Genomic DNA, 57,671 nt, shown 5'->3' with positions numbered 1-57,671 from the left:
ATTTCTTTGAAAATGAAGAAAAATCAAGAAAAATTGCTTTTTATCTTCAAATTTTAAGTAAAGAAAAAAAGAAGAATAAAAAACTTTTATTCCTTCTTTTTCTTCATCTTTGTTTATATATTTGTTAAAAATTCTGTGTTTAAAAAAATAATTAATTAATTGTTTTTTAGAATCTTCATTAGTAAGTACTTTGTATTTAAACTTTATTATCATTTTAATTTTTAATCAATTTTTGATGTATTAATTCTTGTTGTAGTTGTCAAAATTGGTGAAATTGAGAATCAGAAATTAGAATCTATTTTAGAAATTTCTCTTAATATTGCTATAATTTCTATATAAAAAACTATTGTGTCTATTTTGTAAACTTCTTTTCTTGTGTATCCAGACATACCTTTTCATAAATGAAATGAATGTCAGTAATTTGTCTCTTTTAGATATGTAAAAATCTCTTCTGCCTTTGTTGTATAAATAGTAAGTAACATTTTTTTGTATTTTGGATAAATTTTATTTAAGAAAGTAGTTGTTGTTATTAAATAAATAAATGTACCTATGATTTGAATAAAAGTAAAAGGTGAACCATACTTTTCTGGATAATTATATTTCATTAAAGAAATTATTATTATAGACACAACAGCAAAAGCAATTGATAATATAAAACTCATTTTTCCTATAGATTTTTTATACTTACCTGAAATGTAATTTGTTATAAAGTCAGTTCCTCCAGTTGAACCTCCAAATTTTCAACCAATTCCTATTCCAAAACCTGCAATTACACCTCCTATTAATGTATAAAACATAATTTCTCAAGTGTTGTTAGATTTATAAGGAACTGAAATGTCAATAGAATTATTAATTCAAGTTTTTATTTCAGGAATTTCAAAAATGAAAGTTCATAAGTTTTGAAATAACATACCAGCAACTGTAAGGAAAATGAAGGATTTTCGTACATATTTAAAAGTTAAAATTATTAATGGAACATTAAACGCTAAGTATAAAACAGAAAAATAAGGACTAGTATCTGGTCAAATTAAATTTATTAATACTGGTAAAGCAGCAATACCTGTAGGAACAACTTCTGCTTTTCCAATAAAAATATGAACACCAACAGTAAACAAAAACGAAGCTACTAACATCATAAAGATACTTCAACGCTTTTGAACAAAAAAGTTTTTAAAGGTTATTGGAACACTGTTGAGTGAAAATATTTCATTATTTATATCTGTATTTATTTTAGTTTTTAATTTTCTTACTTTTTCAGTAAATGAAACTTTTTGTGTGTTGTTTGGTTTGTTCATTTTTTCTTTCTTAAAACTTCGTTTTTAAAAATTTTTCTTTTATATATGTATTAAAAAGTCGTTTTTTAATTATATAAGTTTTTGAAAAATTAAAAATAAAAAAACCACCAAACACAACACTTCTCGATATGGCTGCTCTATTTCTATCCTGACCAGGTTACAAGGTTATTGTTTTAGTGGCTATATAATTTTACACTAAAACTTAATTTTAACAAGTAATTAATAAAAAAATTAATAAAGTGTTATAATTTTTGCGCAAAAAATACATAAAAAGGAAAACAGAACTATGAAAACTACTTTGAAAACTGTAGCAACTGCTGTTCAATTCGCAAGTGCAGTAGCTACTCCGAATTCACATGATAATGCACAACATTTGCAACAACTTCAAAATGTTCAAAAAGTTTCATTTAAACAAGATTTTGAACAATTAAATCAAGAAAAAATGAAGCAAAATCTTCAAAAATATATTGAAGCAAGTAATATGAATTTTCTTAATACTGCTTGAAGATTTAAAGAAATTTTTACTGATATTTTAAATAATAAGTCTGCAAGAGAAATTATTAAAAATAGATATAGATCAATTGCTGATTTTTTAAGTACTTCTGGTGCTATTAATTCACAAGACTTTGGTTTAATTAGTTATATTATGTCTTCAGGTTATGTAGGTTCTGAATATAAAGATTCAGTACTTTCTGATTTAATTCACATGTACAAAGTACAAGGTAGTGAATATGAAAAAAAATACTTTGGAGAACTTGAAGAATTAAGAAAAAAAAGAGAATCTATTCATAACTGAAGTGAATACTATAAAAAACTTAAAGCTGCAGTTGAAAAATTACCACAAGGTTTTAATACTTTTAAAGAAATATTATTAATTTCAGAACAAACAAATGAACCATTATTTGGTTTAGCGCAATATCTTTTAAATCACTTGGATGAACATATCAGAAAGTTCGCTAACAACAAATTATCTGAAGCTTTAGTAAGATTAGTGGTTGCTTTATTTAGAAATGATTGAAATACTAAACCATTTTTAGATGCATTAGGTACAACTTACAAACACACTTTTATTACTGTTGCTAAAGCTATTGTTGGATTTAATAATTCTTCAAAAGCTCCTAGTTTAATTTATGACATTTTTAATAGTTTATACAACGACTCAGCAACTATTAATCCAAATTCAGTAATAAAAGTTATTGATAAAACTTTACTTCCTTTTGTAAACGCTTTAGTGTTTAGAACTGTCTTTGTAAAAGAAGGATTTTCAGACTCACCTTTCTTTGATTTACTTTACAACGAAAGAAGAAAAGCTACTTCATTTGTCTATGTAAATCGTTTAATTTTCAAATCAGATTTTAAATGGGACTGAACTCCAATTAAAGAAATTATTCCTACAAATGTTGTTCTACAATACAACAGCCCTTATCCTGTTTATAACTCTGTGGTAAAAAATAATATTTTATGAGATTATGTAAACTTTAGAGCTAATGACCAATTTAAGTTCTCTTATGTAGCAAGTGGTGATTCACCTGACAGAGTAAGATTAACAACAAGAAGAAACGGAAAATTTGCAAACTTCGGGTATACCACAACAGTGGAGTTCAGAGTTGCATATGAAACACCAGGGGCATTTGCTTCAATTGCTTCACAATATAGAAAAGTAGCTGGTAATTGAAACTCAGCAAGTGATTTATTGTATTACCAATATGCACAAGAACAAAGTGAATTAAAAGAAGTAATTATTGAAGACGAAAACAACTCAATACCTTTATGAATTTACAACCAAAACAACAAAAATGAAGACAAAGCGTTTAAAGATGTTAAGTTTCACTGAAATGGAATTGATGGAAGACTTCTAAAAGAACTAAGAGATTCTTTTAGAAGAACTACATACTGAAATCTTTCTTTATGACCAAAAGAAGGAAGATCATTTGGTACTGTAGACGTTAAAGGTTCAAGATTGGATTTTGAATTTAGAAAACTACCTTTAGCTCAAAGATTCTTTACTCTTACAGGAACTACCGATCAAACACAACCAAAAATCTTCTTCAAACCTTTATCAAACATGTCATTAAGATTACTTTCATCTGAAATTCTTCATTTCTTTAGTTTTGAATTAACTGTTTTATTCCCTAAACCTATTTATGATCAATCATCAGGTACTTGAAGAAGACAATTTACAAAAGTATTTACTTTAGATTATAATTCTCCTATTTTAGGAACAAATCAATCATTTGATGTAGCTGATCAATTTCAATTTATAGATAGAAAGTTTCATTAAAAAATTAATTTAATTTATTGAAAAACACTTGAATAAAACAAGTGTTTTTCTTTATTTTGCTTCATTTATGAAGGATTTTTAACTACCTTCTAGTTCAAAAATTACTTGTTGTAATTGTAAAGCTTTTTCATAATCTTCTTCTTTTGCAGCTTCTTTCATTTGTTTTCTTAAAGAATCAATTAATTTTTGTTTTTCTTTTAAATCTTTTTTGGTCTTACTATGAATTAAAGAAATAATAGCGTTTTTATCTTTTTCTTTTATGCTTTCAACAATAGGTTTTAAAATAGTTTTTGGTGTAATATTGTTTTCTTTATTGTATTTTTGTTGAATGTCTCTTTTGTTGTGATTATCATCAAGAGCAGCTTGCATACTTTTGGTTATTTTGTCAGCAAAGAAAATTACTTTACCATGATCATTTCTAGCAGCTCTACCTATTATTTGAATCAAGGAAGTTTTTGATCTAAAAAATGACTCTTTATCAGCATCTAAAACAATAATCAAAGAAACTTCTGGCAAATCAATCCCTTCTCTAAGAAGGTTAATTCCTATCACCGCATCATAAATCCCTTTTCTTAACTTAATTAGAATTGCTTCTCTTTCAAAAGTTGTAAATTCTGAATGAATATAATAAACTTTTTGTTTTTTACTTTGTAAATATTTACTTAATTCTTCTGAACTTCTTTTAGTGGTTGTTAAAATTAGTGTTCTTTCGTTTTTAACTTTTTGTTCTTGAAGTAGATCATAAATAAAATCAACTTGATTTATTGTTGGTTTTACTTCAATAACAGGATCTAGTAAACCTGTAGGTCTAATAATTTGCTGAATTACTTCGCCATCTGCTTTGTCAATTTCATAATCTGCTGGTGTTGCTGAAATATATATTTTTTGGTGTTGAAATTCTTCAAATTCTTCAAATTTTAAAGGTCTGTTATCCAAAGCAGAAGGAAGTCTGAAGCCATAATCTACTAAATTTGATTTTCTTGATCTATCACCTTCGTACATTGCATTAAGTTGAGGAATCATCATATGTGATTCATCAATAAAAATGATTGCATCTTTTGGTAAATAATCTAACAAAGTATATGGTTTTTCACCAGCTTGTCTTTGATCTATATGTCTAGAATAATTTTCTATTCCGTTACAAAAACCAAATTCTCTTAGTGAATCGATGTCATTTAAAACTCTTTCTTTGAGTCTTTGTTTTTCTACTAATTTTTCTTCTTTTTCAAAGTAATTTAGTTGAAAATCTAATTCGGTTTCAATAGTTTTTATAGCTTCTTCAATAGTATCTGAAGTTAGAGAATAAGCTGAAGCAGGAAAAATGGTATAACCTATATAAGTTTTTAAAACTTTTTTATCTACAGGATTAATTTTAGTTATTTTTTCAATGACATCGCCAAAAAAATCTATTTTTATTAAGTAACTATCAGTTCAAGCTGGTGTGATTATAAACACGTCTCCTTTGACCATAAATGAACCTGATACTGTGTCAACTTGATTTCTTTTGTATTGTCTTTTTACTAACTCAATTGCAAAATCTGAAGGTTTAATTTTTTGATTAATTTCTATATTTATAAAGCTTTGTTTATATTCTTTTGGATTATAAGCTCCATAAATTGAAGCTACTGAAGATACTACAATTGTATCTCTACGCATAGTAAGTGCATTTAAAGTAGACATACGCATTGCTTCTAAATCTAAATTAGTTTTACTGGTTTTATCAATATAAACATCTTGAGCTGGTAAATAAGCTTCTGGTCTATAAAAATCAAAATAAGAAACGAAATATTCTACTCTGTTGTGTGGAAAAAATTCTTTAAATTCTGTAAATAATTGAAGTGCTAATGTTTTGTTATGTGATAACACTAAAACAGGTCTATTTAATTGCGCAATTACATTTGCCATAGTAAAAGTTTTTCCTGAACCGGTAACTCCTAAAAGAACTTGATGCTGTTTGTGATTTTTGATGCCTTGCACTAATTTTTCAATTGCTTTAGGTTGATCACCTGTTGGTTTAAATTTCGATATTAATTCAAACATAATTACTTCTTTTCCTTTATTTATTAATCTTAATTGTAAAATAAAACTACAGAATTTTCTGTAGTTTTATTTTACAATATTTAGTAATTATCTATATTTTTCTGGATGTTTTTTCTTCATTTCTTTTAAAAAGTCGTCTTTTGAAAGGTGATTATATTTTTCAAATAGTTTTTTGCACTCTTCTAATTCTTCTAAAGCTCATTCTTCTTTTTCAAAACCGTCTACTGAAGTAATTCCTGGACGTTTCCAATTTTTATAATTAGAGAAAAAATATTCTACTTCTAATACTCAAGTTGAAGGTAAATCTTCTAATTTTTGAATGTGAGCTAATCTATAATCATCCTCATGAACTGCTATTAATTTTGTATCAATTTCTCCATCATCGATCATTTTCATAGCACCAACAATTCTTGCTTTAAGTTGTGAACCTGGAATGAAAGATTCTTTTGAATATACTAAAACATCTAGTTCATCACCATCTCAATCTAATGTGTTTTTAATAGCACCATAATTAGCTGGATATACAAAAGGTTCTCTTAAAATTCTGTCAACTACTAATTTGTTTTTTTCTCTATCAAATTCATATTTTATATTTGAATTTAAAGAAATTTCAATATCTACATTTATTATATTTTTTTTCATAATTTCCTTCTTTTTTCTTTATTTATCTTCTTGAAAATAGTTTTAAAAGTATGATTACTAATCTTAAATATGATACTAATAAGAACATTCCATATGCTAAACCTATACGTAAGAATTTTGCTTTTAAATCTTCATTATACTTATCAGTAGCTAATCAGTATAAACTCTCTTGTCTCATTAATCAGAAGTTGTAACCTATCATTGCAAAAGTGACAAGTGTTGCAATAACTAAATAAATCGCATTAATAATGCTATTAAAAATAAAATATGAAACTATAAATAAAATTAATTCTACAACCAATCCTACTCAAATAAAAATTACAAATCTTGAAAAATCTATTATTTGGAATCAACCTAGTGCACCAATAATAGCAAATATTCCTGCAGGAATTATAAATGATAATAAAATATAAGAAATGGTTTTATAATCTAGACTCTCTATTACAAAAGAAAAATTATCATCTATTGTTCTTATCAAAAATAAAGCAGAAATTAGAGCTGGTAGTCAAAAACTTTCTAAAATTATGAACAAAATATACATCGGCACTAAAACAGCTAATGAACTATTTTGTCTTCTACTTTGATTACTAATAAAAAGCATAATACCAATAGAAGCAAAAGTAAGAACTAAGTTAGTTACTAATAATCCTATTGCTGACCCGGAAACTCCAAGAAGTAGTTTGAAATATGCTTCTCTAATTGGATTAATAGCAAGTATTGCAAAACTCAAAATTGCAATGAGAAAAATTCCTAATGATAATCACATTAGAGAATAGCTTAATAATCTATTTGAAAGTCTTTTTTCATCTGCTTGCACAAATTGAATTTGAGACTTTTTAAAAGCGTTTTGGAAGAAATTCATAATTAAAAATTATAGCAAATTAAGAGTATTTTTGAACAATTTTATTCAACTTTATAAGTCAATGATTTAATGATGATTTGGTTTTTTTTATTCCAAATTTTTCTTCCAAAATTTCAACCATTTGTGTTAGTGATAAGTTTGGTTCTTTTGATTTTAAATCAAAAAAGATAATTTCTTCTTGTCTAAACAAGTGTAAAAGTCTTCCTTTTATTATAAATTGGTAATTTTTATTATGTTTTTCAGAAGCAATACCAGATCTTTTTGCATTACTAATATCTAAATTTGTAAGTCTATTTGCGTTAGATTCATAATCTCTTTGAATTTTTATGTTAAAAAGTTTTTTAAAACTTTGAATAGCTCCAATAAAACCTAGAAAATCAAGAATTTGTTCTGATTTTTTTATATACAAAATAAAATTGTTATTTCTTTGTAGTTGAAAGAAATTTAAAGTGTGATTTTCTAATTTTTTTTGTACTTTGCTTGAAATTTCTTGATTATAAAATTTTATCTCTAAATGATAGGAATGAGCATCTAATTTAGAAATAGTTCCTGTACCCACAAATACACCAGCTAAAAAGGATTTAGAAGATCAATCAGATTCGGAAATGTCAAAATCTTCTTTATTTATGATAATTCAATTTTTATTTTTTGTGTCTTTAAAGTAAGGGATGTGAAATTTACTTAATTTTTGTTTAATTAGTGTTGAAATATGTTCTTTATTTATTCTAATTTCAAAAAAATCCTGATTTGTATTTACTTTATTTTTAAAACTAGAATAAATAATCCCTCTTAAAAAAGAATTTCACTCTTTTAAATTATATTTTATAGATAAAATCTCTTGTTTTACTTCTTGTGTAAATGTCATATTTATTTAATTATTACTGAAAACCTGAAAAAAAATAATAAAAAAAAGCAACTTCCTATCTTCCTATCTCTAGTATTGTCGGCGTTAAAGGGCTTAACTTCTGAGTTCGGAATGGTATCAGGTGATCCCCTTTGCTATCGTTGCTCTTACAATATATTACACTATTTTTTAAAAAAGCAAAATATTTTTTTTATTTTTTTTTAAAAATTTTCGTTTTGCTCTGATTTATCTGCTATTTTATTAGGATTTACTAGCTCAAAAACTTTAATAACATCATCAATTTGACCAATAAATGTTACTAAATCATCTTTGTTAAGTACTAATTCTCCATAAGGCAAAATAGTGTTGGTTTCTCTCTTAATTATAACAACAGAAACCTGTAAATTTGAAAATTTTGAATTTTTTATTGTTTTGCCCGCATATTTTGGTGATGTTATAGTAGTTGAACCTATAACAAAACCTCCTGGAAGTTCTTGTAAAGTTTCAGAATACTTAAAAAAGTTGTTGTTGGTGGAAAATAAAGCTAAACGGATTCCTGCTTCTTCTTCTGGACTAACAATTCAATTAACCCCGATTTGTTTTAAAACCCTTGCATGTCTTTTGTTTACAGCTCTAGCTATTATATTTTTAACTTTTAATTCTAATAAAGCAGCAATAATTTCTGTGTTATCTGCTAATGCCACAATAACTGTATCTATATTTTCGAAACCAATAGCTTCTAGTGCTTTCATATCAGCTGCATCTGCTTCGATTATATTGTTTGCATAATCCTTAATTGAATTTAAATTTTTTACATCTTTATCTATTACAAGAACAGATTTATTTAATTTATGAAGCTGTGTGATAGTAGCTTTTCCTAAACGTCCAGCCCCTATGACACAAATATTTTGTTTTTTCATAGTTGCTAAAATTCTATAAAAAAGTATTAAAAAGTAAAGAAGAATTTAAAATTTAATCAAAATTTCTTTTATATTCATAAAATAATTTAAAATTATTATTCAAAACTATGAAATTTAGTGATATAAATATAAAAAATTTTTTAGATGTATTAAAAAACAAATTTAATAATTTCTTGAAATTTAATAAAGTTAAATGAATTTTTTTAACTTACATATTAATTATTCTTATTGGGGCAGGGTTATTAACTTCAAAAATTTCCTTACAAAAAGAACAAAACATAAGTTTTTTTGAAGCTTTTTTTACTTCTGTTTCTGCTTTTAGTGATACTGGTTTGGTAGTTAAAACTACATCAACTACTTTTAATCAATTTGGACAAGCGATTGTGGCTATTTTAATTTTGATTGGAGGAGCCGGCTTTTTTGCTTGAAAAATCTATATTTTTAACTATATTTTTAGATTCAAATTATCTTTATTCCAAAAATCATTAGTAAAAACTGAACGGGGAGCAAATAAGTTTGGCGAAATAAAAGGCGTTATTATTTCTAGCTTAACAATTTTTATAATTTTAATAATTTTTTCTTCATTTGTCCTATCTTTTTACTTCTATAATGTTCCAGGAGATTTTCAACCTTTACAAACAATAGACAATAATCAAGAACTAATAAATCCTTATAAAAACACTGGATTGTCAATTAGATATGCTATTTTTCATACAATTACTGCTCTTAATAATGCAGGTTTTGATATTGTTGGGAAATATTCATTTGCTCCTTATTATTCTAATTACTTTGTATTAATCTGATTAATTATTCTTTTTGTTATTGGGGGTATTGGTTATCCAGTAATTTATGATATTTACCTTTATATAAGAAGCAAAATTTTTAGAAATCAAAGGTATCCGATGAAGTTTTCTTTGTTTTCTAAAATATCTGTTTCTACTTATTTTATAGTTGCAATTATTGGTATTAGTCTTATTTTAATTTTTGAAACTCAAACCAACAATCCACATTCTTTTTGAAACAAATCTGGTTCTTCTTTAGGTTTTTGAGGGGATTCAAGTTCTTTTAATTATGGAACTAAAACTAATAAAGTTTTTGCTTTAATTTTCTACACATTTTCTACCAGATCTGCTGGTTTTTCAGTCTTTGATACTTATGATTTAAGTCAGCCAAGTTTAATTATTTCATCTCTTTTAATGTTTATTGGTTCTTCACCTTCATCAACAGGTGGGGGTATTCGAACAACAACTTTAGCTATAATCATATTATCTATTTGATCTAAAATATTAGGTAAAAAATCTATTCATAGCTTTAAAAGATCTATTAGTTTTGAAAACTCTGATAGAGCATCTGTAGTATTTTTTATTTCTTTATTTTTAGTTGTTATTGCTTTATTAGTGGGTAGTTCTTCTTTTGATAATTTAAGTACAAAAACGATTGAAAATCCTTTAATTTCAAGCTCAATTCCAGATTTAGAAAAATATAGAACCTTTAATTTATTCCATCTTTTCTTTGAAATAAATTCAGCTTTTGGTACAACGGGATTATCCACAGGCATACTTGATTACTTAAATATACATACTAAAACTTTCTTAATCTTTATTATGTTTATAGGACAACTTGGTATTAGCTCTTCTATTTTGATTTGATCTAGTGAAAAGAATAAATTTAATAAATTTGAATACTTAACAGAAGATGTTATGACAGGTTAAAGTCAAAGAAAAATAAAGAAAAAACAAGCAATTTTGCTTGTTTTTTCTTTATAAATTTATAAGTTAATTACTCTTTGTAATTTAATCCCAAAGCATTTAAAATTACTTGTAAGATGAAGTTAAATGGTTTGTTGTAGTGTGGTAAGAAATAGAAATCTGATAGAGCTATTTCTGGTAATGTCATTCTTTTTTGAATTGCTAATGATAAGAAGTAAATAGCTTCTGTGTGATTAAAACTTTGTCCATATGAACCGATTTGTGCACCTAATAATCTTAAAGTTTCTTTTTCATATGTTATCTTAATTCAAACTTTAGATTTGTGTTGCATAAATTCTGGACGATCTCAGTCTTCTAAATATTCTGATTCGAAATTTTCAATTGTTGGATGATTTTTGCATCCATTTACAGAAAATCCTGTTGATGAATAATTAAATCCGAAAACAGAAATTGCATTTGTTCCAACATAACCTGGAAATGGAAGAGTTTCTTCACCTTTAGCTAAGTGGAATGCAGCAACGATACCTGATTTAACTGCGTTTGTTGCTAAAGCAATGTAAGCGTGAGTATCTGTTGCGTTGTGTCACATTGAAGCTGAATCACCAATTACATAAACATCTTTATCTGTTAATGATCTTTGGAATTCGTCTACTAAAACAGCTCCATTTGGTAATTTTTCAACACCTTCTAAAATTTGTGTGTTTGGTCTAAATCCAATAGCTAAAATTACTAAATCAGCTTGATATGTGTTTTTATCTGTTTGTACACCTGAAACTGTTACACCATCTTCTGTTAAGAATTTTTCTACTTTTTCTCCAAAGTTTAATTCAATTCCATGGTTTCTAATTGCATATTCCATTTTTGAGGTAAATTCTTCATCGAAGTAGTTAGGAATAATTCTAGGTTGCATGTCAATTAAAGTAACTTTTTTTCCATATTTGTGGAAAGCTTCTAATAATTCAATTCCAATATAACCACCACCAATAATAATTACATTTTGTAATGATGGATCTAATGCTTTTGCTTTAATTTCTTTTGCATGTGTAAAGGTTTTTGAAATTAAAATGTTCTCTAAATTAACACCTTCAAATGGTGGAACAATTGGTCAAGTTCCTCCAGCAAAAACTAATTTGTCGTATGTGTCTTTAAAAACTTGTCCAGTTCTTAAATTTTTCACCATTACGTATTTTTCTTCACGATTTATTTCAATAACATCATGCTCTAGGTTTACTGAAATTCCAAGTGATCTTAATTCTTCAACATTAGAATAAAATAAACCATTTGGATCTTCAAATTCTTGTCCTACTCAAAGAGCAATTCCACATCCTAAAAATGAAATGTCTGTATTTCTATCGTAAGTTACTAATTCTGCTGTAGGATTTAATTTTCTAAAAGTTCTTAAAAATGAGGTACCTGCGTGATTTGTACCAACTGATATAATTTTCATGTATTTTCCTTTATTTTAAACAATTATAATTGTGATTTATACTCTAAATTATATGTTGTTTATTCCTTTTTTCTAAATATTTTTTTCTGTTTTTTGTTAAAAAAGGCAAAGGAATTTGAAGAATTTTGTCAATTTCGCCGTTTTTTGAAATTTCTTCTTTAAATTGAAGTGTTTTTTTATTGTTTTCTTTGAATTTTAACCTTCCTGTTTCTTCATCAAAAGTAAATCAATATTTATCAAAAGCTGTGTGTAAATTTGGTGTTAAATTCAAGTAATTTTCAAAATCTTCAATGGCTTTAAGATAATCTAAAAATTGCTTTTCATTGTTATGTTGCTTATCAATTTCGATTAGTTTGTTTTTAATGTCACTAACAGGTCAAATATGAGCTCTTTCTGTGTAACTAAAGTCAAAAATTTTGTTTGAAAATTTCTCAACATTTTGTGCAAAACGTTGTCTGCTTTTTTGAACTAATTTTTCTATATTTTCTGTAGAAATTAATTTTTTTAACTCTTCTATTTTTTGCTTACCCATTTCTTTTCTCTTGTGATTAAACAAGTTTGGATTTGAAAGATATTTAATAATTTCTAGAATTTTTGAAAATTTGGAATTTGGATTTTGAGCTTTTTCTTGTAAAAGTTCAAAGTAATTGTGTTGCATTTTTTTATTTGCAAAAATTTCTTCTTTTTGACTTGTTATTTCTTCATATTCTTCAAAAAAATTAGTAAAAAACAAAGAAAAATTACTTTTAAAAAATGGTACTTTTTCTTCTAATATTATAGGAGCATTATCGGGGGATAACAGTTCTCCTGATGGATTAGAACCTCTTGTCAAAGGAATAAAATTTTTAATTGTAGATTTATAACTATGTTTTAAATAATTATTTAATTTTTCTAATTGTGCTGAATCTAATTCAACAATGTCATGTTCACTTCTAAAAGTTCTGATTTTTTGACTTAAACCTAAAAACGAAAAGACTTCTTCTCTAGTTCTGAAATTTGTTGTTTTACTCTCAAATCAACTTTGAGTTGTTAACACATCAATTTCACACATTTGTAATTCATAGTAAAAATGTCTTATGACTAAAGACCTAGAGTCATAAATAAATTTTATTTTTCCTTTAAATTTGGCAGCTTTTTGTTCTTCTTTTTTAAAGTTATTAGTAATTATGGAAATTTCATCTCAAAAAACATTCTTGATCATAAAATTAAAATTCCTTTTTAATTTCACAGATTAAATTTTTAAATATGTGTTCAAGAACTTCTACAGATATTGAATTACCTGCCATAAAAATTATTTTGTTTTCAGATACTAAATTTGTCTTCATAATTTTATTTGCATCTTGCTTTGTAAAACCCATATATTTAAAAGCTTCTTGATAATTTATGTATCTGAAAATGTCTTTATTTTTAAAGTAAAATTTCAATCTTGAGTTAGCGCCTGAAGCTGTTAAAGTTGGACCAAATCCTTCATTTTTATAGACATAATTTTCTGAATTAAAATTAGATCAATCTTTTATAAATGCTTTTGTTATGTTATTAGAAGTAGTTTTAAATTCAGTTATTCCTTTTCTTTTAATTTTAGAAGTTAGTTCTAAAACTTGATTTGTAATTTCAGAATCAGTGTCTAAAATGTTTTTTAAAGTTTTATTATGTTTTATTTTTACAGGTCAGTTGTAAGCCTTTTTATTAAGTTTAGAAACCATAAATACTCTTTCTCTATTTTGAGCTGATCCAAAATCAGTAGAATTAATTACTTTTCAAGTTGATGTATAACCCAATTCTTTCAAGAATTTAATTCAGTCTTCAAACTCAGAAATAAACTTTTTATTAGTAAGAGATTTTACATTTTCCATTAATAAAGTTTTTGGTAATCTGTCTTTATTTTGCTTCAAAATTCTTTTTACTTGAAGCAATAAACCACTTCTTGTGTCTTCTTGAATACCTAATTGATTTCCTTGTTGAGATAAATCTTGGCAAGGAAATGAATAAGTAAAAATATCAATATCCTTTGGGATAACATTTACTTTGTTTATATCTGTATAATATAGTTTTTCTGAATTAGGATTTTTCAAAGTTTCTATAAAAGGAAGACAATATTGATAATATTTTGTTAGTTTTTCTTCATTTTGCTTTGTAAAATAATTTTTTGAAACTGGAATTTTACTATCTTTACTTAAAGTCAATTGTTGCAATTCACTAATCATTACTTCTTTTGAAACATATGAGTTTTTCTCTTCATGAGAATGTATAGTTTGATAACTTACGATCGCGTCAATATATCACTCTACTAGACCTAAAGATTTGATTTCTACTCCTAGTTCTTCTTCTATATTTTTCAAAGCTCTCAATTGAGAACCAACGCCTGCAAATACTTCAAAAACATTAATAATTTTCTTCATTTAGTGCCCTTTGCAAAAAGTTCCTGTACTGCAAAGTATATATATATATATATATAGCAAGCAAAAAGTGCTGTTTTTTGAAAAAATGCTTCTTTTTTATAGAAAAAATAAAATTAATTTATAATTTAATTTCACTAATAGAAAGGAATAAAATGGCAAAAATAGTTATAGGTATGTCAGGTGGTGTTGACTCTTCAGTAGCAGCTTATTTATTAAAACAACAAGGACATGAAGTTATTGGGGTTTTTATGCGTAACTGAGATTCAACTTTGAACAACGACATTAAAGGAAATGATTCTTATAATGATTTTATTTGTCCTCAAGAAAGAGATTGACAAGATGCTCAAGAAGTTTGCAAAAAGCTTGATATTCCTATCTATAGAGTTGATTTTATAAAGGAATATTGGGAAGAAGTTTTTGAAGACTTTATTGAAAAATATAAAGCAGGGAAAACTCCAAATCCTGATATTTTGTGTAATAAAAATATTAAATTTAAACACTTTTTAGATTATGCATTAAAAAATTTTCAGGCTGATTACATTGCAATGGGGCACTATGCTAAAACAGAAAATGGAAAACTTTTTAAAGCAAAAGACTTATCTAAAGATCAAAGTTATTTTCTTGCCCAGTTAAATAATTATCAACTTAGTAAAACAATTTTTCCTCTGGCTGATATTACAAAAGTGGAAGTTAGAAAAATAGCTACTGAACTTGACTTAATTACTCAAAATAAAAAGGATTCTACAGGTATTTGCTTCATTGGAGAAAGAAAATTTACAGACTTTTTACAAAACTATATCCCTGCTCAACCTGGCGATATTGTAGACATTACAAAAAATAAAATTATAGGAAAACATGTAGGAATTATGTACTTTACTTTAGGTCAAAGAAAAGGTCTAGGGTTAAATGGTATGGAGCAACCTTATTTTGTTGTTGGACATAATTTAGAGAGAAAAATTCTTTATGTAGCTCCTCAAGATCAAGAACAATGATTAATTTCCGATAAAGCCGAAGCTGTAAATTTCAATTTAATTGAACCTAATTTTGATCCAACTAAACTTTCAGTTAAATTTAGATACAGACAAGAAGATATTCCAGCAAAAATTCAAATTTTGGAAAATAACAAAATTATTGTTGAATATCCACAAGGATTTAAAGCTGTAACTCCTGGACAAGAAGTTGTAATTTATGAACAAGAAAAGTGTATTGGTGCAGCAACAATTGATAAAATTTATTTCAAAAACAAGCAAATTGATTATATTTAAATTTTTTTAGCACTTCAAGCTCTTTTGTGCTAAAATTTCTTTCTATGAGTAAAAGAGATTATTATGAAGTTTTAGGAATTAACAAAAGTGCGAACGAAGCAGAAATTAAAAAAGCTTATCGTACTTTAGCTATGAAATATCACCCTGACAGAAACAAAGAAAAAGACGCTGAAGCTAAGTTTAAAGAAGTAAACGAAGCTTATGAAGTTCTTTCTGACAAAGATAAAAGAGCAAAATACGACCAATTTGGACACTCTGCTTTCGACCCAAATAGTGGTTTTGGAGCTGGTGGATTTAGTCAAGGTTTTGGTGGATTTTCTGATTTTTTTAGTGATATGTTTTCTGATTTTGGTTCAGGATTTGGTTTTGGAAATTCTTCAAAAAGAAGTAATAGACCTATAAAAGGAAGTGATTATCAAGCTTCTATAAGTATTAGTTTTATTGAGTCTATTTTAGGAAAAACAATTAAGCAAGACTTAGAAAAATATGAAACTTGTTCAGCTTGTGATGGTTTAGGTGCTGAATCAAAAAATGATTTACAAGAATGTAGTAATTGTCACGGTTCAGGAGTTGTAGAAGAATACGTTTCACTTGGTGGTTTTGGTAAAATTAAAAGCACAAATGTTTGTTCAAGATGTTCTGGACAAGGAAAAATAATTACTAAAAAATGTTCAAAATGTAAGGGTCAAAAAATTATTAAAACAATAAAAAATGTTGATATTCATATTCCAGCCGGTATTCGAAATGGAGATAATATGACTCTGTCAGGCTTCGGAGGACCTGGACAAAATAAGGGACCTAGTGGTGATTTGTATCTAAAAATTAATGTAATGAATCACAAGCACTATACTAGAGCAGGAAATGATATTCATTTAACTTTACCTGTTTCTGTTGCTGATATTATTCAAGAAAACTCTGTAGAAGTTCCTACTCCTTATGGAATGGAAAATATTAGTCTTAAAAATAATTATAAATCTGGCGATGTAGTTACTATATATCGTAAAGGGGCAAAAGATCCAAGAAACAAAAACATAATTGGTGATTTTAAAGTACATTTAGAATTATATGTTCCAGAATTGTCAAGAAACGAAAAGAAAGAACTTAGTGAAATTTTTAAATCTGTAAAAGACAAAACTAAATCTAAATGATTAAAAGATTTTTAAAATAAAAAAACCGGAAATTTTCCGGTTTTTTCTTCATTTTTGAAGCTTTTTATTTGTGATGTAAGATAAATTCTACTAATGTTTTAACCATAACTCCAGTTGGGTTTTTGTCTACATTTGCTGTTCCTGCAATGTCTAAGTGAATTAAAGGTAATTCTTCTCTAAATTCAGCAACAAACATAGCAGCAGAAGAAGAACCAGCTTTTCCTGTGTAATCTGCGTTTACAATGTCTGCAACTGGTGATGAGTTATTTGCTTTAGCAAATTCTGGATGCATTGGCATTCTTCAAACCAATTCATCTGCGAACTCAGCTGCTTTTTTAAATTCTTTTCAGAAGGAATCATCTGTTGCAAAAGTTCCTGTAAAAGTTGAACCTAAAGCAATAGACATAGCACCTGTTAGTGTTGCTATTGTAAATAGTTTGTTAGCTTTTAATTCTCTAATAGCAAATGTTAAAGCATCACCTAAAATCAATCTTCCTTCTGCATCAGTGTTTGTAATTTCAACTGATTTTCCATTCATTGATTTTCAAACATTATCTGGTAAATTAGCATCTCCGTTTACTCTGTTATCTGTTAAAGGAAGAACAGCAACTACATTAACTTTTGGTGAAAATTTAGCAATTGTGTCGATAGCTGAAGCTGCAATAATAGCTCCTGACATATCGTATTTCATGCCTCTCATAAACATTCCGGTTTTAATGTTATAACCACCTGAATCGAAAGTAATTCCTTTACCTACAAAAGCAATTTTTTCTTCAGATTCTGGATTTCCGTTATATTCAATAACCACTAATCTTGGTTGATAAACTGAACCTTTGTTGACTGCTAATAATAAGTTCATTCCTAAATTTTGAATTTGTGTTTTTCCTAAAACTCTGATTTTTAAATTTGAATTTTTGCTTAATTTTTCTACAATTTTGTCTGCTAAAAATTCTGAATTACAAATGTTTGGAGGTGTATTTTGAAAAACACGTGCAAAGTTTACTGCATTTGCTACAGTTTCTGCTTTTGCTATAAAGTCTTCTAGTTCTTCTAGTCTTGAGCTAACTAATGTTAAATCTTTAATTTTAGCTCTAGTTTTTTCTTTATCACTTCTTTCTGAATAAACATCCGCGTTTAAATAAATATATCTATCTACTAGTTTTTCTACAAATTGTTTTTGTGTTTTAGGAGATAAAAATTCAAAAAATGCGTCTAAATCAACCTCTAATTCTCTTGGATATTTCGCTAAAATAGAAGCAATTTTTTTTATTTCTTCTAAAGATAATTCTTTAGGTTCTTCAAGAAAAATAGCAACTTCTCTTTCTGATAAAAATTCAGTGATTGCAAACTTTTCTTTTTGTAAAAACTCTTTTTCAGATGTATTAAAAGCAGGTCTTAATACTAATGAATTTTCTGAAAAAAATTTGTTATATTTAATCATTTTTTCCCTTCGTTTTGTTATATTTAGTAATATTAATTTGATAAAACAAATTATAAAACATTTTAAAATTTTACTTCTAAATAGTTTATGTTTTTGTTCTTTTTGCTTCATTTTTCTTCATAATCTGTGTAAATATTACCCTCGTTTTTAATATCATTATGAAGATCAGTTGTTGAATATAATATGGTTGCTCCAAACTCTTCTAAAGACAATGTTGAAAATTCAAAAAAACCATCGTTATCTGTTTTTAATTTTAAAATCCCTTTATCTGAAAGTAATTTTTTATAAATTACTAAAAAATCTTTGTATGTAAGTCTTCTTTTTAAATGTCTTTTTTTAGGTCAAGGATCAGAAAAAGTTAATCATATTAAATTTGTTTTTCCTTCAATTTTCTCTAATATGTCTTTTACATCTGAACAAATTATAAAAAAATTTTTTAATTCATAATGCTGAGCTTTTTTAATAGCTTTAACTGCTGCAGAATCAAACTTTTCTATTCCTAAAAATTTTTTATTAGGATTTTGATGCGCTAGTTCTACTAACATATCACCTTTACCCATTCCAATTTCTACGATTCAATTATTATCTATTTTTAATGGAAAATTTTCTATTAAAAAATTAGATTTTCTTAATTGTTCTAATGCATCTGGAATTTTTTTTAATCTCATGTTATCCTTTGCAAAAAAATAAAGCAAATTTACATCTGCTTTATTTTTAAATATATAAATTATTTTATTCCTCTGTTAACTGAATTGGAGGAAAGTGAATTTTACATTTAGAATTATGAATACGAGCAACTCTATGTGGATCTGTATCTTCTAACATAACAGTTTCTTCAATAAAATTGTTTGCAAATTCATCTGTTGGTTCTTCAATTATTTCTTCTGATTCTACTGTTTCTTGTGGTTCAATTTCTTCTACTAATTTTTCTCTGGTAGATCAGAATTTTATAGCAGTGTCTTCGTTATCTTTGAAAGTTCCAGTTAAAATTTGAATTAATAAAATAATTCACCAAATAAGTAGTAGAGCTAAAAATGCTACACCAACTCAGATTACTGCTCAAAATTCATCTTGAGTTCTAGCTAATACACCTGCTTTTTCAACAATAACAGCAGTTATTATCATGAATATTGAAACTCAAAAAAGTCCTGCTCTTATAATACCTATAATAGCTTTTTTTAAATAAAAATGACTTGCTGCTCAGATAAAACCGAAACCGAGTTCATATAAAAATGCTTTTTTCTGAGTTTTCCCGTCATGTCTAATCTTGTCTAACATATTTAATTGATTTCCTTAATATTTATTGATAAAAATTATAACATTTTTTCTTTATTTTTCTTTATTTTTGTAGAAAAAATCTGAAAAAATAAACAAGTGTGATTTAAAAGTTAAGTTTTTAAAAAATTTTATATTTTTTTTAGTTAAATTAAATTTTTTTACATTATTTGTTGAACCTGCAAAGATTAATTTGGCTAAATCATTTAAATTTAAATTATTTTGTTCACTGTCATTAGTAGTATTTACTATAAAAATATAAGGTGATAAAGTCACAATAGTATTTTTTATTTTATTTTTTAAATTGTTATATGTATGAATTACTTCTATACTAAATACAAATTTATCTTCATTTTGAAGTAGAATCGAATACTTTTTAAAATATTCTTTAGTTTGTGAAAGAGGTTTGTCAAAATTATCTTCGACTTTTTTGTAAACTAAATCAGAAAAAACATTGGAGGTTGGACTGTAAAAACCGGAAGATTCTGAGTTGTCCTTTTGTAACTCATCTAACTGACTATCTACAGAATCTATTGGATTTATAGTTCTCATAAAATAAGCTTTATTTAAATAAAATAAAAATCATAATCAGTTTTTAGAAAACAAATTTTTTATTTTTTCTTGAGACACTAAATAGGCATACGGGTTACCATCAGGATTTGTGTTTAAGTGGTTATAATAAAATAAATAACTTTTAATTAATTTTGAGTAAATTTTTGAATCTAAAAATTTTTGTGAATTAATATAACTTTCTTTTTCTGCAAGATTATTAAAAACTATATTAAGTAAATTTAAAATTGCATCGTTATTTAAAAATTTACTTCATTTTTCTTCATTATTGTTGTTTTTTTCTTCTTGGTTTTTGCTTATTTGTAACGTCTCTGAATCTATGTTTCTGAAGCTAAATTTTTCAAAGTGTCATTTATTATTTAAATTGTTTATTTTTTGATTTAAAGAAAAATAATAATTATTTTTTAAAATATTGTATTTAGATTCTTCTTGAGTAATTTTATTTTCTAAATATTTCTTATTAATTTGTTGTGTAACTTTATCAATTGTTTGATTATAAGATGACTGAATATTTTTTATCTGTTCTTCGACGTTTTGGTCAGTGTTGGAATCTTTTTTTTCTGATTGTTTATTGGTATCTAACACAGTTTTAATTTCTTGTTCTTCACTTTTTCGAAGATCAGACAATATATTACTAATTTCTTCAGATTGCGTTTCTGTAGAATAACTTAAAATTTCGTTATGAATATCATCAATAAAACTAATAATAAAATTAGGATTATCTTTATAAATAAAAAGGTCAAAATCAAATCTTGCAAAAATTTGTTGATTTCTTTCAAAAGTTCATAATCTCAAAATTTTATTTTTATCGAAAATTAAATAATAAATATTTTGTTCAGTTCAATAATTATTTTCTGTAACGATTTCTTTTTTTATAAATGAAAAGTTTTCGTTTTTTATTTTTAAAAATTTATCTTCTTGATTTCCAAAATCTTCTTTTTCTCCTGAATAAGGAGAATAAGAAAAAGAATATGGATTAAATGCAAATTCAAAGTTTTTTATATTTCTTAAAATAAATAATCAGTTATTACTAAAATTATTATAAATAGTTTGTTTTGCTAAAAAATCTAAGTTAGGACTTATTTTTGTATTAATTTTAAACAAACTTGGATTATATAAAGAAAAAGAATATTTTAATTCTTCTAATTGCTTGTTTTTATCTAAAGTATTTTGTTGAAAAATATAGGTTTGTTTTTGATCTTGTTTGTCAATATATATGTTATTTAAAAGTTGTTCTATTGAATTACTGTCTTTTTTTTGAACAGTAGGTGAAGAAGTGTAAAAAGTAGAAACCTCTGAACAAGACGAGAGCAAAAGGCTAGAAAATAAAGGCAAAAATAAGACTGAAAAATATTTTTTATTTACTTTCATTTGTGACATTTTCCTGATTATTTTGTTTAATATATTGTGAAGTAAAATAAGTCTCTAACTTTTGATCTTTTTTACCTGAATAAATAATTTTTCCTTCTTTTATATAGGTAACTGAGTCAACAAGCATATCGATATCTTCTAAATTATTACTACTAATTAAAATAGTTTTACCTTGATTTTTTAGTTGTTTTAATATATTAATTATATCTAATTTACTATTGAAATCTAGATTAGCTAAAGGGTCATCAAGAATTATAAAATTAGGGTTGTGAATTAGCGCTTGAATGAAGGAAATTTTTCTTTTTTGACCTAAAGAAAAATTGTAAGGTTTTTGATTTTTTAGATGTTCAATTTTAAAGATAGATAAAAATTTTTCTACTCTTTTATCAATTAAAGTTGGTGTTAGTTTTGAAATCTTGCCTAACAAAGTTAAATATTTATAAGTTGTTATATGTTTTGGAAAATCTATAACTGATGGAACATAACCTAAAATTGATTTTGAATTTGTAGCTTTTGAGTTTGAATTATTTATTTGAATTTCACCTGTGTAATTTACATAAGAATTAACAATAGACTTGATAATTGCTGTTTTTCCTGCTCCATTTTCACCGATTAGAGCATGAACTTCCTTGAGATTAACAGAAAAACTTATTTTATTAACTATAGGATTTTTTAGTCTTAAATTTACTTTTAAATTTTTGACTTTTAACATTAAATTGGAATTCATTATTCATAATCCTTTTTGTTATGTAAAGAATATAAAGAAAACAAAAGCAATAAAGAAATTAGCATTCACTCAAGAATAAAGGTGTTTTTCTTAACAACTTGTGTTTTAATTTTTACTTGATAAATTTCATCAACAGGTTGAAATAAATAATTTTCTGATTCATTTAGATGATATCTAAAAATAGATTTGTTATTAATATTTTTTTCTTCTGAAACAAAAGAAGAATAACCTCCTATAAAATAGTCTTCATTATCTATAGTAATTAAAAATTTATCTTGTTTATAACTTCCGTCTTTGTTTTTTAATAAATTATCAAAAATTATTGATTTATTTTGATTAAAAAATAAGTAATAAATAAGCCCTGTTGCTATATAAATATTTTTTTCTATGTTGCTTTTAATTTTTGAATTATCTAAAACTGAGTTTAATACTACTGTGTTGTTGTCGGTCAAATTTTTGTATAAGTTTTCTTCATTTTGCTTTATAAAAGAAGAAATGTTGCTTAAAATTTCTTCTTTATTTAAATTATTAGATAACTTGCTAAAAAACATATTAGCTTCATTTATGAAGGTTTTTGATTCTAATAGTTCTTTTAAATATTCTCATTTTAATTTACCAACTAAATTATTTGGAACACCAAATATTTGATCATCTTCTTTAAAATGATGATTAAAATTTGAAGCATTTGTATTTGCATAAATTATGTTAGTGTTAATTTGATTTTTTAAAAAAGTTTTGTTTTTTAAAGCACCTGGAACCAAAAACTGTTTTTTATTGGTTGGATTTAAGGTTAAATTATAAGTTGGTAAGCCAACAAAATTATTCACTTCATAGCTGTTTTCTGAAGATTCCAGACCATTATAATATATGTAATTTCCTAAAGCTTGATCTTTTTTATTTACTCTTGGTTTTAGTAAGCCTTGATTTTTGTGATTAAATACATTTATAAATTGATAAGGTAAAGAAAGATAAGTAACTGCTTGTCACAATTGTGAAGAAGAGGAAGACTTATTTCAATAATCGGAAAGGAGATTTGCTTGTTTTTCATTGATTTTTGTGTTTGAAAGTTTTTTAGGAATCAAATAAAAAGTATCTTCATTATTATTTAAATAAAACTTTTCTAAATCTAAAACTGTTTGTGAGTCAGTTTGAGAATCAGGTAAATTTAAATAATGTGCATAATTCAAATTACTTGGTTTTGCAAACACAGAAGTTCCTGTACCTAAAAAAAGTAAAGGTGTAAAAATAGCAATCGGTGTAAGCACAGAAAGTTTAAAACTTAGTCTTGAGGCTAGAAGTCCTGCAATTGATCCAAAAACTAAAAAAGTGAAAAAGGGTGAAAAAAAATCTCAAGCTAATCACGCTTTAATTTGATTAATATATGTTATGTTAAAAAGATAAAAGAGTCAATTACAACCCATGAAAATAAAAGATCATATTGTTGCTAAAATTACACACAACAAAATTTTAGTTGCATTAATATATTTTCTAGAATATGACTTAGTAAACAAAATAACATCTAATCCATCTTTATGTAAATCATAAAATAAATTTAAAAACTTACAAGAAGCAAAAACTACTGTAAAAAGAAGGTTAATTAGAAAAAACATAAAGCTAAAAATTAAAAAATTATCTTCGTGAGCAAAAGAAAAAGATATTAATGAGTAAATAAAACTTCACACAACCATTATTAACGGCAGAATATATGTATTTTTCCTTGAAAAAACATATTGACTAATTGTGTTGAAGTATAAATTTTTTTTAAATATTGATAAATTGAACAGTTTTTTCATAAGGAAAATGCTTTATTTTTCTTTCTAATCTTATTAATTTTATTATTTATTATAACAAATAAGAATTTAAATATAATATAGTTTTGATTATAATTAATTACTAATAAAGAAATGAATAGTATGAAAATAGCAATTGTTGGAGCTGATAAAGTTTGTATTGGCTTAATTAATAATTTAATTTTGTCTCATGATAATTATGAGATTTTAATAATTGACAAATTTGAAGGACCAAGAGATGGAAATATTCTTGATTTTGAAGATATTTTAGGTTTTGCTAATTCTAAATTTAAAATAAAAGCAGGAAATTTTTCTGACTTGGAAAATATTGATTTACTAATAATAGGCGCAAAAAGCCGAGTTATGCCAGGGCAGTTAGAACATGAACTTTATGAAGAAAACGCAAGAGTTATTGTTGAAATTGCTTATTTTGTTAAACAATCTGGTTTCAAGGGTTTGACTATTTTATTAACTCAACCAACATCTGTGCTTGCAAAATTATACGCAGAACACACTGGTTTAGAATTAGAAAAAATTGTTGGCTTTGGAACAATGATTGAGAATTTAAGACTACACAAATTACTTAGAGAACAAATTCAAAATTATGAGTTTGATGCGGTAGTTTTAGGCGATAAAAATAATTATTTTACTAATTTTGATGAAATAAAAGAAAAATACAGAATTACTGATAGCACATTATTAACCTCTATTTTTGAGATAATTAATAAAAAAGATATGGAAATTTTTGTAAAAAAGGGTAACCCCCATTTTGCTGCTTCATTTGTTTTATTTAAGTTTATAAATAGTATTTATCATAAAAAAGAATATTCATTTATTGTTAATGTTTTTGCAAAAAAATACTATGATTTTGAAGAAAATTTTATTTCATTACCTGCTGTTGTGAACATTCATGGGGTAAAAAGAATTAAAACTATAACATTATCTCAACAAGAACAAAATAAATTATTAGAATACGGGCATAGACTTAATAATTTATATGAAAATATAAAGAAAATTTGTTAAGAAAATGTTAAAAAAACTCTTCTTTTTGAAGAGTTTTTTAAATTACTTGGATTTGTCAAAATCAAAATCTATTATTGAAAAGTCTATTGGATCTCCACCTAATGACTCTTCATAAATTGGTTTATCTAATCTTGCTATTTTCAAGGTATTTCCTGCACCAAAATGAAGTGTTATAAAAGAGTATTGTTTAAGATTAAAATCAGTTTTTTTACCATTTAAGTAGTCAGGGAAAATTTTCAATCATGGAGAAAAAGTTATTTTAGAATCTATAACTTTAGTTTTGCTAGGATCATAAATATGTCTCACAGTTAGATCAAAAATAAAATTGTCTTCATTTGTAAATAAAATTTTATATTCTTTAAAATAAGTAACACTGTTAATAATGGTAGATGTTTCATCAAAATTATTATTTACTTCTTCATAAATCATATTAGTAAAGAAATTATTTTTAGGTTTATAAAATTGAGAACTAGAGGTATTGGAAGCTCTAATATCTTCTGTAAATTCTTCACCTGTTTTTTGAAATAAGTCTAAAGATTTTAATGATTTTATAAAATAAATATTATTTATGTAATATAAAAATCAAAGTCAGTCATTTCTTATTAGTTCAAAAATATTATCTCTAGATTTAGTATAAAAAACCGGAGTACTATCTTTGTCAAAAGCAGCAGTTTCTGTTCTTATGTAAGAATAATAAAAATAATCTTCTCTTAGTTTTTTAGTTTGTTTTTCTGAATCAATTTCTTTTTGAAGTCCAATATATTTGTTTCTGTCTTCTTCATTAGGATAGGCAAGTTTTAAAAGGTTTTGAACAACAGAATTTTCTAAAAATTGTCTTCAATTTTCTTCTTTTTGTTGTTTGAAAGTTTGATTTTTATATTCTTGTTTAAACTGTTTTAAGTCTGTTGTTGAGACACTGGAAGAAGAACAAGAAATTAAAAGAGATATAGGAAAAATTGAAGAAAATATCATAAAAATTTTTTTATTTTTCATTTTTATCTCCTTTTAATTCTAAAAGCATTTGGGCAACAAAACCATATCTATATTTATTAATAAAATCGTTTTCAAAAGCGTCATAAAATTCTTGGATTTGATGATAAAGAGCTTGGTGGAAAATTTGAGTCAATATCTTAACAGATAATTTTGTTCTGGCTTTAGGGAAGTAATAAATTAATGGGTTAAATTGAACAGCACTACTGTCTTTGTTTAAAATGACTTTAATATTAATAAGCGCATTGTTTTTAACTATATAAAAATCTTTATAGGTAGTAGACTGAATTGAAGCATCTCCAACTTGAATGCTTTCTAAATTGTTATTTACAAAATAATAATCGTCTGCCCCATCCATTGAATTAATTTCATCTAAAAATTTTTGGGAATGGTGTACTTTTTGTTGAGTTAGTTTATTAACTTGTTCAGGAAAGGCGTATCAGTTAGAAAATTTAATTTGGAATTTATCTAAGTTTCTAAGAATGAACAATCAGTTATCAGAATAAAATGTTTCAAGTTTTTTGAAAAGTTCTTTATGTTGACTACTAAAGTGTTCTGGATTTTTTGGAATTTCTTTTTGAAGCTCTTTTAATTCTTTTCAAATTCTGTCTTCATTTTCCTTTCCTTCTTGTGTATTTAAGAAGGATTCTCAAGCTACATTATCATTATTATATGCAGCTTTTTTGATAACTTCATAAATGCTTTTTGTTGTTTTTTCTTCTAAAGTTTCATTTGGATTTAAAACATCTTTATCGTGATTTATAAACTTATCAAATTCACTAGTTTGTTGAATTTTTGTTTCAGTTGTAGTATTTGAATCTTGCACAAAGTTTCTTTTTAATTGAATTACTGAAGTAACAACATCTCTAAAGGCAAATCGTTTATATCCTCATTTTTGAGCTAAAGAATCTAAACTAGACAGCAAAGTTAAATAATAAGAATCTTTAAAAACTTCGTATTTAGCTTTTTCTCTTTGGGTTGCCTGATTGTTAAATTCGATGGTTAAATTTTCTTTAATTTTGTCTAATCTTTCATCCAATGTTAATTTAGAATTAGGACTAAAAATATCATCGTCATCGTCATCGTCGTCATCTAAATCATCACCATCATTATGATTATGGTTGTGACCTTTGTCTTTATTGTCAGTAATATTTTTATCGTTTGCTTTATCTGGATTGGACTGTATATTAGATTTGTGCTTTAGTTTTCATTGCTTTACAAACTCATCTCTTCTTTTTTCAAAGTCCTTTTGAGATTCTCCTGTCTTTATTGTTGGAAAGTCTGGATCTTCGAACATTGCATCATCTTCTTCATCATCTTCATCACCAGAGTTTTCGTTAGTTCCTTTTTCACCTTCTGGATTATCTTTATTTGTTGAAGTTGCATTTGGATGTTCTGCTTTTCATTTTTTTATAAAAGCATTTTTTCTTTTCTCCCACTCTTCATCACTCTCGCCTTTTTTCTTCATGTATGGAAAGTCTGGATCGTCATACACTGGATCATCTACATCTAAATTTTTATAGTCATCGTTAGAATCTGAGTCGGTATCGTGGTTTTTATTTGTAGAAGAATCCGAACTTCCTTTGTTTGAATTATTTCCGCCTGAATTTCCGCCTGTATCAGAATCTCCTCCATCTCCTCCATCATCGTCTCCATCTGAATCATCATGTCCATCGTGAAACAACACTGGTTTAAGAGCTGAATTTGCTGACTGTGAAAGTAAAAGGTTTTGTTCATTTTGTATTTTTTTATTCAAAATATTTTGTTCAAAAGCCTTTGATTGTTCATTTAATTCTGTTAAAAACAAACCAAGAGAAGAAATAGGTTTATCAAACACTAAAACTTCAAAATCAAGTCTAGCAAATATTGCATTATCCTTCTCAAATGTTCATAATTTTATAATTTTATTATTATCATAAACCAAATAATAAACATACTCATTTGTATAGTAATTGGACGTAGAAAATTGTTTAAATTTATAAAAATCGAAGTTTTTATTTTCGAAAGTGATAAATTTATTACTTGTTTTATCAAAGTCTTTATCTTCATCTTTGAAGCTTATGTACTTTCCTTTATATGGATTGTAAGCAAAGTAAAATTTATCTATATTTTGAAGGATAAATAGTCAATTTTTAGTAAAGTTTCTTCAAATATTATTTTTTGAAAAAACAATTGTTAATTTACTATCATAAAATCTATCATTTACAAAAACTGCTGGGTTTACAAAGGAAAAAGAATATTTTAATTCTTCTAAAGTTTTATTAGTGTCTAAATTAATTTGTTCAAGTATAAAACTATCTTTTTGAAGATTTTTTTGTGTTTGTTTGTCTTTATAAGTTTGGCTTGTTTTTGTTTCATTTGCTGCTGGTTCTTGTTGGTAAACAGAGTCTAACAAAGAAGCTAAACTTGTATTTAAAAAGTTAGTAGCTAAGTTGTTTTGTGTTCTTTTTTCTTCATTTTTGAAGGATCTAACTTCTGATTGAGCACAAGAAATTAATAAAGGTGAAACTGCAAAAAAACTGAAAATTATAGGTAGTTGTTTTTTAATTTTTTTCATCTATTTGCTCATCTATAACTTGTGTGTAATAAAGATCATTTAAATTTTGTTTTTTTGCTCCGGTATAGTAAATTTTACCTTTATTTATCAAGGTAACTGAATCAACTATTTGATCAATTTCAGATAGGTTATGACTACTTAAAAAAATGGTTTTTCCTTGTGTTCTAAGATCTTGAATAATCTTAATAAAATCGAATCTACTTGTTGGATCTAAATTAGCTAGTGGTTCGTCTAATATGATTAACTCAGGATTGTGAATAAGTGCTTGAATTAAAGCAATTTTTCTTTTTTGACCTGAAGAAAAATCATAAGGTTTTGAACTTGCTAAATCTTGAATATTTAAAGCTTCTAAAAATTTATCAATGTCTTGATTTGCTTGTTTTTTATTAAGATTTGAAAGTTGCGCTAATAAAAGTAAATATTCTTTTGTTTTTAATTCTTTTGGAAATAAAGACTTTTCTGGAACATAGCCTAAAAATTTTTTTGCTTCTGGAGTTGTGTTTTTAAAGCCATTAATAAGAATGTCTCCTTGATAATTTCTATAAGCGTCAACAATTGCTTTGATAATTGTGGTTTTTCCTGCTCCATTTTCACCAATAAAAGCGTGAATTTCTCCTTCTAAAACTTCGAAGTTAATGTCTTGAACACCTCGATTAGAATTTTTATAAATTTTGTTTAAGTTTGATACTTTTAAAATTGTTTTTTTCATTATTTATAATCTTTTCTACTGTATAGAACATAAATTCCTGTTAAAAGTGAGCTAGAAATTATTAATCAAATTAATAAAAATAAAGGTTTTTGAAGTACTTTGGAAGTAGGATGAACTTCAATAATGTCAACCACAGGTTGAAATAAAAAGTTTTGGCTTGGAGTTAGATCATAACGGTAAATTACTTTGTCTTCTGTTTGAGCATTTGGTTGATTGTCGACAGGTCTTTTTACTATTTTAGATTGAGAAGCATAAGATGCATAACCACCAATGTTGTAAACTTGTTCATTTATTTTTATTTTAAATGTTTCTGGATCGTAGTTATCTAATTCATTTTTTAATAAAGTGTCAAGAATTTTTGAATCAGGGTTATTAAAAAATAAGTAGTAAATCAAGGAAGTAGCAATATAAACCTTCTTTTCAGTTAAAGATTGAATTTGACGAATATCAATTTTGTTTTTTAAAACTGCTGTATTTTCATCTTCAATTTGTGAGTAGTTTAGATTAGAACTTTCCTTTAAAAATGAAGCAATTTTATCTAAAATTTGTTCTTTGGTAGATTTATCATCAATTTGATTATAAAAGGCTTGGGCTGTTTGTAAAAAGGCCTTAGATTCTAAGATTTCTTTTATATATTTTCATTTTAATCTACCGACTAAAGAAGTGTTGGTTGGTGAAGATTCTTCATCTTCTGGAAAAACTGCGTCAGAATTACTTGCATTTTCATTTGCATAAATAATTTCTCTGTTGTCAAGCTTGTTTTCGAATTGAGTGTTGTTTTTTAAAGCACCTGGGATTAAAAACACTTTTTGAATTCTGTTATCAGCAAGAACGTCATATTGCTTAAGTGATTTTGTAGAATTTTGAATAGCATAGTTGTTTTCTGCTGTTTGTAAGTTTGAATAATAAATGTAGTTACTTAAAGCGTTTTGTTCTATGTTAGTTAGGGTTTTTATAGGATCTTGATCTTTGATGTTAAAAATATTAATAAACTGATAAGGAACTAAAATGTATGATAAACCTTGTCATAAAGTTGCAGAGTTAGATGCTTTATTTTTAGCTTCATTTAAAAAGCTAATTTGTTGTTGATCAAAGTACAAATTATCCACTTGTTTTGGGATTAAATAGTAATTATCTTTGTTGTTATTTAAATAAAATTTTTCTGCTCTTAAAATAGTGTTAGAGTCTGTATTGTTGTAATTTAAGTTGAAATATTCTGCCATTTTTTCATTTGCTGGGGTAGAGAAAAATGCAGGTACACTTCCTAAAAAAAGTAAAGGTGTAAAGATTAATATTGGTAAACTTAATGATACTTTTGAACTAAATCTTAAAACTAATAATCCTGAAATAGAACCAAAAATTAAGAAAGTAAAAAATGGAGAGAGAAAAGCTCAAATGTAAAACATATTGATTTGATCTATATATTTCAAGTTAATTAGGAAAAAAATTAGGAAATTAAGAAGAAAAAGTAAAGATCATAAAAAAGCTAAAAATACTAAAAATAAAATTTTAGTTAAAATGATGTACTGTCTAGTGTATGGTTTTGTGAAGGTAATAATATCTAAGCCTTGTGAGCTTAAATCTTTAAAAATGTTTAAAAATTTGTATGAGCTATAAACTACTGTAAATAGTAAGTTTATAAATAAAGTAATATAAGTAAAAATTAAAAATGACTTAGCGGTTGCTAATGTCAGAGTAATAATTGCTAATATTAAAGTTAAAATAAAAGATACAATTGGCAATGCAAAAGTACTTTTTTTCTTGAAAATTATTTTAAATAAAACTTTAAAATAATTATTATTTTTAAATGGTGAATAATATGTAATTTTATTCATCAATCTTTCTACTAAAAATATAAAATTTTTAAAAATGTGTTTTTTTGTTTAATAAATAATAAAAATTAATGCTTTAATTATATACAAAAATTTAAAAATATTATTTTATTAAAAAAATATAATAAAAAAGAAGGAAAAATTCCTTCTTTTTTCTACTCTGAATCAACTTTTATGTTGGAAATTTGTAATACTAAATCGTCTAAATTTATATTAGGATTTTTTTCTAATTCTTTTTTTCTATCGATTAAAAATTCTATTTTTTTAGAGTTTTTATTATAAATATTATCGAACACAAAAAAACTTGTAATACTTCCTAAAAAAGCAATGATCGCATTTAAAAAAGCTATTGCCACAAATAAACGAACTGCAGAGAGGTTAGGATTTTTAGCTATAGAATAAGCTGATAAAATCCCATTAAATGCTGCCATTAAAATCAAAATTATGCTGGCAATTATAAAAATAGATTTGGAAATTCTGGCTTTTCGAGCAAGGAAAGAAATTTGTTCTCTGATTTTTTGAATTTGCACTTCTCTAGTCATTTTTGACCTCTCTGTTCTTTAACCTGGTTGTATTACCAAAGTAATCATTGACTTTTTCAAACAAAGTAAGTTCAGGGTTGGGATTGTCTTTATATTTTCCTGATTTTGAATGAAATAAAATTAGTTCTAATTCTAGGAAATTATTTAGCTCTTTGTTTCTAATTCATTTGTTTTTAACTAAAAATAAAGCAATTAAACCGTTTACTATACTTAAAATTATGTTGATTCATAAAGTAAATATTGGTCATTGATCTACAATTACTGGTTTTCCTGAACTAGTATCTGTGATTTGGAAAATTGATGCAAAAGGTTTAAATTCATCAAGTCTAGAAGAAGCTAATTTAAAAACTCCCATGAGCGCTGCGAAAAAAGCGAAAAAGATCGAAAATAAAGAGCAGGTTCAAAAAATTGCTTGATAAATTTTAGCTTTTTTTGATGTCTTAGAATATAAATAGTTTGTAAATTCTAATCCACTACTAGTTAATTTAACAGGTTTTAGCATTATTTTTTAACTCCTAAAATTGCTTTTTTTAATAATTTTAGTTTGGAAACATCTTTTTTCGCTAAATAAAAATCGTTGATTTCTTTAAAATCTGACTCGAAAGTTTCATAAGAGTAATTAGGATCAGATTCGATTTTCAAGTAAATATAATTGAGTTCACGTTGAGCTTTTTTGTAATCGTGATACTTCATTATTTCTTTGTAAACACCCAAAAAAATGTTTAAAACAAAAGTTAAAACAATGGTAGTTGCTAAAACTATTGTTAAACCTAATTCATCGAAAAATGATTTTCTTGTGGCTACTGGAATTTTATTATATCTAATTAATTCTAGATAAATAACAACCGCAGCTAGCACTACTATAGTTAAACTAGCAAACAAGGAAATGTATTTTATTAATCTTGAAAATTGAAAGGCAAGAATTTTATTTCTGGTTAATCTTGCTTGTTTTTGATCTATGTACTCTAATAATTGTTCTTTTATAGGGTTCATAGTTTTATAATTTTACCATATTTAGTCTTTAAAAAATTGAAAGATGAAGTTTTAATTTAGTTCTTTTTTGTTAATTCTACTAAACAGTGCAAAGTTAATTTTGTAAGAATTAATCATTTTCTAATCGGCTACCTTGTTTAAAATTAAAAAAGTCGTCAATTCTTTCTCAATTATCTTTTAAAGTGATTTTAAAATTATTAAATTTTACTTTTTTGTCTTCAAATTCAAAGCATTTTAGGAAAATTGTGATTATTCAAATCAATCAAAATGCTAAGAAAAAAATTATAGATAAACTAAATAATTGATAAGGTCGTTGTGAAATAATACCTAAAACAGATAAGCCTTTGTGTCCAAAATAAAATCAATTTGCATTGTAAGCTATTTGTAGTTTTACATTTAAACTATGATGACTAGCAGCATAAAAAATTCAGTTTAATGTAAATAAAAATGTAGCACAAACAAATATTATAAAGCAGGATTGTAATACAACTTTGTTAGTGATTCTAAATTTGTTAGGTTGTACCATTTGTAATAAAAATGGAAAAATTAAAACTATTAAGTGTGTAATTAAATATTCTCAAAATAAATATGAATCATATCCTCAGTCTAATCCTTGGCGATTTCAGACAACGTTAGAATCATAATTATAAAGTTTATCATCTAAAATAGTACTTTCATTTCTTGAAATTTCAGTAAAAACTAAAGCTAAAGTAGCGCCAACAAATGATGGTATAGTAAAAAATCTAATGTATTGTGTTTTATTAAAAAATAAAACTATTATGATAACTATTGTCATTAAACGACACAAATGAAGTGGCAAATATTCTCACTTATAAATATAATCATAACTTTCTAAAACAGCAATTCTACTTACAAATGAATATAAAAAAATTATTACTGCGATAAATTTAAATGAGTAATTAATGATAATTGGATGATTTTGATAAAAATTTCTCAATTTAAATCTTAAAAGATAAATTACAAATAATACTATAAAAGCAATTGCTACTATAGAAAAAAATACTGCTTTACTACTTGCAAAATCTACTTGATTTCCTCTTCAATTAAAAGCATCTGTAATCATAATTTTCCTTCATTTTTATAGTATTTTAAACTCTACTGGCAAAAATTATAACAAAAAGTAAATGAATTTATTTTGTTTTTTAAAATAAAAAAAAAGGACATTTTTTGTCCTTAAGATAATTCTCTGAAAACTGAATAGCAATAATATTTAGTATTAAAATATCTTAAGAATACTAACATTTTAAATTTTTGAATATATTAGTATTGGTCAGCTGAATGTATTACTACACTTACACTTCCAACCTATCAACCTCGTAGTCTACAAGGAATTTCATAAGGAATACTCATCTTTGAGGAAGCTTCCCGCTTAGATGCTTTCAGCGGTTATCTTTTCCGTACTTAGCTACCCAGCTGTGCCTTTGGCAAGACAACTGGAACACCAGCGGTACGTCCACTCCGGTCCTCTCGTACTAAGAGCAGCTCTCATCAATATTCCAACGCCCACATCAGATAGGGACCGAACTGTCTCACGACGTTCTGAACCCAGCTCACGTACCGCTTTAATTGGCGAACAGCCAAACCCTTGGAACCAACTCCAGCTCCAGGATGCGATGAGCCGACATCGAGGTGCCAAACCTTCCCGTCGATGTGATCTCTTGGGGAAGATTAGCCTGTTATCCCCGGGGTAGCTTTTATCCGTTGAGCGACGGCCATTCCACAATGTACCGCCGGATCACTAAGTCCTGCTTTCGCACCTGCTCGACTTGTAGGTCTTGCAGTCAACCACACTTTTACCTTTGTGCTCTGCATATGGTTTCTGACCATATTGAGTGTAGCTTTGAACGCCTCCGTTACTCTTTAGGAGGCGACCGCCCCAGTCAAACTACCCACCGCGCACTGTCTCCTTCCCAGATAATGGGAACAGGTTAGAAAATCAATTTAGCAAGGGTGGTATTTCAAGGTTGACTCCACTAGAACTAGCGTCCCAGCTTCAAAGTCTCCCACCTATCCTACACATGCTAAACCAATTTTCAATACGAAGTTATAGTAAAGCTCCACGGGGTCTTTTCGTCTTGATGCGGGTAACCAGCGTTTTCACTGGTACCATAATTTCACCGAGTCCAATGTTGAGACAGTAGGGAGATCATTGCGCCTTTCGTGCAGGTCAATAATTAGTCGACAAGGAATTTCGCTACCTTAGGACCGTTATAGTTACGGCCGCCGTTCACCCGGGCTTCACTTGGATGCTTTGCGTAAGCTAACATCTCCGCTTAACCTTCGGGCACTGGGCAGGCTTCACCCTCTATACATCGTTTTACAACTTAGCAGAGAGCTGTGTTTTTGATAAACAGTTGCCCCCCCTATTTTCTGTGGCCTATTTAAAATAGGCGCCCCTTCTTGCGAACTTACGGGGTCATTTTGCAGAGTTCCTTAACATTGGTTTTCTCGCTCGCCTTAGAATACTCATCTTGGGAACGTGTGTCCGTTCTCGGTACAGGTTGATAAAAAATTAACACTAGAAGCTTTTCTTGGAAACATGAAATCATTCAATTCGCTACTCGACCGAAGTCTTCACTATGCATCACAACTCAAGATTATGTTATACGGATTTGCCTATATAACTCCCTCATTGCTTACCCCACAATCCAGTAAGTGGTAGAACTATCCTTTTTCGTCACTCCATCATTTTTTTACCAAGTACAGGAATATTAACCTGTTGTCCATCGACTATGCATTTCTGCCTCATCTTAGGTCCTGACTAACCCTGGGTGGACGAACCTTGCCCAGGAAACCTTTCCCAATAGGCGTCGAAGATTCTCACTTCGAATCGTTACTCATGCCGGCATTCTCACTTTTAATCTCTCCACCAGTCCTCACGGTCTGACTTCAACGAAATTAAAACGCTCTCCTAACGCACATAATGTGCCCGTAGCTTCGGTATTGTGTTTGAGTCCCGTTACATTATTGGCGCAAGATCTCTTGACTAGTGAGCAATTACGCACTCTTTAAAAGGTGGCTGCTTCTAAGCCAACTTCCTAGTTGTTTATGAAATCTCACAACCTTTCTCACTTAACACAATTTTGGGACCTTAGCTGACGATCTGGGTTGTTTCCCTCGCGAGCGTGGACGTTATCACCCACGTTCCGACTGCATAGCTTAATTTTAATGGTATTCGGAGTTTGATTATAGTCAGTACAGCTAGGTGCCGCCATTCCACATTCAGTGCTCTACCCCCATTAAACAATACTATACGCTAGCCCTAAAGCTATTTCGAAGAGAACCAGCTATCTCCAGGTTCGATTGGAATTTCACCGCTATCCACAAGTCATCCGGGCACTTTTTAGCGTACTACGGTTCGGTCCTCCACTTAGTTTTACCTAAGCTTCAACCTGCTCATGGATAGATCACCTGGTTTCGGGTATATGCCAATATACTTAATTCGCCCTATTCAGACTCGGTTTCCCTACGGCTCCGCTTTTCTCTGCTTAACCTTGCATATTAACATAACTCGCCGGCCCATACTGCAAGATGTACGCCATCACACTTTAACGTGCTCTGACTACTTGTAAGTAAATGGTTTCAGAATCTATTTCACTCCCCTCTCGGGGTTCTTTTCACCTTTCCCTCACGGTACTAGTTCACTATCGGTGTCTGATTAGTATTTAGCCTTACCGGGTGGTCCCGGCAGATTCAGACAGGGTTTCACGTGCCCCGCCCTACTCAGGATACATCTATGAGATTTTATGATTTCGTATACAGGAATATCACCTTCTATGTTGAAGCTTTCCAACTTCTTCTACTATCATAAAATTTTGTAACTCAATGTAAGATGTCCTACAACCCCTTTTTACAGGTTTGGGCTCTTTCGCTTTCGCTCGCCACTACTAACGAAATCATTATTTATTTTCTTTTCCTGTTGCTACTAAGATGTTTCAATTCACAACGTGTCTCGCTAATTTGACTATGGATTCATCAAATTGCAACTGAGGTTTGCTCAGTTAGGTTACCCCATTCGGAAATCTCCGTATCATAGTTTATTTCCAACTCCACGAAGCTTATCGCAGGTAATCGCGTCCTTCATCGACTTTCAGACCCAAGGCATCCACCAAATACTCTTACTTAATTTAAAAGTTAATACAACTTTAATATTGCCTATTATTGCTAAAGATAAATATCTTAAGGTATTTTAATATTGGTAATCTATTTTTTAGAAATTTAATTAAAAATTAAACTCGGTTATAAAAAAGATCGTTGAAATAATTAATATGAATTAATCATATTGTTATTTGCTATTCAGTTTTCAAAGAACTATATTTGAGAACTTAAAGCTCTCAAAACTAGACACGAATCGTTTGTAAAAAGTCAATTAAGACTAATGTACTCCGTAGAAAGGAGGTGTTCCATCCCCACGTTCTCGTAGGGATACCTTGTTACGACTTCACCCCAGTCATCAGTCCTGCCTTAGGCAATGGTCTCCGAAGTTAACTCACCAACTTTGGGCATTACCAACTCCCATGGTGTGACGGGCGGTGTGTACAAAACCCGAGAACGTATTCACCGTAGCGTAGCTGATCTACGATTACTAGCGATTCCGACTTCATGAAGTCGAGTTGCAGACTTCAATCCGAACTGAGATCGGTTTTTTGAGATTTGCTCCATGTCACCATATCGCTTCTCTTTGTACCGACCATTGTAGCACGTGTGTTGCCCCACTCGTAAGAGGCATGATGGTTTGACGTCGTCCCCACCTTCCTCCTGGTTACCCAGGCAGTATCTTTAGAGTCCTTAACTTAATATTAGTAACTAAAGAAAAGGGTTGCGCTCGTTGCAGGACTTAACCTAACATCTCACGACACGAGCTGACGACAACCATGCACCATCTGTCATTCTGTTAACCTCCACTATATCTCTATAGCTTTGCAGAAGATGTCAAGAGTGGGTAAGGTTCTACGCGTAACATCAAATTAAACCACATGCTCCACCGCTTGTGCGGGTTCCCGTCAATTCCTTTAAGTTTCACTCTTGCGAGCATACTACTCAGGCGGATCATTTAACGCGTTAGCTGCGTTAGTGAAATCATTCCACCAACTAATGATCATCGTTTACGGCGTGGACTACCAGGGTATCTAATCCTGTTTGCTCCCCACGCTTTCGTCCCTTAGTGTCAATATATAACCAGTTAGCTGCCTTCGCCTATTGGTGTTCTTCCTAATATCTACGCATTCCACCGTTTCACTAGGAATTCCGCTAACCTCTTTATAATTCTATTTTGCCAGTATCCAAAGCGAACTGAAGTTGAGCTTCAGCATTTAACTCCAGACTTAACAAAAAACCTACGGACGCTTTACGCCCAATAATTCCGGATAACGCTTGCGACCTATGTATTACCGCGGCTGCTGGCACATAGTTTGCCGTCGCTTTCTAATAAGGTACCGTCAAGATAAAATCATTTCCTATTCTATTTTTTCTTCCCTTATAACAGCAGTTTACATTCCGAAGAACTTCATCCTGCACGCTGTGTCGCTCCATCAAGCTTTCGCTCATTGTGGAAAATTCCTTACTGCTGCCTCCCGTAGGAGTCTGGGCCGTATCTCAGTCCCAGTGTGGCCGTACAGCCTCTCGGCCCGGCTAAACATCATCGTCTTGGTAGGCCATTACCCTACCAACTAACTAATGTTGCGCACCCCCATTTCTAAGTGAAGCCGTGAAGCTCCTTTCTATTATTCATCATGCGATAAATAACTATATCCGGTATTAGCCATTGTTTCCAATGGTTATCCCAGTCTTAAAGGTAGGTTAGGTACGTGTTACTCACCCATTCGCTACTGAATGTATTGCTACATCCCGTTCAACATGCATGTATTAGGCACACAGCGAGCGTTCATCCTGAGCTAGGATCAAACTCTCAAAAAAATTGCGTGTTTAATAAATTGGTTTTGTTTTAATTCTAAATTCGTATCTAGTTTTGAAAGATCTAAGTTTTGTTATTTCTCGCTACTGGTTTTAACGAGCAACTAAAAGTATACACTAAAAAAATTTTTTTCAAAATAAATTTTTTATTTTTTTTGTTTTTACTTTTAACTTTAGGAAATTTCCTATAGTTTTTATAATATTTTTTGTGCTCTTAAAAAGTAGGCAAAAGTAATTGTATACAAAAACAAAAATTTTCCAAATATTTTTTTTATTTTTTTTTGGAAAAGCCATTTTTCTTTATTTATTATATACAAAAGCGCATAAAATTGTAAAAAAGGCTTAAAATTTGCTTTAATTTAAAAAAATGAAAGGGGAAAATGCAAATTCCTAATTGACTTAGAATAGTTTTAATTGCTTCTATTTTTGTTTCTTTAGCCATTGGAGCTGCTGCAATTATTTGATCTCAAAAGAAAAAGAACAAAATTGTTAAACAAGTAATGGAAGAAAATAGGAAAATTACAAGTAAAAGTTTAGTTGTTCCTGAAGTAAAAATAGAAATGGATTATGCTGATAAATTACTAAATATAAAAAACAATTGAGTCATCGAAGAACTTGAATTCATCATAAATACTATTAATCTTAACAATTTTAAAAACAACATTTTTCTAGAAACTGCTGGAGTTTGTTTTTTTCTTTCTTCTATCATCAACAAAACTAATAATTTCATTTTTAAACCACATATTGATTTTGAATCTTTTAAGCAACAAGAAAAACTTTTAGATTTTAAGACTACTGATTCTATGTTTGTTGAAAAACTTGAAACAAATATAGAATTTTTCTTAATTGACGGGTTTGAAGATAAAGACATTATAGACACATTTGATTTGTGTTTTAAGAATCTTAAAAAAGATGGATTGATAATTGTTAGAAATATTTCTAAAAAATCACAAACTAAATTAGTAAAAATTTTAAAATCTTCTTATATAAAATATGAAATTGATTTAAATTTTTATTCTTTAATAATTAAAAAATAGTAAAATTATTAGTTGCTAAAAAATACACAAATATTTAAACTTAAAGGAAAAATATGAATTTCAAAGACAAAAAAGAAGAACTTTTTTTAACCAAAGAAAGTTTAGAATCCTATAAAAAAGAACTAAATCATTTAATTAATGTTGAAAGAAACAAGGTAATTGAAGAAATTAAATCAGCTAGAGAACAAGGTGATCTTTCAGAAAACGCTGAATACGATGCTGCAAGGGAAAGACAAGGAATTGTTGAAGCTAGAATTTTAGAAATTGAATCTATTATTTCAAAAGCTAAAATTATTGAAAACACAGGCTTAAAATCTGATGAAATCACCATCGGTTCTAGAGTTTCTATCTTCAATTTGAAGACAAAAACCAGTCATGATGTTCAAATTGTAGGTTCATTAGATGCTGATCCTTTTCAAAATAAAATCTCAAATCTTTCACCTTTAGCTTCTGCATTAATTGGAAGAAAAACAGGTGAAGAAGTTGAGATTGATGTTGCTGAAAAATATTCCGTACAAATTTTAGGTATTGACAACAACTTTAATTAATAATGAACATTTTAAAAAGCATAAGAGCTTATTTTCCTGCCGATAAACATCAATTAATACAATTATCTAAAGTTACAATTCCTATTGTTTTAGCTTCATTTCTAATTTCAATAAATAACTTTGTTGATAATTTTATGGTGACTGGAGTTAGAAACGGAATTACGGCTCTTGGACTTGCAAATGCTTGAACAGGAATAAGTTTTTCATTTATTTTAGGTGTTAACTTTGTTTCTGCTATATTATTTGGACAATATTTTGGAAGCAAAAACATAGAAAAATGTAGAGAAATAAACAATTTACGATACATTTTAACAATTGGTTTTGTTTTGATTTTTTGTATTGCAGCTTGAAGCAATCCTGAGGCAATGATTAAAGTTGTTTCTGGTAATCGATCACTTGATAATAATCCTAATTACCAAGATACTGTTAATCAAGCTTCGCTCTATTTAAGAGTAATCGCTATTTCTTGATTAATAATTTCATTTAACTTTTCTACCAATTCTATTTTAAGAGAGATGAAGAAGCTAAAAAGTGCTTTATTTTTTACTTTTTTATCTTTAGTTATCAACATTTCTTTAAACTTAATTTTAATTCCAAGAATGGGTTCAGTAGGTTCTGCGATAGCTACTGTAATTGCAAGATTGGTTGTCTTTATTACTTCATATTTCTTCATGTTTTTCAAAAACAGAGAACTAGTTTTTGTTCCTTGAAAAGCTTTTGTTATTTCAAAAATCATCTGAATTCAGTTTTCAAAAAGAATTACCGGAGCACTTCTTACAACAGGGGGAACAATTGCTACTTCTGTACGTATTTTTATTTGACCACAAGGCTTTCCACAAGGCTCAATTGGAGCTGGTGAATGAAAGGCAGCTTGAGGTATAGGTGTTGTAACTATTTTAGGAATAACAAACACCATTGTACAAGCTTTAACTTCTTCATTTTCTTCAATTCAAGCCAATATTTCCATCTTTGTTAGTAGATTATTGGGTCAAAATAAAATTGAAGAAGCAACTAAAAATGCAAAGGTTTTAAAAGGATATTTATTTTTATTTGCTGTATTTTTATCTGCTTTACTTGCTATTTATAATATTTCCATTTTACACATTGACTCATTTGCTAGAGGTATAGAGCGAGGTATTCAAGAAACTTTAAATCCTGATATATCAAAAGGTCAAGCAATGACTGACTGGGCTCAAAAATTCAAAAATGCTTTTCCTGACAGTACTGATCTTAAAAATGCTTTAGTTCAACAACAACATTTAGCTTCAAATTTCTTTAAGGAACAAGTATTTTATAGTGGTTGAGTAATTATAGTATTTAATCCTATTTGAATGTGAATGTTAACCTCAATCAGAATTATTCCGGCAGGTGGAAAATCAAATATTTCTTCTTCTTGAGAATTTGCTTTTGGAGTGATGCAAACTATTTGATTAGTTATGGTTGTATTTTTAATAACTCCAAATATCAACATTAGTCCTGAAGCTAATTTCCCAATTTCTTTCTTAATTTTCTACTTATCTGATTTAGTAAAATTTGTTGTTTATGAAATTTTATATAACAAAATTGATTGAGCTAAAAACATCACAAGAGTCGCTCATTAAAAGTATTATTATTAAAATATTTTAAAAAACTGGTTTTCCTGTTGTTTAAAACTAATTTTTTTAGTAAAATTAAAATAAAACTTAAAGGGGAAAGATGAAAAAGTGAAGTAATAAATCTATTGCTTTTATCGCAATTTTTGTTTCTATTACTGTCATAATGCTAATTATTAGTGTTAGGGTTTTTCCGCCTTCAATTTTACCTACATTTAAGTACTCAGTTGTTGGTTTACCTGTTAAATTAACTGGATTTATTTTTGGACCTATAGTAGGTTTTTTAACTGGTGTTTTATCAGATTTAATTACTTTTATTTTTGTACCTTCACTTTATTCTGTTTTTTATACCATTTACTTAGGAGTAACTGGTTTTATACCTGGAATTTTCTTCTGAATTTGTGTAAAACAAGGTAAAAAATACTTTTCTAATGCTAATGTTATTAAAAGATATGAAGGAAAAATTCAATTATTAAAAACTAAAATAATTTCTGAAACCAGAGAACAAGTTAGAGCTGATATTGAAAAGAAAATCCTTCATTTTGAAGCAAAAATAAAGAAAATTGAAGGTTATGAATACGATAAACACTGATTAAATTTCTCTTGAATTTTTAACTCCATAATTGTTGCAATCGTTATTATTTCTATAAGTACAGCTATATTTTTAGTACCAGATGAAATTGTTGAAAAAAACAAATTTATTAAGAAAAAACTATATGGTATTTTATTAATTCTATTTGGTTCTTCTAGTATGATTGTCTTCTTGTTTGTAACTAGATTCTTTAAATTTTTCATAAAAAATGATAGATACTTAAGAATTGCTCCTATTGTCGCTTTTTCAGCTCTACATGAGCCTATCGGAAATATAATAGTAGCTACTGGGGATGTTCAAGCAGGGGTTTTAGATCGTTTCGATATTGCTTTAATTGGTCATTTTTTAACTTCTCCAATTAAAATTTGAATTAATTTAAGTGTTATTTATTTAGCCTCTAGCGTTATTATTCCTATGGTTAATAATAAAACCTTCTATTCTTATTAAACAATTGGAAATTTATGAAATCAAATGATGAATTAAAAAAATTAGGTTTATTTTTCTTTCAAATAAATAATGAAAATTTTGATCACTTCACTTTTAATTTTTTAAAAGGAGAAGATACTTTAATTTATTCATCAGACCAAAGATTATGAAGTAAATTCAAGCAAATTTTAATTAAAAATGATGAATATCAAGGTATTATTTTTTCAGATGGAGAAGTTTTAAATAAACAAATAAATAAAAATAAATTTTATTTTGATTTTTTAACCAAATCTGAATATGATGATTACAAAGATCTTTCAGTTTTTAATTTTTTAAGACAGCGTTTTTTAACTCGAACAAACTCAGAATATCTCAAAGAAAAAATCTCAATTGAAAGAAAGTTTTTACAAGAAAAACACTTTAATTTTGAATTAGCATTTTTTGAACAACAAAATTATTCGAAACTATTAAATTTAATTTTAGAAAAATTAGAAAAAGAATTTGAAGATCAAAAAATGTCCGAATCTGATTTTTTGTATAATTTAAAAAAGATTTGGATTCTTATTTGGCAATTTAAGTCTAGTTATTATAAATATTATCAAGACAAATTAGATAATCTTAGTAAACTGGAAAAACCTTATTTAAATTTTATTTCTAAATTAGATAAAAATGTGGTTGCATTAAATTCTGTTATCGATATTTACTATTTAGAGCATTATAAAAGGAAAAATCAAGAAAAACAGTCTAATTCCCAAAAACAACCCATTTTTGTAAAAACTAATTCTTTTTTTTCTTATTTTTTGAAAAAAAAATTAAAGAAAAATAAAGGGTTTAATGGTAATAAAAGTATTTTTTACTTATTAAAAAAACTTTTAAAGAACGATATTAAAGAAGCTACTAAAGACTTTAAAATAAAAAAAGATAAACTTATAAAAATTTTTATTATATTAAACAAAAAATTTTTAAGATTATGAAAAAGGAAATTTATTTTTGCTTCAAAAAATAGTTATGATTCGGTTCTTTTTTATGATTATTGATTCGGTTGATTGCATATGAATTTTGCAAAAATTGTAGATGATGTAAATTCTGATAAATCTTACTGGGTTAAAAAATTTTTTAATCTTCACTTTAAAGCTACTTCCTTTAAATATAAAGATATTTTCAGTAACTTATTTAACAAAATTTTTGAATACAAAAACAAAAGAAAAGAAATTTACTATTCTAAAAAAGAAGTTTTAGAACAAAAAGAAGAAATTAGAAAAAAATTTGAAGATTCTCGTACTTATTGAACATATTTAAATTCTTTATATGAACAGAAATCCGCACAAAATTGAATTCAGAATTCTATAATCAAAAATAACAAATTACATCGTACAATTAAAGAAGAAAATAAAGCTAAATTAAAACAAATTTACAAAATAATTTTTGATTTTTTGAGTCAGAATTCTTCTAATTTCGCTGATTTTGAAGCTACAAATTCTTTTTTTAAAATTACTTTTGAAAGTATCCAAAACAAAGATATTAAATCGAGTTTAAAAAATGAAAAGTTAGATTATAAAAGTTTTTTTAATTTTATTTTAGAAAAAGAAATTATAAGTTTTTGCGAAAAAAATAACCTCAATCATGGGGTTTTATTTAAAAAATACAAAGACTTAAATCAGGAACAAAAAGTTAATTTAGAACTTGCAATTTCTGAATGATTTAACTTTGATTTTTATTTCTTAAATTCTGATGAACTTTATTTTGAACCGAACTTTTTTATAGATAACTTTTTAAAAACCAAAAAACAAAATCAATCATTAATCATTTTTTCAAGTAAATTTTTAAAACCACAATTTTTAAATTTCTTGTTTATTGAAAAAAATAAAATTATTGAATCTTTATTAAACACAAATTACAAACCTATTTTTTCAACTACTTTTGCTAATTATTTCTTTAAACATCATAACTTTGATTTGGATTTATTAAAAGAACTACCCACAAAAAAATATAATGAGTTTTATTATCAAAATGTAGAATTTAATGGATTCAACAACATCAAAAATGTTTGAGAAGATTGGTCAGACAAAGTTAAGTCAGAAAAAGAAGAAGAGATTTTACATCTTGAAACTACATTGGAAAACGCAATTTATCCTGTTGGAGAAAATGATTTTGTAGTAAATGATATTAAAATTGAAAGACCTAAATTAGATTTAAATTTAAAGGAAGATAATGGAAAATAAATATAATCACTTAATTGTAGAAAAAGACATTAATCAAAAATGAATTGATAAAAAGTATTTTGAAGCTAACAAAAACCCAAAAAAACCTTTTTCAATCATTTTACCTCCTCCAAATGTTACTGGAAAATTACATCTTGGTCATGCTTGAGATAGTTATTTACAAGATACTATAATTAGATTTAAAAAACTTAAAGGTTATGATGTTTTTTTTGTACCAGCAGTAGATCACGCAGGAATTGCTACACAAGCAAAAGTTGAAGAAAAACTATATAAACAAGGCATCAAAAAAGAAGAACTTGGGAGAGAAAAATTTCTCGAAAAAGTTTTTGAATGAAAAGATGAATATTATGAAAATATCAAACAACAATGGTACAAACTAGGACTTGCTTTCGACTACTCAAGAGAAAGATTTACTTTAGATGAACAAGCACACGAAGCAGTTATAAAAGTTTTTATTGATTTATATAAAAAAGGCTTCATTTATAAAGCAAATAGAGCAATAAATTGAGATGCAAAATTAAAAACTGCACTTTCAAATATAGAAGTAATTAACAAACCTGTAGAACAAAAAATGTATTATTTAAAATACTTTATCGAAGGTACAAACGAATTTTTAACTGTAGCAACAACAAGAATTGAAACTATTTCTTGTGACGTCGCTTTAGCTATAAATCCTAAGGATAAAAGATATTTAAAATACTTAAATAAACAAGTTGTTCATCCTTTCACAAACAAATTAATTCCTATAATCACTGACGAATATGTAGATATTAATTTTGGTTCAGGAGTTATGAAAGTTTCTTCTCATAGTATGGCTGATTTTGATATTATGCAAAAACATAATTTAACTGCTTTTGAATGTGTTGATATCAATGGAAAATTAACTAATCAAGTAAAAGGCTTTGAACAAAAAGATAGAATTGAAGCTAGAGATTTAATTGCTGATTTTTTAAAACAAAAAGGTCTTCTTTTAAAAACAGAAAATATTATTTCTAACGTTGGTTTTTCTCAAAGAAGCGATGAGGTTGTTGAAATCCTTGTTCAACCTCAATGATTTATTTCTATGAAGAAATTAGCACAAAATTTGCTTAACCATTTAAATTCAAAAGACAAAGTTCTTTTTTATCCTTCTAAATTTAGAAAAACTATGATTTCTTGGATGGAGAATGTTCACGATTGAACAATCTCACGTCAACTTTGATGAGGTCATAGAATTCCTGTTTGATACAAAAATGAAGAGTTTAAAATTCAAAAAGACTCTCCGGGAAAAGACTGAAAACAAGATGAAGATGTTTTAGATACTTGATTTTCTTCAGGTTTAGCTCCTTTTGTTTTTTTAGGTTGACCACAAAAATTAGATATTTATAAAAAATTTTATCCTACAAATTTATTAGTTACAGGTTGAGATATTATCTTCTTTTGAGTAGCTAGAATGTATTTTTTAGGCTTAGAAATTACAAAACAAAAACCTTTTAAAGCTGTTTTACTTCATGGACTCATCAGAGATATGAATGGTAAAAAAATGTCTAAATCATTAGGTAACGGAATCGATCCTATGGAAATAATTGAACAATATGGTTCCGATGTTTTAAGAACTACTTTAATTTTTAATTCTACCCCCGGACAAGACATTAGATTTAACATCGAAAAATTAAATTCTGCTTGAAGTTTAAATAACAAATTGTGAAATATTTCAAAATATATTAAGTCTTTGGATTACAAAAAAACTCCATATTCAGCAAGTGATTATTGAATTTTAAATAAGTTAGCTATTTTAAATAAAACTATTTCTAAACATATGGCAAAATATAATTTTTCTTTAATTTCAAAATCTATTAATGAGTTTGTGTTTGAACATTTTTCTTCTTGATACATAGAATTAAATAAATTAAATTCAAACGGTTATCATCTAAGAAATGTTCTTAAAAAAACTTTAATTGTTTTACATCCTTTTATTCCTTTCTTAACTGATTATCTTTTTAAAGAAATTTTTAACGAAGAACTTTTAGAGCAGAAAAAAATAATTTTTAGAACTTATAAAGAAACAGAAAAGATTGATTTAGTAATTGAAGTTATTTCAGAGCTTAGAAAATATCGTGAAAAACATAATATTTCTAAGAAAGAAAAATTACAATATTGAATTAAAAATAATTTTTTAGATCAAGATTCTATAAACTTAATTAACAAATTAGCAATTGCTGAAATTTTCGAAAATAATTTTTCTAGTTTAAAAACTGCGCATTTCGAAATCTTCTTGAATCTTTCTGAATCTAAACAAAACGAAGAACAATTAAGGATAAACAAAGAAATTAAATTTTTAAAATCTGAGGTTCAAAGATCTCAAGCAATCTTGTCTAATCCTAATTTCTTAGCAAAAGCACCAAAAGAAAAAATAGAGTTAGAAAAATCTAAATTAGAAGATTATAAAAACAAATTAAATTATTATTTATCAAAGAAAAAATAAAAAAAATTAATTTTTCCTTTAAAATATATATAAAAATAAAGGACATCATGACAAAATACGTAGTAAGACACAACAATGCATGAGCCGTTAAAAATCCTCAAGCTGAAAAAGTTACCAAAACTTTCGCAACACAAAAAGAAGCAATAGAATTTGCTAAATCTTTAAAAGAAACAACAAGTGTTATGGTGGAACAACTTAACGGACAATTCAGAAAAGCTTAATTTAAAAAAATGGCATAAAGCCATTTTTTTATTTTTTTATTTTGTGTTATTTGAAATTTTATTTTTTAAAAACGAAATTTCTTGAAACATAATAAATTGCTTCAGATAATGTCGGATGTGTATAAGTTGATTTTTGTAAATCTAAGATTGTTAAATTATTTTTAATTGCTAATGCAATAATATTAATTAAATTGGAAGCATCTTCTAAAAACATAAAACAACCTAAAATTTTTCCTGTTTGTTTTTCTAAATGTAATCTTAAAAATGAAAACTGCTTATCTAAATTATCAGCGTGTGCTCTTGGTAGTGAAGAAGCTGGAATTTCGATTGTTTCAAATTCAATTCCTGCATTTTGCAGTTGTTTATCAGTTTGTCCTACACCTGCGATGTCTTGATTTAAATAAATAGCTCAAGGTGTTGTTGAAATATCTAAAAATTCTTCATTTTCAAAACCTAAAATATTTTTCGCAACTAAATCTCCTTGTTTATATGCAATTGATGATAACATCATTGAACCTGTTACATCTCCGATGGCATAAACATTGTCTAATGAAGTTTTACTTGTTTTATCTACTTTTACAGAAGAATTAGGATTCAATTCTAAGTTCAAATTAGTAAAAGATTCTATATTCGCTACTCTACCCACTGCTAATAATACTTTAGAAAAATCTATTTCGATTTTTTCTTCATTTTCTATCAAAATTGTATTTGAACTTATAAATTCAACTACTTTTGAGTGTTCGAAAATTTTAATTCCTTTTTGTTGAAAATATTCTTTTAAATTTGTTTGTATTTTAGAATCGAAATTACCTAAAAATTCTTTTGTTTCTATAATCGAAACTTCAGAACCTAAAGTTGAAAATAAATATGCAAACTCTAAGGAAATTGCACCTCCACCTACTATAACTAATTTTTCTGGCACTTTTTTTATATTTAAAAGTTCTGTGGAATAAAGTAAATTTCCTTCTTTTTCTACAACTTCTTGATTTTCTATTTTAATTTTTCTAGATGAAGAACCTGTAGCTAAAACTAATTGATTAAAACTATATTTTTCTTCATTTACTACAGCAGTATTTTCATCAACTATTGTTGCCTCACCAAATACTATTTCTACACCTGCATTTGTTAAATTATTTAAGATAGCTTTGTTTAATTTTTCTTTATTTTCCTTTCTTCTTTCTTGTATTTGTTTAAAATTAAAGTGCTTTTCCTTTGCATGGATTCCAAACTTAGAAGAGTTAAAAACTTCTTCTAATACTCTTGCAGATTTTATTAAAGTTTTAGTAGGGATACAACCTTCATTTACACAGGTTCCGCCTAAATCTTTTTTCTCAAAAATAACTACTTTTTTATTATTTTTAGCAAGAATTAAAGCTAGTGAATAACCTCCTGGTCCTGACCCTAAAATTGCTATATCAAGTTCTTTATTAATGTTTTTCATAGTAGTTTAATTTTACTCTTTTCTTTTATATCTGTGTATAAAATTACTTTTTGGCTTTGTAAAAAAAAAAAAAAGTAAAATAAAATATTATGAATGATAATTTTAAAGTAATTACTCAAGATTACTCTTCTTTTTTATCCGTTATGAAAGAAGAGGTTAAAAAATTCAAAACTGTTGAAAAGACTTTTATTTTTTGAATTACAACAGTTCTTCTTTCTTTACTTATGTGAATTTTATTGTTTGTTGGTGTCTCAAAGGATTGAGGAAGTAATACTTGAGTAGCCTTTCTTATAATTGCATTAATTTTAGATGCTCTTGCTTTTGGTGCTTATATTAGAGTAAAAATCAATAAAGAACGTTCACAAAAATTTTTAAATTCTTTTGATGCTACAAATGAGCAAAGAGTTTCAGAACTAGTTGAATCATTAAACTTAATTAATACAAGCGTTGGAATAAATGATTTAGCAATGTTTCAAAAAATAAGACAAGAAACTACTCAATTAAGTGATTCAGTAGGAGAACTTGAGTTGTATGCAAGAGGATTTCCTTTATTTTTTAGAAAAAAACATAAAGAAAGTATTATTAATTATATTGAATCTATAGAATCTACTGTTTCATCTATTAATGAACTTGAATACAGACAGTGAGAAAAGAATAAACAATAGAAAGAGATATTTTTTAAAAAATCAACACAATTTTAAATTTGTGTTGATTTTTTATTATTTAATATTAAAAGGATTTTTACTTTATTTTTTTTGTTTTTGTTTTTGTTTTAATTTATAAATTCAATATAAAAACAAAATAATAAAATAATTTGTTATAAGTTAATTTAAAAAACTTCTTCAGTTTTCAATATATTTTATATTATGTTGTTTACAAAATTCTCTTGCAATTTCATCTCAAGTTTCAAAATCTATCATTGATAAAAAACCAAAATTAGGTGATGTTGTTTGTGCACAAACAATTAAATAATGTAAGAAAGCATGTTCTTTATAATTAACCAAGATTGCCTTTCCTTCTTTATAAGCTTGTTTATTATTTTTTAAAATCGCTCCTGAAATATTAATTTCGTCAATATGATGTCGATGATAAAACCAAATTTTAATTAAGTTATTTTTAAGAAAGATTTGATAATTATTTACATATTTTTTTATTTCTAGTTTGTTAAATGGCAAAATTGGTCGATTTAGTTTTTCAATAAAATTTCAGTATTCTTTTATAAAATAATCAGAATCTTGTTTAGAATTCATAATCTAAAATTTATTAATTTTTTAAATACTTGCTCATATTTCTAAAGCAAGTATTTAAAAAATTAATTATTGACCTTTCAATTTTCATATTCTTCTTGGCAATCTTTTACAACTTTTTTAATGTTTGCTTCATCAAAAATAATCGCTCCTGAAGCTAGTTCGTGTCCTCCACCATTTCATTTAATAGCTACATTTCTAACTATCGGTCCATTAGACCTAAATTCAACTCTTCAATTTGTATTTTCTTCTTGTACAAAGGAAATTCAAATTTTATATTCATCAATATTCGCTATAAGATTAGGTCTTGAAGCACTATTTGAAGTTTTATTTAATTTCTTTAATTCTTCTTGATTTAAAACAAAATAAATAACATTTTTTGTTTTTTGAATCTTAGAATAAACATAAGTTTCGAATTCAATTTCACTTAATGATTTTGCACTCAATTTAGTATGAATTAATTTTTTGTCAGCACCTTTTTTTCACAACATCGCACTTAGTTCTAAAGTTCTAGAAGAAGTATTTGAAAATAAAAATCTTCCTGAATCTGTGTAAATTCCTAAATAAATTAAATTAGCTGCTCTTTGATTTACTTGTCATTTTGCATATTTTGCTAAATCCGCAATTTGTTCTGCACTAGCGATATAGGAAGAATCCACTCATCTATGTGTTGCATTTAAATCATCTTCATTTGGATGGTGATCAATTCGTAAAATAGCTTTAAATTTATAGTCATTTAACAAATAAGCAAACTCAATTCTTTCTTTAAAATTCGCATCTACTATTATTGCTAGTGAATTTTCTAAAATTTCTTTAGAAGGAATACTGTCATGTTGTAAATCAAGGAATTTGAAGGAATTTTTAGAATCTCCAACTGCAAAAACTTGTTTATTAGGATAATTTAATTTGATTAGTTCTTGCAATCCGAATTGTGAACCGAGACAATCACCATCCGGTCTAATGTGATGAAAAATAACAATAGAATCAAACTGTTCAATTAACTCAAGAGTCTTCTTTTTGCTACCTATTTTCATTAGTTTCAAATTCTTCCACTATTTTCACTGCTTCTTCAACTAATTCTTTAATTTGTTCTTTGTGATGTAAATTTGCTCCAGCAGCTAATTGGTGACCGCCTCCCTGATATTTATTTGCTAATGTATTAATTACAGGTCCATTTGAACGGAGTCTTACTCTTATTATTTTTTCTTCATCTACAAAGAAAATTCACACTCTGTTATCACCTATATTAGAAAGAATATTTACTGCTGTTGCTTGTTCTTTTGTTAAGTTGAATTTTTCTCTTATTTTTTGTGTGACGTGAAAGTAAATAACTTTTCCTTCTTTTTTATAATTTGAAAGGACATGAGCAACAAAAGCTACTTCATTTTCTTCTCTTTTTGAAAGTGCTAAGTGAATTTTATTGAAGTCAAAATTTGTATGAAATAAAAATGAAGCAACCTCAAAAGTTCTTGCAGTAGTTGAAGGAAAGAAGAATCTATTAGAATCTGTATATATTCCTAAATAAACATATGAAGCAATTTCTTCATCAATTTCTCATTTATTTTTTAGTAAAAAATAACCAATCATTTCAGCAGCTGCAGAAAATGAAGAATCAACTCAAATATGATCAAATTCAAAAGAAGAATCAAGAGGATGATGATCTATTCTAGCTGTGCATTTAAATTTGTTTTCTGCTAGTAAAAAGTTTTTTTCTACTCTTTCTGGACCTGTTGTATCAACAATAATTGCTAAAGAGTCTTCAAAGTCATTTTCTTTTATTTCGTCTTCATTTATGAAGTTAAAATCCATAAATTCTAAAACTCCTGTAGCATCTCCAATAAAGAAAACTTTTTTATTTTTAAATCTTTTACGAATTGCTAAACCTAATCCAAATTGTGAACCTAGACAATCTCCATCAGGTCTAGTGTGATGAAAAATAAAAATATTTTTGTGTTCCTCTATTGCTGTTTCAATTTTTTTATATGTACCTAATTTCATATACTTCCTTTACTTGTGGTATTTTTGATTATTTTTAATACTAAAAGCTCTATAAATTTGTTCTAATACTAATAATTTAAATATTTTATGTGGAAAAGTTAATTTAGAAAAACTTATTTTTTCTAAATTATTTATTTTTTCTTCTAAAAGTTTTTCATCAACACCATTTGAAGCGCCAATAATTAGAGTTAAATTTGCTTCATTTGTTATTGTTTTTGAAAATTCAATTGAGTCTAATTGTTTAGATTGTATAGAAAAAAGAACAACTTTTGAATTTTTCGGAATATTTTTTATTATTTCTAAAGTTTCTAATTCTTTCTTTTTTGTTATATTAGTTTCTTGTTTTTCTTTTAATATAACAAAATTAATTGATGCAAAAAATTCTATTCGTTTTACAAATTTTGAGTAAATCTTTTTCAAATCTTCTTCATCTGAATTAAAATCAATTAACGTTATCTTCATAATTAATTTATATTTTTTGCCTGTAATTCTCTATCTTTTTCAACTTTTAAATAAAACAACAACATTTGAATATCAGCTGGATTAACACCCGAAATTCTTGATGCTTGTCCTATCGTATTTGGTCTTACTTTTATTAATTTATCCAAAGCTTCGGAAGAGAGATTATTGACTTTCTCATACTTGATATTTGAAGGTATTTTTAATTTCTCAAGTCTAATCATTTTTTGAGCATCATTATTTTGTTTTCTTATATAACCTTCTAATCTAGCTATAACTGTGAGTTCATAAGCGTATTCAAAATCAGGTAAAACATCTTTATAATCAACATTTGGTCTAGAAATTAATTTAAGTTTAGAAGTTCCATCAGTTACTTGATATTTTTGACCCAATTTGTCTTTAGGAGAGATAAATTCTTTAGATAATTTATCTATCATTTTGTCGATTTGTCTATATTTTTCAACAACTTGATTATATTCTTCGGTAGAAATCATCTCAGTCTTTTTTGCATATTTAGCCATTCTAATATCTGCATTATCATTTCTTAGAATTAATCTGTATTCAGCTCTAGAAGTTAACATTCTGTAAGGTTCTTTAGTACCTTTTGTTACTAAATCATCAATCAAAACTCCGATATATCCATCATTTCTCAAAATCTCAATTGGTCTTCTTTTTAGAAGCTTTTCTTTAGCATTTATACCTGCGATTAGACCTTGAGCTGCCGCTTCTTCGTAACCACTAGTTCCGTTAATTTGACCAGCAAAATAAAGGTTTTTGATTCTTTTAGATTCTAAACTTCTCTTCAATTCTAAAGGATTTAATGCGTCATATTCAATAGCATAACCCCATTTCGCTACTTTTGCATTTTTAAGTCCAGGAATAGTTCTAATCAACTTGTCTTGTACATCAACTGGCATCGAAGTTGACATACCATTGATATACATAATGTCTTGTTTTTTTGTTTCTGGTTCGAAGAAAATTTGGTGTCTTTCTTTTGTGTTAAATCTTACAATTTTATCCTCTATTGAAGGGCAATACCTTGGACCAATTCCATTAATTGCACCAGAATACATTGAAGATCTATTTAAATTTTCATTAATTATTTTATGAGTTTCTTCGTTTGTATAAGTTAAGTAACAAGAAATTTGTTTTTTAATATTTTTCTTCGTTTTTGAAGAAAAATTAATATTTACTAAAGGTAAAAATTCTTTTTCCACTTGTGAAAAATCAATCGAATCAGAATAAATTCTTGGCGGAGTTCCAGTTTTTAATCTTTGAAGTTCAAAACCTAATTTTTTTAAATTATCAGAAAGTAAATTTGAAGTTCTTTCATTATCAGGACCTGATTTATAAGCTTCTTCACCTCTTAAAATTTTAGAATCTAAGTAAGTTCCTGTTGTAATAATCAAAGCTTTTGTTTTTATTAAACCTAACTTCTCTAAATAAATTCCTACAACACTCTTGTTTTCGATTTTTAGTTCAGTAACTAAATCTTCTATTAAAGTAATATTTTCTTTTTTCTTTATATCTTTAAGAATAATTTTAGAGTATTTTTCTTTATCGATTTGTGCCCTTATAGCTTTAACTGCTGGACCTTTTGATTCATTTAGATACTTAACTTGTATCATTGCTAAATCAGAAAAATAACCTTGCACACCTCCAAGAGCATCGATTTCTCTTGTGATTATTCCTTTAGCAGGTCCTCCTATCGAAGGATTACAAGGCATAGAAGCTAATTTATTTTTATTTAGAGTAACTAATGCAACATTTAAATTTTGAGCTTTAGAAAGGGCGTAAACCGCTTCAATTCCCGCATGTCCTCCACCTACAACTATCGCATCAAAATATCGTTGTTTTTTCTTCATTTTCTATACTTTCTCTTCTTTTTCTATTTTAAAAATTCTATTCAATAATTCAACTACGTCGCCAGGATACAAATTTCTTCCCTTCGCTTTAGTTACTACTCCATTGACTTTTACTTCATTTTTTAATAAAAAATATTTACTTTGACCACCTGAATCAACAATATCAATTTTTTTTAAAAATTGACTCATCTTGATACTTTCACCTTTAATTCTGATTATCATTATTTCCTTGTTTTAAATTTGAATCAATCCGATAATTTGTTTATTATTTTTGTTTGACTGAGAATTTATAAGTAATTTTGTTTTGTTTTTTGAAATAAAGAAATTAATTTTATCTTCAAAAACACTAATTGCATCTTTTAGATATTTATAATTTACTTTGAAAACAAAACCGTCTCCTTGGTAAGAAAAATTCTTAGTTTTTATTGTTGAATTACCTTTTTCATCTTCGTTAAATTTTACAGATAATTCTTGTTTTGATACATTAAAAATAATTGAGTTGTTTTTTTCAGAAGTAGAAATTATAGTTGCTTTTGAAGTAATTTCAAGCAACTCTTTCTTTTCTATTTGAAAATAATGTTCAAGTTCTTCACTTTTTGGGAATACAGATTTTAAATTTTTGTACTCTTCTACAAAAAGTACCGCTTGAATTGTTGTGTTATCATAAGTATAACTAATTTTTGAATTTGTTACATAAATATCAATTTCTTCTTTTATTTCTTCTAAAATAAAGTCTTTTAGATTCTTATTTTTAACCGCGATGTTTAAATCTATAAATTTTTCAATTGGCACAGTTTCAAAAGCAATTCTAATACGATCTGAAGCTATAACATCTAAATAACCGTCTCTAGCTCTTAAATTCAAGCAGGAGTATAAAATATATGAATTTTTTTCTCTTGCAGTTTCTTTTGATTGATAACAAGCAAAAATAGTGTTTTTTATCGCTTCTCTTAAATGATTTGCTTGGATTGTTAATTTATCTCCTTGATTTCTAAAATCTATTTCAGGAAACTCATTAACATCATTTAATTTCAATGAAAATTCATCTAATCCTGATCTTAAAAACAAATTGTTTTCTACTACTTCGAAAGAAATATTGTTTTTTAATTTCTTTAAAATATTTTTTAACATATGAGCGTTAACAAGGATACGACCTAAACTGTTGATTTCTATAAATTCTGAGTAGTCAATAAAGCTTTTAATTGATAATTCTTGATCAGTTGAAATTATTAAAAGCCCTTCTCTATTTAATTCAAATAACAATCCACCAAGAGCAGAATACCCACTAGAATTTGAAACAGCCATTAAATTTCTATCAACAAATTTTTCTATTTTATTTTTTTCGATTATAAATTTCATGATTTTCCTTTAATTAATTATTTATTTTATATTACATTATTTAAAAACAACAATAATAAAGATGTTAAAATGTTAAAAACTCTAAAATAAGAAGAAAAATGAAGGATTTTTAAAGCTTTTAATAATTAACAATTTTAAAATTTAATGTTATAAAAACTTACTAATTTTTTCATTTATTTTCTCAATCGCATATTTAACTGTTGGATCTTTCTCTTTTTTAACATTAATTTTGTTAACAACTGCAATAATTGTTGAATGATCTTTGTCTCCGAAAATTTGACCAATGCTCTTTAATGTTAGATCTAACAAGTTTTTAACAAATCAAATAGAAATATCTCTTGCAATAACCACTTCTTTTTTTCTTGTAGTACCAGTAATATCTTCTTTATCTATGTTATAGTAGTTAGCAACTTCTTCGATTATTTTATTATGAGTTAAGTTTTCTTTATTTTTTATAATACCTTTAAAAATTCTTTCGATTAATTCTAAATTAAAATCAGTAATATTTTCACCTTCTGAAAAGAACTTAATTCTATTAACTACTCCTTCAATTTCTCTAACTGATTTTTTATTGTAAACCAAAAATTCTAAAGCATCTTTCTGAAAACTTTCAGGATTTATACCTTGAATTTCTAATTTGTATTTCAAAAGCTTTAAAAAATCTTCTTTAGTTGGTTTAGAAAATTCTAAAATTAAACCAGAATTAAAGCGTGTAATAAATCTTTCTTCAAAACCTCCTAAAACATCTGGTGACTTGTCTGAAGTAATGATAATTTGCTTGTCATTTTCTATAAAATTGTTCACAATTTGAAGTAAAACACTCATTGTTGAAGTTTTATTGGCAAGTAATTGTATCTCATCAAATAACAAAACATCTGCTAAACAAACAGTCTCAACAAAATGATTAATATCTATATTTTCCTTCTTAATCATTCAGTTTGTAATTAAGGTTGTAAAAGCACTTGAGTGAATATAATAAACAGTTTTTTTTCTTTTAATAAATTCACTTCCTATAGCGTGTAAAAAATGAGTTTTACCTATTCCGGAAGAACCGTATAAAAACAAAGGTGAATAAATAATGCTTTCGGCATTTATAATATTTTCGTAAGCTTTGATTATGTTTTTGTTAAAGTTGGTAAGAACGAAATTTCCAAAATTATACTTATTAGTTAAAATGTTGTTAAATTTAATTTTTTCTTTATTTTCTGAAGACTTTTGTGCTATTTCAAGAGAATAATCTTCGATTTTAGAAACTTTTGCATTTTCAGAAGGTTTTGGTAATTCTAAATTATCAGAAATGGTTAAAGAAATTATTTTCTTAATTCCAGTAACCTCAAACACTGCTCTTTCAATTAAATGCATTCATTTTTCTTCGATTTCTTTTTTAATAAAATTATTTTCAACTTTTAAAATTATTTCTACATTATTTTCTGCTAAAACCTTGATTTGCCTAAAAAAACTGTTAAAAATAATCTGATCATCAACAGAAGTTTCAAAATAATTAATTAATAAAAGAGTTGTGTTTTTACTGTTTATAGTTTCTAAAAAAATTTGATTATCATTATTTTTCATATATTTAAATTATAATTACAAA

The 57,671-nt window shown here is 26.8% G+C and carries 46 protein-coding genes, 3 rRNA genes and 1 other RNA gene (1 of these 50 running past the window's edge); 13 read left to right on the top strand and 37 right to left on the bottom strand.

Translation table 4 applies throughout. The features are described 5' to 3' along the window. The 3 genes from HF996_RS00250 to ffs all read right to left on the bottom strand — a co-directional run. On the bottom strand, positions 1-213 hold the beginning of the coding sequence (locus HF996_RS00250) for a Sua5/YciO/YrdC/YwlC family protein (RefSeq protein ID WP_168910113.1). 516 nt of this gene lie to the left of the window's left edge; only the first 213 of its 729 coding nucleotides appear in the window; it begins with the start codon at positions 211-213; its stop codon lies beyond the left edge, outside the window. 8 nt (positions 214-221) lie between these two features. Then, entirely contained in the window at positions 222-1,295 is a 1,074-nt protein-coding gene (locus HF996_RS00245; protein WP_168910112.1) for a YitT family protein, read from the bottom strand. A gap of 90 nt (positions 1,296-1,385) precedes the next feature. Continuing rightward, positions 1,386-1,483, bottom strand: an RNA gene (gene ffs / locus HF996_RS00240) — signal recognition particle sRNA small type. Between the two features lie 98 nt (positions 1,484-1,581). On the opposite strand from ffs, the gene HF996_RS00235 reads away from it, so the two are divergent. Next, positions 1,582-3,576: a hypothetical protein gene (locus HF996_RS00235; RefSeq protein ID WP_168910111.1), complete on the top strand. Its 1,995-nt coding sequence runs from the start codon at positions 1,582-1,584 to the stop codon at positions 3,574-3,576. A 78-nt stretch (positions 3,577-3,654) separates the two neighbouring features. Here HF996_RS00235 and uvrB read toward each other — a convergent pair whose 3' ends face one another. From uvrB to HF996_RS00205, 6 genes are all read right to left on the bottom strand, one after another. Beyond that, positions 3,655-5,616: an excinuclease ABC subunit UvrB gene (uvrB, locus tag HF996_RS00230; protein WP_168910110.1), complete on the bottom strand. Its 1,962-nt coding sequence runs from the start codon at positions 5,614-5,616 to the stop codon at positions 3,655-3,657. 87 nt (positions 5,617-5,703) lie between these two features. After that, positions 5,704-6,258 carry an inorganic diphosphatase gene (locus tag HF996_RS00225; RefSeq protein WP_168910109.1) on the bottom strand — a complete coding sequence of 185 codons (555 nt, stop codon included), beginning with the start codon at positions 6,256-6,258 and terminating at the stop codon, positions 5,704-5,706. A 22-nt stretch (positions 6,259-6,280) separates the two neighbouring features. Next, entirely contained in the window at positions 6,281-7,120 is an 840-nt protein-coding gene (locus HF996_RS00220; RefSeq protein ID WP_168910108.1) for an MAG0110 family membrane protein, read from the bottom strand. A 19-nt stretch (positions 7,121-7,139) separates the two neighbouring features. Then, positions 7,140-7,985 (bottom strand): DNA-binding protein WhiA, encoded by an 846-nt coding sequence (gene whiA / locus HF996_RS00215; RefSeq protein WP_168910107.1) that lies wholly within the window; start codon positions 7,983-7,985, stop codon positions 7,140-7,142. A gap of 42 nt (positions 7,986-8,027) precedes the next feature. Further along, positions 8,028-8,133 (bottom strand): 5S ribosomal RNA (gene rrf / locus HF996_RS00210). A 52-nt stretch (positions 8,134-8,185) separates the two neighbouring features. Next, positions 8,186-8,884, bottom strand: coding sequence for a potassium channel family protein (locus HF996_RS00205; RefSeq protein ID WP_168910106.1), 699 nt, complete (start codon positions 8,882-8,884; stop codon positions 8,186-8,188). A 107-nt stretch (positions 8,885-8,991) separates the two neighbouring features. Here HF996_RS00205 and HF996_RS00200 point away from each other — a divergent pair, with 107 nt between their 5' ends. Next, complete coding sequence (locus tag HF996_RS00200) at positions 8,992-10,596, top strand: potassium transporter TrkG (protein WP_168910105.1); 1,605 nt, start codon at positions 8,992-8,994, stop codon at positions 10,594-10,596. A gap of 67 nt (positions 10,597-10,663) precedes the next feature. On the opposite strand, the gene HF996_RS00195 is transcribed toward HF996_RS00200, so the two are convergent. From HF996_RS00195 to dcm_N, 3 genes are read right to left on the bottom strand one after another with little or no spacing between them, the layout of a single operon-like run. Next, on the bottom strand, positions 10,664-12,040 hold the full coding sequence (locus tag HF996_RS00195) for an FAD-dependent oxidoreductase (RefSeq protein WP_168910104.1): 1,377 nt from the start codon (positions 12,038-12,040) through the stop codon (positions 10,664-10,666). Between the two features lie 43 nt (positions 12,041-12,083). After that, entirely contained in the window at positions 12,084-13,241 is a 1,158-nt protein-coding gene (locus HF996_RS00190) for an MAG4270 family putative restriction endonuclease (protein WP_168910103.1), read from the bottom strand. Between the two features lie 4 nt (positions 13,242-13,245). Next, entirely contained in the window at positions 13,246-14,439 is a 1,194-nt protein-coding gene (gene dcm_N, locus HF996_RS00185) for a DNA (cytosine-5-)-methyltransferase N-terminal subunit (protein ID WP_168910102.1), read from the bottom strand. Between the two features lie 137 nt (positions 14,440-14,576). Between dcm_N and mnmA the strand changes: the two genes are divergently transcribed. Both mnmA and dnaJ read left to right on the top strand, forming a co-directional pair. Next, a complete protein-coding gene (mnmA, locus tag HF996_RS00180; protein ID WP_168910718.1) occupies positions 14,577-15,704 on the top strand; it encodes a tRNA 2-thiouridine(34) synthase MnmA in 1,128 nt (375 codons plus the stop codon). 44 nt (positions 15,705-15,748) lie between these two features. Continuing rightward, positions 15,749-16,867, top strand: a complete 1,119-nt coding sequence (gene dnaJ / locus HF996_RS00175) for a molecular chaperone DnaJ (RefSeq protein ID WP_168910101.1) — start codon at positions 15,749-15,751, stop codon at positions 16,865-16,867. A 49-nt stretch (positions 16,868-16,916) separates the two neighbouring features. Here dnaJ and HF996_RS00170 read toward each other — a convergent pair whose 3' ends face one another. From HF996_RS00170 to HF996_RS00145, 6 genes are all read right to left on the bottom strand, one after another. Continuing rightward, entirely contained in the window at positions 16,917-18,293 is a 1,377-nt protein-coding gene (locus tag HF996_RS00170; protein ID WP_168910100.1) for a leucyl aminopeptidase family protein, read from the bottom strand. A 62-nt stretch (positions 18,294-18,355) separates the two neighbouring features. Next, on the bottom strand, positions 18,356-18,961 hold the full coding sequence (gene trmB, locus HF996_RS00165; protein ID WP_168910099.1) for a tRNA (guanosine(46)-N7)-methyltransferase TrmB: 606 nt from the start codon (positions 18,959-18,961) through the stop codon (positions 18,356-18,358). Positions 18,962-19,025: 64 nt separating this feature from the next. Continuing rightward, positions 19,026-19,571, bottom strand: a complete 546-nt coding sequence (locus tag HF996_RS00160) for a hypothetical protein (RefSeq protein WP_168910098.1) — start codon at positions 19,569-19,571, stop codon at positions 19,026-19,028. A 51-nt stretch (positions 19,572-19,622) separates the two neighbouring features. Beyond that, positions 19,623-21,509 (bottom strand): aromatic motif membrane protein, encoded by a 1,887-nt coding sequence (locus HF996_RS00155; protein ID WP_168910097.1) that lies wholly within the window; start codon positions 21,507-21,509, stop codon positions 19,623-19,625. Continuing rightward, positions 21,496-22,236 carry an ATP-binding cassette domain-containing protein gene (locus HF996_RS00150; RefSeq protein ID WP_168910096.1) on the bottom strand — a complete coding sequence of 247 codons (741 nt, stop codon included), beginning with the start codon at positions 22,234-22,236 and terminating at the stop codon, positions 21,496-21,498. Before HF996_RS00150 ends, HF996_RS00155 begins: the two co-directional genes overlap by 14 nt. Continuing rightward, positions 22,236-23,924, bottom strand: a complete 1,689-nt coding sequence (locus tag HF996_RS00145; protein ID WP_254427721.1) for an ABC transporter permease — start codon at positions 23,922-23,924, stop codon at positions 22,236-22,238. The genes HF996_RS00150 and HF996_RS00145 overlap by 1 nt, the downstream gene beginning before the upstream one ends. Before the next feature lie 225 nt (positions 23,925-24,149). Between HF996_RS00145 and HF996_RS00140 the strand changes: the two genes are divergently transcribed. Then, complete coding sequence (locus HF996_RS00140) at positions 24,150-25,049, top strand: lactate/malate family dehydrogenase (protein WP_168910094.1); 900 nt, start codon at positions 24,150-24,152, stop codon at positions 25,047-25,049. A 42-nt stretch (positions 25,050-25,091) separates the two neighbouring features. Here the strand turns inward: HF996_RS00140 and HF996_RS00135 are convergent, their stop codons facing one another. The 10 genes from HF996_RS00135 to HF996_RS00090 form a co-directional block, all read right to left on the bottom strand. Next, positions 25,092-26,042: an aromatic motif membrane protein gene (locus HF996_RS00135; protein WP_168910093.1), complete on the bottom strand. Its 951-nt coding sequence runs from the start codon at positions 26,040-26,042 to the stop codon at positions 25,092-25,094. Further along, a complete protein-coding gene (locus HF996_RS00130; protein ID WP_168910092.1) occupies positions 26,032-28,596 on the bottom strand; it encodes an aromatic motif membrane protein in 2,565 nt (854 codons plus the stop codon). The genes HF996_RS00135 and HF996_RS00130 overlap by 11 nt, the downstream gene beginning before the upstream one ends. Further along, complete coding sequence (locus HF996_RS00125; RefSeq protein ID WP_168910091.1) at positions 28,583-29,305, bottom strand: ABC transporter ATP-binding protein; 723 nt, start codon at positions 29,303-29,305, stop codon at positions 28,583-28,585. Before HF996_RS00125 ends, HF996_RS00130 begins: the two co-directional genes overlap by 14 nt. Continuing rightward, a complete protein-coding gene (locus HF996_RS00120; protein ID WP_168910090.1) occupies positions 29,305-31,140 on the bottom strand; it encodes an ABC transporter permease in 1,836 nt (611 codons plus the stop codon). Before HF996_RS00120 ends, HF996_RS00125 begins: the two co-directional genes overlap by 1 nt. Before the next feature lie 152 nt (positions 31,141-31,292). Continuing rightward, the gene (locus tag HF996_RS00115) at positions 31,293-31,679 is read right to left on the bottom strand and encodes a DUF4231 domain-containing protein (protein WP_168910089.1); all 387 of its coding nucleotides are present in this window, start codon (positions 31,677-31,679) and stop codon (positions 31,293-31,295) included. Then, positions 31,672-32,181 carry a DUF4231 domain-containing protein gene (locus HF996_RS00110; protein ID WP_168910088.1) on the bottom strand — a complete coding sequence of 170 codons (510 nt, stop codon included), beginning with the start codon at positions 32,179-32,181 and terminating at the stop codon, positions 31,672-31,674. The genes HF996_RS00115 and HF996_RS00110 overlap by 8 nt, the downstream gene beginning before the upstream one ends. Continuing rightward, positions 32,181-32,672, bottom strand: a complete 492-nt coding sequence (locus HF996_RS00105) for a hypothetical protein (RefSeq protein WP_168910087.1) — start codon at positions 32,670-32,672, stop codon at positions 32,181-32,183. Before HF996_RS00105 ends, HF996_RS00110 begins: the two co-directional genes overlap by 1 nt. A 109-nt stretch (positions 32,673-32,781) precedes the next feature. After that, positions 32,782-33,756 carry a YwaF family protein gene (locus HF996_RS00100; RefSeq protein WP_168910086.1) on the bottom strand — a complete coding sequence of 325 codons (975 nt, stop codon included), beginning with the start codon at positions 33,754-33,756 and terminating at the stop codon, positions 32,782-32,784. 177 nt (positions 33,757-33,933) lie between these two features. Beyond that, a 23S ribosomal RNA gene (locus tag HF996_RS00095) occupies positions 33,934-36,825 on the bottom strand. A gap of 259 nt (positions 36,826-37,084) precedes the next feature. Further along, positions 37,085-38,609 (bottom strand): 16S ribosomal RNA (locus HF996_RS00090). Together the 16S and 23S rRNA genes form the textbook arrangement of a ribosomal RNA operon. A 377-nt stretch (positions 38,610-38,986) precedes the next feature. Between HF996_RS00090 and HF996_RS00085 the strand changes: the two genes are divergently transcribed. From HF996_RS00085 to HF996_RS00055, 7 genes are all read left to right on the top strand, one after another. Further along, positions 38,987-39,643 carry a BC85_0335 family putative methyltransferase gene (locus HF996_RS00085; protein ID WP_168910085.1) on the top strand — a complete coding sequence of 219 codons (657 nt, stop codon included), beginning with the start codon at positions 38,987-38,989 and terminating at the stop codon, positions 39,641-39,643. Between the two features lie 53 nt (positions 39,644-39,696). Further along, positions 39,697-40,191 (top strand): transcription elongation factor GreA, encoded by a 495-nt coding sequence (greA, locus tag HF996_RS00080; protein WP_168910084.1) that lies wholly within the window; start codon positions 39,697-39,699, stop codon positions 40,189-40,191. Positions 40,192-40,193: 2 nt separating this feature from the next. Next, entirely contained in the window at positions 40,194-41,792 is a 1,599-nt protein-coding gene (locus tag HF996_RS00075) for an MATE family efflux transporter (protein WP_168910083.1), read from the top strand. Positions 41,793-41,886: 94 nt separating this feature from the next. Beyond that, positions 41,887-42,822 carry a substrate-specific component FolT of folate ECF transporter gene (locus tag HF996_RS00070; protein ID WP_168910082.1) on the top strand — a complete coding sequence of 312 codons (936 nt, stop codon included), beginning with the start codon at positions 41,887-41,889 and terminating at the stop codon, positions 42,820-42,822. A 14-nt stretch (positions 42,823-42,836) separates the two neighbouring features. Then, positions 42,837-45,023 (top strand): hypothetical protein, encoded by a 2,187-nt coding sequence (locus tag HF996_RS00065; protein WP_168910081.1) that lies wholly within the window; start codon positions 42,837-42,839, stop codon positions 45,021-45,023. Further along, positions 45,013-47,487: a valine--tRNA ligase gene (locus HF996_RS00060; protein WP_168910080.1), complete on the top strand. Its 2,475-nt coding sequence runs from the start codon at positions 45,013-45,015 to the stop codon at positions 47,485-47,487. Before HF996_RS00065 ends, HF996_RS00060 begins: the two co-directional genes overlap by 11 nt. Before the next feature lie 47 nt (positions 47,488-47,534). Continuing rightward, on the top strand, positions 47,535-47,708 hold the full coding sequence (locus HF996_RS00055; RefSeq protein WP_168910079.1) for a DUF2188 domain-containing protein: 174 nt from the start codon (positions 47,535-47,537) through the stop codon (positions 47,706-47,708). Between the two features lie 58 nt (positions 47,709-47,766). Here the strand turns inward: HF996_RS00055 and HF996_RS00050 are convergent, their stop codons facing one another. Then, complete coding sequence (locus HF996_RS00050; RefSeq protein WP_254427720.1) at positions 47,767-49,149, bottom strand: dihydrolipoyl dehydrogenase; 1,383 nt, start codon at positions 49,147-49,149, stop codon at positions 47,767-47,769. An 89-nt stretch (positions 49,150-49,238) separates the two neighbouring features. Here HF996_RS00050 and HF996_RS00045 point away from each other — a divergent pair, with 89 nt between their 5' ends. Beyond that, positions 49,239-49,814: a hypothetical protein gene (locus HF996_RS00045; RefSeq protein ID WP_168910078.1), complete on the top strand. Its 576-nt coding sequence runs from the start codon at positions 49,239-49,241 to the stop codon at positions 49,812-49,814. 159 nt (positions 49,815-49,973) lie between these two features. On the opposite strand, the gene HF996_RS00040 is transcribed toward HF996_RS00045, so the two are convergent. From HF996_RS00040 to dnaA, 8 genes are all read right to left on the bottom strand, one after another. Beyond that, on the bottom strand, positions 49,974-50,399 hold the full coding sequence (locus HF996_RS00040) for a hypothetical protein (RefSeq protein ID WP_254427719.1): 426 nt from the start codon (positions 50,397-50,399) through the stop codon (positions 49,974-49,976). A gap of 62 nt (positions 50,400-50,461) precedes the next feature. Beyond that, on the bottom strand, positions 50,462-51,430 hold the full coding sequence (locus HF996_RS00035; protein WP_168910077.1) for a DHH family phosphoesterase: 969 nt from the start codon (positions 51,428-51,430) through the stop codon (positions 50,462-50,464). Next, complete coding sequence (locus HF996_RS00030) at positions 51,417-52,394, bottom strand: DHH family phosphoesterase (protein ID WP_168910076.1); 978 nt, start codon at positions 52,392-52,394, stop codon at positions 51,417-51,419. The genes HF996_RS00035 and HF996_RS00030 overlap by 14 nt, the downstream gene beginning before the upstream one ends. Before the next feature lie 9 nt (positions 52,395-52,403). After that, positions 52,404-52,856 (bottom strand): 23S rRNA (pseudouridine(1915)-N(3))-methyltransferase RlmH, encoded by a 453-nt coding sequence (locus HF996_RS00025; protein WP_168910075.1) that lies wholly within the window; start codon positions 52,854-52,856, stop codon positions 52,404-52,406. A gap of 2 nt (positions 52,857-52,858) precedes the next feature. Next, entirely contained in the window at positions 52,859-54,718 is a 1,860-nt protein-coding gene (gene mnmG / locus HF996_RS00020; protein WP_168910074.1) for a tRNA uridine-5-carboxymethylaminomethyl(34) synthesis enzyme MnmG, read from the bottom strand. A gap of 3 nt (positions 54,719-54,721) precedes the next feature. Beyond that, positions 54,722-54,940, bottom strand: a complete 219-nt coding sequence (locus tag HF996_RS00015) for an RNA-binding S4 domain-containing protein (protein ID WP_168910073.1) — start codon at positions 54,938-54,940, stop codon at positions 54,722-54,724. 12 nt (positions 54,941-54,952) lie between these two features. After that, positions 54,953-56,077, bottom strand: coding sequence for a DNA polymerase III subunit beta (locus HF996_RS00010; RefSeq protein WP_168910072.1), 1,125 nt, complete (start codon positions 56,075-56,077; stop codon positions 54,953-54,955). Positions 56,078-56,224: 147 nt separating this feature from the next. Next, a complete protein-coding gene (gene dnaA / locus HF996_RS00005; protein WP_168910071.1) occupies positions 56,225-57,649 on the bottom strand; it encodes a chromosomal replication initiator protein DnaA in 1,425 nt (474 codons plus the stop codon). Positions 57,650-57,671 lie beyond the last annotated feature (22 nt).

It is taken from the genome of Mycoplasma sp. 1654_15 (genome assembly GCF_012516495.1).
In the GTDB taxonomy this organism is placed as follows: domain Bacteria; phylum Bacillota_I; class Bacilli_A; order Mycoplasmatales; family Metamycoplasmataceae; genus Mesomycoplasma.
The sequence above is the reverse complement of the archived record's forward strand: the minus strand, read 5'-3'. Positions and strand labels throughout refer to the sequence as shown.